The following is a 57,671-nucleotide window of genomic DNA, read 5'->3' on the forward strand; positions in this document are numbered from 1 at the left end:
TCGCGCCATCCTTGAGTTCACTGATGTTTTTGATCTTCTTCGAATAAGCGCCGAACGGCTCGATGTGCACCGCCACGACAGGCACTTGGTCGCTGCTCGGGCGGTCTTTTTTGTAGGCCTCGTAATACGGTTTGCTCTGGAAGTAATTGGCGTCGAGCAAGCCTTCATCGGTCTGCCGATCTGGCTGAATGTAGTCAGAAAAGACTTTAACCTCCAGCGTCACCCCTTCCTTGGCCAGTTCCGGCTTCAAGAATTCCAGAATCTCGGCATGGGGCACGGGCACCACGGCGATTTTCAGGGTTTCGGCGTAGGCATTGCCCATGGCGGCGACCAGCAGTGCGACGGAGAGCGCGACACGTTTCACGATAGTGTTCCTTCGAATCGTTTGAGGGAAAAAGAGGACAGATCCAGGTCGGTCGAGCCGCGCATGCACCACTGGGCAAACGCCTCGCCGAGTGCAGCGGAATGCTTGAAACCGTGGCCAGAGCACGCCGAGACGAACAGCGTGTGCTGCAGCGACGGGTGCTCGTCGATGATGAAATGGCGATCCGGCGTAACGGTGTAGGCGCAGACAGCGGACTTGATGACTTTCGCGGTCACGCCGGCGATGCGGTTATGCACCTGGTGCTCGTACATGTCCTGCGCTTCGGCCGCTGAAACCGTGCGGTCGATGGCCTGCGGCGACGTTGCTGTGTGGTACTGCGCGGTGGCGATTTTCATGCTGCTTTCGCCGGGTAACGCGGGGAAGCCGTAGTTGATGTTGTCGTCGCCACGGCCATGAGTGAGGATGAACGTTGGTGAATGGCCCACCAGTCCGGCGTTGTCTTCCAGTTCGAACCAGAACAGCTTCTGCCGGTAGACACTGAGCAGATTTTCATAGGGCTCACCGAGCCACTCGCCGTTCCAGTTACCTGCGCTGATCACCAGTTTGTCGGCGAACAGCGTGCGGCGGTCGGTGGTGACGGTGACACCCTCGTCGTTCGAACTGATGCCGGTGACGGTCTCGCCTTTATGCAGGATTGCACCGTGTTGTTCCGCCAGTTTGAGCTGCACATCGATGCAGCGCTCCGGACGCACGAAGCCACCGCCCGGCTCGAAATAGCCGATGGCTGAGTCGTGCACATGGGCGAACTGCGGGAAGCGCTGACGAATCTGTTCGGCGGACAAGACTTCGTGCTCGATGCCGTAAGTCTGCGCCAGGCCGATGGTGCGCAAGGTGAAGTCGGATTGATCTTCAGGGTTGAACTCGGCGCTCGACGTCAGGACCAGCAGCCCCGATTGCTCGAACAGCGACTCTCCTGTCAGCGACTCCAGTTCTCGCCAGATACGATGAGAGTTGCGCACGATCGGTACGTATTGCGCGCCCTCGCCGACCGAAAGCCGGGTGATGCGCGTGTCGCCATGGCTGGAGCCGAGATTATGCGGCGGATGATGCCGATCAATACCGACAACCTGCACCCCCGCTTTCGCCAACTGATAAACCGTGGCCGCGCCCATGGCACCCAAGCCTAAGACCAGCACCTCACATCGCTCGGACATAAATAGCTACCTATCAAAAAGGCGCCAGTTGAGCGGTAAAGCACGGCGAATTCCAAGATTAAAAAAGCATATCCATATAGCTCTGCGCGGCAGATGACCGCTCTGTCTCGGGCTACTGGGCGGTTATTCGTCGCATTTACAACCTGGCGCAAATGATTTACGCCTGACCGCGCGCCAATTGATAACTGTCAAAAATCTTAATCAATCTGACAGAACCTCGATTTTCTGCGCATTTCGACAGACATTTCAGCGTCTAAGCTTCACCTCAGGCATGCGCCAAAACCGCGAACTACGCTTCAAAACGAAATTGTGTTTTAACTAGGTAGTTACCTAACTATATAATGCGCGCCTCATTTCAACGGGACACTCAACGTGAAGCAGAGTCAAAGCCTCTCGGGCATATCAAAATTCATTCTGATCGGGCTGGGCGTCGTCATCGCCCTGCTCGGCTTGGCGCTGGCTGCGGGCGGCGTGAAGTTGGTCAGCCTGGGAGGCTCGTGGTACTTCCTGGTGGGCGGCGTGGTCATGGCCGTTTCCGGTCTGTTGATCGCTCGCTTCAAACCGGCGGGTGCGTGGTTGTTCGCCGCGTTCCTGGTCGGCACGGCGATCTGGGCGGTCAGCGATGCCGGCCTGGTGTTCTGGCCGGTGTTCTCGCGCCTGTTCATGTTCAGTGTGATCGGCCTGGTCGTGGCGCTGGTTTATCCGCTGCTCAAGCGTGCCAGCGGTGGCGTTGCCGGTCGTGGCGCTTACGCCGTGGCTGCAGTGTTGGCGGTCGGTGTGGTTGTCGCGGCCGGTAACATGTTCGTCGCCCACCCTACCGTTGCTGCAACCGGCACTGGCCCGGGCCTGACTCCGGTCGAGCCGGACAAGTCGCAAAAAGACTGGGCGCACTACGGTAATACCGAAGGTGGCAGCCGCTTCGCCGCGCTGGACCAGATCAACCGCAACAACGTCGACAAGCTGAAAGTCGCGTGGACCTACCACACCGGTGACGTCGCCGAGAGCGATGGCAACGGCGCTGAAGACCAGCTGACCCCACTGCAAGTCGGCAACAAAGTGTTCATCTGCACCCCGCACAACAACCTGATCGCCCTCGATGCCGACACCGGCAAAGAACTGTGGAAGAACGCGATCAACGCCCAGTCGAAAGTCTGGCAGCGCTGCCGTGGCATGGCCTATTTCGATGCGACCAAAGCCATCGCGCAGCCGAGCAACTCGTCGATCATCGAAGCCAAGCCTGCGCCGGCCGCCAACTGCCAGCGTCGTCTGCTGACCAACACCATCGACGCCCGTTTGATCGCAGTCGATGCCGACACCGGCGAGTTCTGCCAGGGTTTCGGCAACAACGGTCAGGTTGATCTGAAGGCCGGTCTGGGTAACGTCCCGGACAGCTACTATCAGTTGTCCTCCGCGCCACTGATGGCCGGCACCACCGTGGTGGTTGGCGGTCGCGTGGCTGACAACGTGCAAACCGACATGCCAGGCGGCGTGATCCGTGGCTTCGACGTGATGACGGGCGCGATGCGCTGGGCGTTCGACCCGGGCAACCCTCAGGATAAAAACGCTCCGGCCGACGGCAGCACCTATGTGCGCAGCACGCCGAACAGCTGGGCGCCGATGTCCTATGACCCTGGGACCAACACCGTTTTCCTGCCGATGGGCAGTTCGTCGACCGACATCTATGGTGTCGAACGCAGCAAACTCGATCACACGTACGGTGCTTCGATCCTCGCGCTGGACGCTACCAGCGGTGACGAGCGCTGGGTGTTCCAGACCGTGCACAACGATCTGTGGGACTTCGACCTGCCGATGCAGCCGAGCCTGATCGACTTCACCAAGGACGGAAAAACCGTTCCGGCGCTGGTCATCGGCACCAAGGCCGGGCAGATTTACGTGCTCGACCGTGCCACTGGCAAACCGCTGACCGACGTCAAAGAAGTCCCGGTGAAAGCGGCGAACATCCCGAACGAACCGTACTCCCCTACCCAGCCGAAATCGGTCGGCATGCCGCAGATCGGTGCTCAGCACCTGACCGAATCGGACATGTGGGGCGCCACGCCGTACGATCAGTTGCTGTGCCGTATCGACTTCAAAGGCATGCGTTACGACGGCCTGTACACCGCGCCGGGCATGGATAAGTCGCTGAGCTTCCCGGGTTCGCTGGGTGGCATGAACTGGGGCAGCATCTCCACTGACCCGGTGCACGGCTTCATCTTCGTCAACGACATGCGTCTGGGTCTGTGGATTCAGATGATCCCGTCGCAGAACAAAGGCCAGGCCGCTGGCGGTGGCGAAGCGCTGAACACCGGCATGGGCGCCGTTCCGCTGAAAGGCACGCCTTACGCCGTGAACAAAAACCGCTTCCTGTCGGTCGCCGGCATTCCTTGCCAGGCACCGCCGTTCGGCACGCTGACCGCCATCGACATGAAAACCCAGAAAGTCGCCTGGCAGGTTCCGGTCGGCACCGTTGAAGACACCGGTCCACTGGGCATCCGCATGCACTTGCCGATCAAGATCGGTTTGCCAACCCTCGGCGGCACCCTGTCGACCCAAGGTGGTTTGATCTTCATCGCCGGCACCCAGGACTTCTACCTGCGCGCCTTCAACAGCGGCAACGGTGAAGAAGTCTGGAAAGCGCGTCTGCCAGTCGGCAGCCAGGGCGGCCCGATGACCTACGTTTCGCCAAAAACCGGCAAGCAGTACATCGTCATCACCGCTGGCGGTGCACGTCAGTCGACCGATCGTGGCGACTACGTGATGGCTTACGCCCTGCCGTAAACCCCTGCGTCCACGTTAAGCGCGGACGCTTGCTTTGAGCGCGGCACCTTCGGGTGCCGCGCTGCTTTTCCCCTATTGCTCAAGTTTTCTGCAGGAAGATTTACATGCTATCGGCTGTTCGTTTTTCCCGTTCCGACCTGTTCAAAGGCCTGTTGCTGGGCGTCGCGTGCACCACTACCCTCCCCGCGCTGGCCGACAACGATTCCGATCTGTTGACCCGCAGCACCCTCACCGGTGACTGGGGCGGCTTGCGTCACCAGATGGACGAAGAAGGCGTCAAGTTCACCGGCGACTACAGCGGCGAAACCGCTTACAACGCTGACGGCGGACTGCATCGCTCGGCGCGCTACTCGCAGAACATCAAGCTCGGCATGCAGTTCGATCTGAGCAAACTGTATGGCGTCGACAACGCCGGCAAGGTCCAGTTGACCATCAACGACCGACGCGGCAACAGCGCCTCCGAAGACCTGGTCGGCAACCGTTTGCCGATCCAGGAAAACTACGGCGGTTTGTACACGCGCCTGACCGAACTCAGCTACGAGCGCAGCCTGTTCACCCCTGCGCTCAACGTCAAACTCGGCTACATGGCCATGGGCAACGATCTCGGCGGCCTCGACAGCGGCATTCTGTGCAACTTCATGAACGCCGGTTTCTGCGGCCATCCGCTGAACATGTCCGGCGGTAGCGGCTGGACCAACTACCCCAACGCGCACTTGGGTGTGCGGGTGAAATACGACCTGTCGCCGGCGTGGCAATTGCGCGTGGCGGCGTTCAACGTCGACCCGGAAAGCAACGGCAACTCCAGCCGTGCCTGGCACCTGGGCCCGAAACACACCACCGGTACCGTGGTGCCGATCGAACTGGTGTACAAGCACACCGGTGAGCTGCCGGGCGAATACAAGGTCGGCTACTACTACGACAGCTCCGACGTGAAACGCATCGGCAGCAGTAAAGAAGTGTCCGGTCGCGGCGGTCATTATCTGCTGGTCGATCAAGCCGTGTGGCGCTCGGAGTCGTCCGAAGGCCGCAGCCTGCATGCCTTCGGCCAATACTCGGCGGCCAGCGAAGCGGCCTCGCCGTTCAGCAAGTGGTACGGCACCGGCGTGGTTTTGTACAAACCGTTCGAAGGTCGCCCGCGTGACACCGTCGCTCTGGGCTACGGTCGCGCCGTGCCAAACCCACGCAGCCGCGACGTGCAGCAAGACGCCGCGCTGGACAACGGCGCCGCGTTCCCGAACCTCGACAGCGCCGAACAATTGATCGAGCTGGGCTACGGCTATCAAGCCACGCCATGGCTGACCCTGCGTCCGAACGTGCAATACATCATCGAGCCCGGCGCGTTCTCCGGGCAGGACATCGACAATGCATTGGTGTTTGGTCTGCAGGTGAAAGCGTCGCTGTAAATCTTCGGGTTTGCAGGCACAAAAAAACCGGCGCAATGCCGGTTTTTTTGTGTTCGACCATCAGGCCTGATCAACCGCCTCCACCACGCCCTGATCCTCGCCGAGGAAGCCGCCGCTCTGATGTTGCCAGAGCCGCGCATACACGCCGTTGCGTTCCAGCAATTCGCTGTGGGTGCCCTGTTCGATGATGCGCCCTTCGTCCATGACGATCAGGCGGTCCATCGCGGCAATCGTCGACAAGCGGTGAGCAATCGCGATCACGGTCTTGCCCTGCATCATGTCATCGAGGCTTTCCTGAATCGCCACTTCGACTTCCGAATCCAGCGCGCTGGTGGCTTCGTCGAGCAGCAGGATCGGCGCGTTCTTCAACATCACCCGGGCAATCGCCACACGCTGACGCTGGCCACCGGACAACTTGATCCCGCGCTCACCGACGAGGGTGTCGTAGCCGGTATGGCCCTGGCGGTCGCTGAGTTGGCTGATGAACTCATCGGCCTGCGCACTGACCGCTGCGCTGCGAATCTGCGCGTCGGTCGCATCGGGCCGGCCGTAAGCAATGTTGTCGCGAATCGAACGGTGCAGCAGCGAGGTATCCTGGGTGACCATGCCGATGCAACTGCGCAGGCTGTCTTGGGTCACCTTTGCGATGTTCTGGCCGTCGATGCGAATCTCCCCACGGTCGACGTCATAGAAGCGCAGCAGCAAGTTGATCAGCGTGGATTTACCCGCGCCGGAGCGGCCCACCAGACCGATTTTTTCCCCCGGACGGATGCTCAGGTTCAGGCCATCGAGCACCTGACGTTCGCCGTTGTAATTGAAGCTGACATTGTCGAACGTCACCGCGCCGCCGGACGTTTTCAGTACGTCGGCATCCGGCGCGTCCTGCACCTTCGTGCCTTGGGTCAGCGTCTCCATGCCGTCGTGCAGCGTGCCGATGCTTTCGAACAGCGACGTCATCTGCCACATGATCCAGTTCGACATGCCATTGATGCGCAACGCCATGGCCGTAATGGCGGCCACCGCACCGGCGCCGACCTCGCCCTGATGCCAGAGCCACAGCGCATAACCGCCCGCCGACATGATCAGGGCGACGACTAGGGCCTGATTGACGATCTCGAACAGGCTGACCAGACGCATCTGGCGAAAACCCGTCAGCTTGAAATCCTCCATCGCCGTCCGCGCAAAATGCGCTTCACGATTGGAGTGCGAGAACAGTTTCACCGTGGTGATGTTGGTGTAGGCATCGGAAATCCGCCCGGTCATCATCGACCGCGCATTGGCCTGCTCCTGGCCTACCTTGCCCAGACGCGGCACGAAGTACCACATGGCCAGCCCGAACAAAATCACCCAGGCGAGGAACGGCAACATCAGCTTCAGCGCAAAGCCGCCGGCCAACGCGATGATCGCAATGAAGTACACACCGATGCCCGGCAGGATTTCGATCAGCGTGAACAACACATCGCGCACCGCCAGTGCGGTCTGCATCACCTTGGTCGTGACCCGACCGGAAAACTCGTCGGAGAAAAACGAAAGGCTCTGCCGCAACATCAGCCGATGGAAATCCCAGCGCAGCCGCAGCGGCAAGTTAATCGCCAGAATCTGGTGCTGCACCATGGTGCGCAACGCCACCAGTCCGACACTGAGCACCATGACAATGCCCATGCCCCACAACACCCGCGTCTCCTGCGCCGCCGCTTCCCCGCCGGCCTGCCAGGTCGACAGCAAATCAACCACCTGCCCGAGGAAGGAAAACAGCCACGCCTCATAAATCGACACCGCGGCACTCAGCAACGCCAACGCCAGCACATAACCACGCGCGCCACGGGTACATGCCCAGAGGAACCGCGCCAGGCCGGTGGGCGGTGGCGGCACCTCGTCAGGTGGGAAAGGGTCGAGTCTTCGTTCGAACACACGAAGCATGGGTGAGTCTCCAAACCGATCAAAGGGGGATTTTGCCATTGATTGGTGCGTAGGAGGTCTTTGTGAAAAAGTGTGTGTCCAACACAGTCGGTAATTGGCGCGTGTGCAACCGCAAGGGATGAAAGCGCGACACAACGTGGCTCTCTGGCCGTCAGGTGGGCGGCTTGGGCGCCGCCCACATCTGCCCTCAGACCTGCTGTTGGCCACCGTCGACGAACAGTTCGATGCCGTTGACGAAGCTGGCGTCATCGGAGGCCAGGAACAGTGCAGCGCTGGCGATTTCCTCGGCTTCGCCGACGCGGCCCATAGGGATGAGTGAGGCCAGGTAGTCCAACAAACCCTGTTGCTGGGCGGCGTCCGGACCGGCCAGATCGACCAGACCGGGAGTGCGAGTGGCGCCGGGGCTGATGGTGTTGATCCGCACCTGACGATCTTTCAGGTCGAGGATCCAGTTGCGGGCGAACGAGCGCACGGCGGCCTTCGACGCGGCGTAGACACTGAATGCTGCTGTGCCTGCGCTGCCGGCAGTAGAACCGGTGAGGATCACTGAGGCTTTTTGCGCCAGTAATGGCAGGGCTTTTTGTACGGTGAACAGAACGCCTTTGACGTTGCGGTCGAAGGTGTCGTCGTAATGCTGTTCGCTGATTTCGCCAAACGGAACCATCGAACCTCCGCCGGCGTTGGCGAAAAGCACGTCGATGCGACCGTGGGCAGCGCCGATCTGACTGTACAGTGCGTCCAGTTCATCGAGCTTGGTGGAGTCGACCCGCACCCCGGTGGCATTGCCGACTGCGGCGACGGCTGCGTCGAGCTCAGCCTGACGTCGGCCAGTGATATAAACATGTGCGCCTTCTGCGGCGAAGCGCTTGGCGGTGGCCAGGCCAATGCCGGTGGTGCCGCCGGTGACCAGTGCGATTTTGCCTTCGAGTTTGTTCGTCATGATGTTTTTCCGTGTGTGATTGAAGTGCTGCGAGTGGTTGAGTTGCGGTGTGGGAGAAGCTTATCGACGCTGGTTTCTTTTCAAAATAGAATTGTCTGAAAACCATCATTGCAGAAATGAAATGAGCAAACTTCCGGATTTCGAAGGGTTGGCAATGTTTGCCAAGGTTGCAGAAGAGGGTTCGTTCGCGGCGGCTTCGCGGGTTATGGGAGTGTCCGTGCCCACCGTTTCACGTGCCGTTGCTCGACTCGAAGAACGCTTGGGTGGCCGATTGTTCAATCGAACCTCGAGGCAGTTGGCGCTGACCGAGTTCGGCGCGAGCATGGCCGCCAAGGCTGGCGAGATCTATCGGCAAGCCGAAGAGGTAGAAAGCGAAGCTCAGGCGTTATCCGTCCAGCCTCGGGGTCAGGTGCGCCTGGCGGTGCCGATGTCTTTCGGCCTGCGCTGGGTGGCGCCGCTGATGCCGCAATTGATGCGGCAATACCCTGAGTTGTCGATCGACTTGCACCTGTCCGATGCCTCGGTCGACCTGATTGCGGAAGGTTTTGACGCAGCATTGCGAATCGCCGTGTTGCCGGATTCCTCGCTGGTGGCTCGACGCATATGCGCGGTCACTCAATACCTGGTGGCATCCCCAAGCTATCTGGCGGAACACGGATATCCCGAACACCCGCGAGAACTGGCCGCTCGCCGGTGCCTCAGCTACGCGTATCGGTCGCGCAGCCAGGTTTGGCGCTTTACTCATGACGACGGCACTGAAGAAGACGTCGTTCCCAACGGCCCGTTGCGGGTGACCAACGCTGACGCGCTGTTACCGGCTTTGCTGGACGGCTCGGCCATTGCCGAACTGCCCGAGTTCATCGCCAGTGAATACCTGGCGGACGGGCGTCTGGTCGAGTTGTTGCCGCAGTGGCACATGATGCGCGGCGGGCTTTATTTCGTGACACCGTCAGCACGCACGCGCCCGGTGAAGATCAAGGCATTATCTGATTTCTTCGCTCAGCACCTGTCAGCGCCGCAGTGGCAAAGGTCATGATCCGCTGCGACTGATCGCACACAGCAACATGAGTAGCACTAACGAGTTCAATGAAACCAATTCGTTTTTGTTCAAGCGACCGCCCTGCCTAAACTACGTCTTATTGGCTGCAAGCATAAAGATTAAAGGAATTGGAAAGCGCTGAAGGCAAGTCTGCCTTCAGCGCTTTATTTCAAGATTCAGGGCGTCGGATCAAAATGAGCAAAGACTTTACCTTCACCATCAAGAGCATTCGTTTTGACGAGGGTTATCAACCTTCCGAAAGTACGCGCATGACCACCAACTTTGCCAACCTGGCCCGGGGCACGAATCGCCAGGAAAATCTGCGCAATACATTAAAGATGATCGACAATCGCTTTAACGCTTTGGCACATTGGGATAACCCCAATGGTGATCGTTATTCCGTCGAGCTTGAAATCATTTCAGCCGAGATGAATATCGGTACTGCAAACACTGGCAATGCCATTCCTCTGATCGAAATATTGAAGCCGAACATTGTCGATCGCCAAACCAATGAGCGTATCAAAGGCATTGTTGGCAATAACTTTTCCTCTTATGTACGCGATTATGACTTCAGTGTATTGCTGCAGGCGCACAACCAGGGTCGATCCGAATTCAGTACGCCAGAACATTTCGGCGAGCTGCACGGCAAGCTGTTCAAGTGCTTCGTCAATTCGGTTGCCTATAAAGAGCATTTCGACAAGCCGCCGGTGATCTGCCTGAGCGTGTCGAGCAGCAAGATCTACCACCGCACTGAAAATCAGCATCCGGTGCTGGGCATCGAATACCAGCAGGATGAATATTCTCCAACGGATGAATATTTCCGGAAAATGGGTTTGAAAGTTCGCTACTTCATGCCGCCAAACAGTGTTGCACCGTTGGCGTTCTATTTTTCCGGTGACCTGCTCGGTGATTACAGCAATTTCGAACTGATCAGCACCATTGCCACGATGGACACGTTCCAGAAGATTTATCGCCCCGAAATCTACAATGCGAATTCGGTGGCCGGTAAATCCTATCAACCGAGCCTCAAGCACGAAGATTATTCTCTGACCCGCATTGTGTATGACCGCGAAGAACGTAGCCGCTTGGCTATCGAACAGGGAAAGTTTGTCGAAGAGCACTTTATCAAGCCCTACCAAGCCATTCTTGAGCAGTGGTCTGCCAGTTACGCGCTTTGACGCATCAAACATACAAGGTTGTTACCCATGAAAAAATTATTGCCCACTTCCACGGCTGGCAGTTTGCCGAAACCTTCCTGGCTCGCGCAGCCCGAGACACTTTGGTCACCCTGGAAACTGCAAGACGAGGAACTGATCGAGGGCAAGCAAGATGCCTTGCGTTTGGCTTTGCAAGAACAGCAACACGCCGGCATCGATATCGTCAGTGACGGTGAACAGACGCGCCAACACTTCGTGACTACGTTTATCGAACATCTCGACGGCGTTGATTTCGAGAAACGTGAGACCGTCAGAATTCGTGACCGCTACGACGCCAGCGTGCCGACGGTGGTGGGTGCGGTGACTCGGCAAAAGCCGGTTTTTGTCGAAGATGCCAAGTTCCTGCGTCAGCAAACCAAGCAACCGATCAAATGGGCGCTGCCTGGCCCGATGACCATGATCGACACGCTTTACGACAACCATTACAAAAGCCGCGAAAAACTGGCGTGGGAATTCGCCAAGATCCTCAACCAGGAAGCACGAGAACTGGAAGCTGCGGGCGTTGACATCATCCAGTTTGATGAGCCGGCCTTTAACGTGTTCTTCGATGAAGTGAATGATTGGGGCGTGGCCACCCTGGAACGGGCCGTTGAAGGCCTTAAATGTGAAACCGCTGTGCACATTTGCTATGGCTATGGCATCAAGGCCAATACCGATTGGAAGAAAACGCTGGGGTCCGAGTGGCGGCAATACGAGGAGGCGTTCCCCAAACTGCAGAAATCCAGCATCGATATCATCTCGCTGGAGTGCCACAACTCCCATGTGCCAATGGATCTGCTGGAGCTCATTCGCGGCAAAAAAGTCATGGTCGGCGCCATTGATGTGGCCTCCCACACCATCGAGACGCCCGAGGAAGTGGCCAACACACTGCGCAAAGCGCTGCAGTTTGTAGACGCCGACAAGCTCTATCCTTGCACCAACTGCGGCATGGCGCCCCTGCCTCGGCGTGTCGCCAGCGGCAAGTTGAATGCGTTGAGTGCAGGCGCCGAAATCGTTCGCAGAGAACTCTCCAACTCGTGATGAGCGATTGGCCTGCACTGCGCGCGGTGCAGGCTTCTGAGCCACATCACAGATACCAGCGATACTCCCGCGCCCCAATCTCCTGCATGAACGCCAGATGATCCTGGCGTTTGTTCTCGCAATACACGTCGACGAACTCCGCGCCCAACCCCTCACGCAACTGCGGCTGATGCTGCATCGCGCGCACGGCTTCGAACATTTCCTTGGGGAAATCAATGCCGCTGCTGCGATCTTCGTTCAGCGGTGCAATCGGTTCCTTGCCCGAGCCCAGTCCATGCTCCAGACCTACCAGAATCGCCGCCAACACCAGATACGGATTGGAGTCTGCGCCGGCGAGGCGGTATTCCACCCGCAGGTTTTTGGCGTCTGATTCCGGAATCCGCAAGCACGCATCGCGATCCTCGAACCCCCAACTGGCTTTGGTCGCGGTGTTCACCGTGCCACCCAAGCGGCGCATGGCGTTCTGGTTCGGGGCGAAGATCGGCATGCTGTGCGGCAGCAATTCCAGGCAGCCGGCGACGGCGTGGCGTAGCGGTTGCTGATCATTGGCAGCGAGCAGGTTGTGGCCGTCGGCGTCGTACAGACTGACATGCACATGCATGCCACTGCCGGGATGCTGCAAGTACGGTTTGGCCATGAAACTGGCGCGGTAGCCGTGTTTGAGGGCAACCCCACGAGTGCTGCGGCAGAACAAGGCGGCCCAGTCAGCGGCGCGCAAACCGTCGTCGAGGTGACCGAAGTTGATTTCGAACTGGCCGGGGCCGAGTTCGGCGGTGATCACCGTGGCGTCGATGCCTTGTGCGCGCGTGGCTTCGACCATTTCATCGAGTACCGGGGAGAAGCGTGACAGGCGTTCGATGTGCATGTTGGGCTGATCGTCGGCGTCGTCGCTCAATTCATCGCGGGGGAATTGCGGCAAGCCGTCGCGCAGTTTTTTGTCGAACAGATAGAACTCCAGTTCGAATGCGACCACCGGGTGAATGCCTTTGCGTGCCAGACGATTGAGCACTTGCGCGAGGACTTCGCGGGGTTCGAATTCGATCGGCTTTTCGGTGCCGTCCGAGGTGATCAACATCTGTCCCAACGGCTGCGCTTCCCACGTCACCGGTTTGAGGGTGCCGGGCACCAAGCGGCGCACAGCGTCGGGGTCGCCGTCGTTAAAGCAGTAATCGCCGATCTTGAACAAACCACCCTGCACGCCCAGCAACACGCAGTTTTGCGGCAGTTTCAGGGCGCTGCCGGCGGCGACTTTTTCCAGCATGTCGACCGGGTAACGTTTCCCATAGAAGTGCCCGGGAATGTCCAGGGAGATCAGGTCGACATAACGTACCTCGGGGTAGCGTTGGCGAAACGCGCGTACTTCAGCGAGCACATCAGCGCAGACAGCATCCATCGTGTTGATCCTTTTATTGTTCTCAGGTGTAAACCCAAAGCACTCGGGTGAGCTGCTCGGTAAGGTTGCCGTAGCGGCAACGGGTATGGCTGTCGAACTGGAAACTGTCGCCGGCCTTCAGGGTGACCGGGTCTTCGTCGTCGCCCAGCCACAGCGTCAGTTCGCCTTCGAGGACGTAACCGCCCTGCTCCGAGCTGTCGGTCAGATGGCGGTCGCCGCTGCTCGCGCCGGCTTCCAGATGACTTTCGAGCATCGAGAACGAAGCGCGGATCTGCGGCGACACCAGAATGTCGGTGATGCCGCTGGCGTAATACAGCGTGCGGCGTTCGTCCGGGCGGGTGACCCACGGCAGCTCTTTCGGCTTGGGCAGGCTGTAGAAATACGTGGTCGGTACGCCGAAGGTTTCGCTGATCGCGGTCAGATCCGCCACCGTGGGCCGCGACAAACCGCGCTCGACCTGCGAAAGAAACCCCACCGAACGCCCGATCTTGTCGGCCAGCTCTTTGAGGGTGCACTTCTTGTGCTTGCGCAGGTCGTGGATGAGGATCGCCAGCGCGGCGATTTCTTCTTGCTTGTTCATGGTCGGGTATCCAGAAAAGGCCTGTTCAAATGCTGTCGCGCAGGCGATACCAGGCTTTGCCGATCGCCTCCAGCGGTGCGGCGAAATGCTTGCCGCCGGGAAAACGGCCATTGCTCAGGCCCTGATACAAGGCCAATTCATCTGCGTTGCCGAGAATCGCGTTGGAGACCGCACGCGCGGCGGCCAGCGTCGGCAGCACGCCGTGGCCGGAATAACCTTGCAGCCAGTAACGATTGTTCTCGCCGCCGATGTCGGGTGTGCGGTTGAGCGTCAGGTCGATGTGCCCGCCCCAGGCAAACTCGACGCCAACGCCTTTGAGTTGCGGGAACACCCGTTCAAGAAACGGTCGCGTCGCGGCGGCGATGTCCTTGGGCATGCCGCCCAGATAGGTGCAGCCGCCGCCGAACAACAAACGGTTGTCCGGTGTGCGCCGGAAGTAATCGAGGACGAACTGGTTGTCGGTCACGCAGACGTTGCTCGGCAACAGCGCGGTGGCTTGTTCCGGCGTCAGCGGTGCGGTGGCGACTTGATAAGTACCGACCGGCAAGATGCAGGCGGACAGTTGTGGGTCGAGCTCATCGAGGTAGGCGTTGCAGGCCAGCACCAGCACATCGGCGCGGACGGAACCGCGTTCGGTATTGACTCGAAAGCCTGCACCCTCCTCCGTGTAACTCAACGCTTTGCTTTGTTCGTAAATACGCCCGCCGGCCTGTTCGATGGCGGCGGCCAGGCCTAGCGCGAGTTTCAGCGGATTGAGGTGCGCACCGTGCGGATCGTAGAGCCCGGCCTGATAGCGATCTGTGGCGACCCAGTCGGACAATTGTTCACGGGCAATGAATTGCAAATCATCGTGGCCCCACTTGTGGCTGGCCTCATGTTGCCATTCGGTCAACAGACTGACCCGGCGCGGCATCACCGAGGTCCACAAGTGCCCGGGCCGGTAATCGCAATCGAAGCCATGCCGACCCGGCAACTCACGCAGTTCCTCAGCGGCCCAACGCATGCCATCCCACAATTGCTTGGCCCGTTCATGGCCGAGCGCGGCTTCCAGCGGTGGCATGTCACACGACCAGCCGAGGATCGCCTGCCCGCCATTGCGCCCCGAGGCCGCCCACGCTACGCGGCTGGCTTCAAGCAAGGTCACGCGTTTGCCGGCGAGCGCCAGTCGCAGCGCCGTGTGCAGCCCACTGAAACCGGCGCCGATGATCACCACATCGCTGTGCTGTTCGCCTTCCAGCGCCGGTCGATCGCGCAGGATATCGGCGCAACTGTGGGCGTAATAACTGTCGACGTGCTGGCTGGACTGCTGAAACATTCGCGACCTCATGAAATTATCTTTTTATAATTTCATGAAAATCTACCGGTTTAATTTCACGCAGGCAACACGGTTTTCATTCTTGCGTGTGTTCACTGACGCAGCCAAGGCAGGGCCAGCCGGTGGGGATTGCGCCGGGTCTGGCCCGATAGCGCGGTCAGTGCTGTAGCGCGTAGCGTCGGCAGTGTTCCAGATAACCCTTTTCATGATTGCCAACCAGTTGCACGACACTGGTCCACAGCCAGGACGGCGCATCCAGACGTTTGGTTCGGCAGTTTTGCAGATCCGCCATCCACGCCGATCGTGTCGCCAGATCCATTTGCCGGGCATGCGCCACGCCGACGACCCGCGCCAGGTATCCGGCCGCGAGCATTGCATCGCGCTGACTCAACTGATCGAGTTCCAGCTTCATGTCCTGCGGCAACAGTTCGCGGACAAAAAAACCGTGATCGAGCATACGTGTCGCCAGCATCCGGTTACCCAGCCCCGGTGATAGAAACCGCGCCCCTTCGACCACTCGCTTGCCATTGTCGCGCGGCATGCCCGCCCGGGCGGCACGGGGTGCTGCGGCACCGACGGCTTCCTTGATATCGAGCAGGCAATATTCCTCGTCATCGCCCTTGCCCACGCCCAGCAGCACGGCATAACGCTTCAAGCCCAACGAACTACAGCCCTTCACCCAATAGGCCGAGTCGAGCATTTTCACCCGATCATCCTTGGAACGGCCCTTCAACGATGTCACGAGCGTGTGAATTTCCGGCGTGGCGCAAAGAGTCTTCAGCGCCGCACGCTCATCCCGTGACAGCGCCCAGAATTGCTTGCCCAGGGGAATGGTCGGTTTGGTGCTCTCGATGCGTTCCTCGGCCAAATGCTTCCACGTGCGCTGCACAGCGCTGCGCATTCCGGCTTTGACTTGCGCTGGCCGGGGAGGATCTTCATCAAGATCGCCGGCAAAAGCTTGCTCGTAGCCGCGCATCATTTCTTCGAGCATGCGTGCGGTGGCCACGCCGGGCAGGTCCGAGCCGCGCGCTGCGGTGGCGAGCGACAGCGCCAGACGCACCAGATCATGCGCCGGGTTGCCGATCACGGTCTGATCAAGGTCGCGAATATGAATGTCGATCTGCCCTTTCAAATCCCCGGTCGGGCCCAGATTACCGGCATGGCAATCGCCACAGATCCACACGGCCGGGCCTTTGGGCAGGCTGCGGCCCGGCTGGCTGTGCAGCCACTCATAGAATTGCACGGTGCTGCCGCGCACATACGCATGCGCCGATCGGGCCATTTTCAGATTGCGTAGTTGGGACAACGGTTCAAGGCGTGCGGAGGGACGCGGGGTTTTCATGGACGCTTCTTATTGCAGAATGTGACCGGTTGACCGCCCGCGATACGCGAATGTTTCAAAGTGTTGCAGAGATATTTCAGCCAATCCTTTCCACGCGGCGGATGCAGGCAGCTGTGTAGGAGCTGCCGCAGGCTGCGATCTTTTGATCTTGGGACGCGGAGCGTCACGGGCTGGATTCCCACGCGAGCTTGGGAACGATCAGTTCGCGCTAAAGGCAATCCCTGCGGCAGCTCCTACACTCTCCTCAGGGGAAAAAAAGCGCCGAGCAGTGAATTATTTCGTGACCTCATGTATCTGAGCCAAAGAGTACGCGCCATCAAATCGATGGCATCTACGCGGCAAGATGGATTAGCAAAGAGAAAAACCGGATGAAATCACGCAAGAAAACCGTCAAGCCAATCGGTCTGGACGACATCACCATCGTCGACGACGCCAAGATGCGCAAGGCGATTACCGCCGCCGCACTGGGCAACGCCATGGAATGGTTCGACTTTGGGGTCTACGGCTTTGTCGCCTATGTGCTCGGCAAGGTGTTTTTCCCCGGCGCCGACCCTGGCACGCAAATGATCGCCGCGCTGGCGACGTTCTCCGTGCCGTTCCTGATCCGGCCGTTGGGCGGTCTGTTCTTCGGCGCATTGGGTGACAAATACGGACGACAGAAAGTCCTCGCCGCGACCATCGTGATCATGTCGCTGAGCACCTTCGCCATCGGTCTGATTCCGTCCTATGCCTCGATTGGCATCTGGGCGCCGATCCTTTTATTGCTGGCGAAAATGGCCCAAGGCTTCTCGGTCGGTGGTGAATACACCGGCGCCTCGATCTTCGTCGCCGAATACGCGCCGGATCGCAAACGCGGCTTCCTCGGCAGTTGGCTGGATTTCGGCTCGATTGCCGGTTTCGTCCTCGGTGCCGGCGTGGTGGTGTTGATCTCGACCACGCTCGGTGAGGAGCAATTCGAATCGTGGGGCTGGCGCCTGCCGTTCTTCCTCGCGCTGCCGCTGGGCATGATCGGCCTCTATCTGCGTCACGCCCTCGAAGAAACCCCAGCCTTCCAGCAGCACGTTGAAAAACTCGAACAAGGTGATCGCGAAGGCCTGGCCCGTGGCCCGAAAGTTTCGTTCAAGGAAGTGGCGACCAAGCACTGGCGCAGCCTGATGACCTGTATCGGCGTGGTCGCGGTGACCAACGTCACCTATTACATGCTGCTGACGTACATGCCGAGTTACCTGTCGCACAACCTGCATTACAGCGAAAACCGTGGCGTGTTGATCATCATCGCAATCATGGTCGGCATGCTGTTTGTGCAGCCGTTGATTGGCTTTGTCAGCGACAAGATTGGCCGTAAGCCCTTCATTGTGGTGGGCAGCATCGGCCTGTTCCTGTTTGCCATCCCGGCGTTCATGCTGATCAACAGCGGCAGCATCGGCCTGATTTTTTCCGGGCTGCTGATCCTCGCCGTGCTGCTCAACTTCTTCATCGGTGTGATGGCCTCGACCCTGCCGGCGATGTTCCCCACCCACATTCGTTACAGCGCGCTGGCCAGTGCCTTCAACGTCTCGGTGTTGATCGCCGGTCTGACCCCGACGGCCGTGGCCTGGCTGGTGGAAAGCACCAACGATCTGTACATGCCGGCGTATTACCTGATGGTGATTGCCGTGGTCGGTCTGATCACCGGTGTGACCATGAAGGAGACCGCCAACAAACCCCTGCGCGGTGCGGCTCCGGCGGCTTCCGACCTCGAAGAAGCCAAGGAACTGCTGCAGGAACACCACGACAATATCGAACAGAAAATCGAAGACATCGACGCCGAAATCGCCGCGCTGGAAGCCAAACGCCAGGAACTGGCGCAACAGCATCCGCGAATCGACTGACACACCGCCAGCACGTTGCTGAGCATCAGCTAGCCTTGAATCCGCATCGCACGTCATTCAAGGAGCCGTCATGTTCAAGTTCATCAAGACCACCGTGATCGGTGGTCTGCTGTTCATCCTGCCGCTGGTGCTGATCGTCGTGCTGGTCGAAAAAGCCATTCACCTGCTGCGCGGCCCTGTGGAAAAGCTGTTGCCGATGTTCAAGGACTATGACGTGGCCGGCGTCACGCTGATCAGTCTGGCGACGTTGATCGGCCTGATCGTGCTGTGTTTTCTCGCCGGGTTGCTGGCGCGCACTTCAGTGGCGGCCCGGGCCATGGCAGCCACGGAAAACAAATTGCTCAGCAACTTGCCGGGCTACCAGTTGTTCAAGGACACCACGGCGCGCTTTGCCGGGTTGGAGAACGAGGACGGTTCCAAGGTCGGCATCATTGCTGAAGGCGAAGGCTGGCGTCCGTGCCTGATCGTCGAAAGCGTCGATGACTGGTTGACCATCTTCATGCCTGACGGAGGCCCTGCCGGCGGCACTTCCGGTGAAGTGCGACTGGTGCCCGCCAGTGAAGTGATTGTCACCGAACTGTCGTGGCTGACCCTGGCCACCGGGTTGCGCCGTGGCGGTCGCGGTATGTTCGCGCTGATGCAACCCTGGGTGCCGAAAGCCTGATCACGGCGCGTTGACCACCACATACGTCACATCGCTGCCCTGATATTGCGGCTGGTACCAGGTCGAACCGCACTGCATGTAGGCAACGTTGTAGCGAATCACCTGCACACACTCGTTGGGCATTTGCGCCGGAGTAAAAATCGAGCCGACCACCGCTGCTGTCACTGCAACCGTTGCCGTCACAGCGGCGGCGGTCGCGATCGGATGATAGTGATCGTCGTAGCCATAACGACCATGCCCATCGACATCAATGTCGACGTCGCGATGGTTGTTGATATTGACGTTACGGTTGCGGTTGACGTTGCGATTGCTGTTATTGACGTAGGTGCGGTTGCCGACGTTGTTGCCGGCATTCACCCGATTGCCCGAGTTGACCCGATTACCGGCGTTCACATGATTGGCGCGCTGCGGCGCATTGATGCGTTGTGCCCGTTGCGCATGGGGCGCCGGCGCACGGTTGACGTTGGCGCGGGCATGGCCCTGGGCACGTTGCCCACGGGCGTCCGCCTCAGCGACCAAACCTGCGGTCAAGAGCATTGCGGTGGCCAGCGAGATCAACAGACTCCACGTCATCGACTTGTGCATGTCACTGCCCTCCCTGTTCGCTGGTTTTTTTCATCGCAATCGCCACATCGCCCTTGCCCGGTTTGAAGGTGAACTGGCTGTCCGGGATCGTCGGTTTGAGGTTCCACTGGTAGACCGCGCTGTACTCGGGATAGGTCTTGTCGTCAGTGGTGGTGATCACCAGTTTGCACGGCAACGGTTTGTCCGAGCGGGTCAGCCACAGCTGCCAGTCGATGCCTTCCTGGCGGAACGCCAAGTGGTCGCAGAGCTGGCCCTTGATGATCGATGGCCCGACGTACAGCGCGGCTTTCAAGGCATCGATCTGCGCCTGGTCGCTGCCGAACAGAAACAGATCCTCCATCGGCACCTGCACGCCGTAGTAGTTCTCGACCTTGTGCAGGGTTTCCGCGACGGTAGCCGGTGCGTCCACCGTCGTGTAGTACTTCAGATAGGGCGAATACTGGGTGAGTTTTTTGCCGTTGTAGAAGAACTCGCGGGTGCGCACATCGCCTTCGCTTTTCGCATACAAACGGTCATGGCCGACCACTTTCAGGGTGTTGACCGACTCGGTCTTGATCTTCTGCCCCGACTCCAGAACCGTGTCCCGCGAGACCTGCGCGTCGACCTGGAATTTCGCCAGGCTGCGCAGGTAATCGCCCATGTCGATGAGCTTGTCGACCACTTGCGGGTTGACCAGCGGCGTGTCGTCCGCCGCATCGGTCGCCGGTGTGGCCGGTGGCGCGGGCGGATCATCGGCACGGACTCCCGGCGCGAGAACCAGCGTGAACATCAGGCAGACCATACTGACTGGGGCTTTCATCGGTTCCGCTCCTGTCCCTGCGTTGGGCGTGACGCCCGAATGGGCGACTGACTGTCCAGCCTAGACGCCAGTATCGGGCTGCGCCAATGCGCACAAATCCCTTGTGCATTGATGGCCAGAGGCTGCTATCGCGCTGCGCTTCCCTTCTGATCCAAGCCCCTGAAATAGCCGCCGCAGCGCTGGAAAACCGTAGGAAACGACCTACGCTGAATTTGTCCGTCGCTTGGCGCCGGCACTCAATGGAAGGATTCAGCAGGCAGTATGAGGGCCGATCATGCAAGGTTCACGGAGTGGATTCGGCGGTGCGCATCTGCGTCCGCAGCGTCAGGCATTGGCTTTGGAGCCAAGAATTCTGTTCGACGGCGCCGCCGCTTCGGCGACCGTGGAGCAACATCACTCGGACCCCGCCGCCCCGCCCGCTGCGGTGGATGCGCAAGTTCCCCAGGCCACGCCGACTGAAGGTCGCGCCGCCACCGAGCAGGCACCGTCGGCGGCACGCAGCTTGTTGGTGATCGACAGCCGCATCGAAAACCGCGACCAGTTGCTCGCGCAATTACCGGGCAATGTCACGGCGATTGTAGTGAACGTCGGTGAAGACGGTTTGGCGGCGATCTCCGCCGCGCTGGCGCAATTGGGCAAGGTCGACTCGATCCAGATCATGTCCCACGGCGCCGCCGGACAATTCACCCTCGGCAGCCGCACGGTCACCTCGGACAACATCGATTCACTGGGCAAGACTCTCGAACAATGGCGCGGCAACCTCACCCAAGGCGCGGACATTCAGCTGTACGGCTGTGACGTCGGCGCGGGTGCCGCCGGGCAGACGTTGGTCAGCGAACTGGCCCGCTGGACCGGTGCCGATGTCGGCGCCTCCAGCAACGACACCGGCAGCAACAAGGCCGGTGGCGACTGGACGCTGGAAACCAAAGTCGGCGACATCGACAAAAGCATCGCCATCAGCAGCCTCGCCATGGCGCATTTCGACGGTTTGCTCGCCGATGCGGCCCCCACCGCCACGGTATCCACCGGCGGCAGCGATGTGTTGTTGGGCGACCGGTTCACCTTCACCGTGAATTTCAGCAACACCTCGACCCAGGTCGGTTACGCACCGTTCATCAACCTGGCAATGCCCGCCACCGGCAAGGACGGCGACGACGGCGTCAATTTCATTTCGGCCACGTACCTGGGGCAAAACCTGATCAGCCACGTGGTGACGTTCGACGCCAATGGCAACGCCACGCATCCGTTGGCCAAGGACGCCAACGGCAATTTCCTGATCATCAACGCCGCGACTTACGGCATGCGCGCCGGTGACAAACTGGTGGTGATTGAACTGCCGTTCGCCAGCGTGACCAATCAGCAACCGGTGATCGGCGTGCAGGTCACCGCGAGCCTGAGCAGTCTGGCCGACACGGCGTTTTCCAACGGCACGCCCGACCTGACCATCCGCGCCAGCGGCGGCTTCGAGTTCGGCAATGATGCGCTGGACAACCCGACCAACGATCCGAGCCTGATTCAGGCCGGCACCGCGGCCTTCGTCGTGCACCCGACGGTGATTACCGTCAGCGAAACGATCAATACCCCGGAAGGCGAAACCGCCACCGGCCCCAACTATGTGCGCACGCTGACTTTGTCGGCCACGCCGGCACCGGGCCAGACGCTGACCAATGTCGTCATCACCCAACCGCTGCCGGACAATATCCAGGTTAATTCCATCACGCCCGGCCCCGGCGGTCGGCTGACCTCAATCACGTTGCATGACGGCACCGTGGTGACCAACCCGGCGGAAATCGCCGTGTTGATTGCGGCCAATGACGTTTACATCAACTCATTCACCGTCGCGTACGACAACCTGAGCGGCAAGACCGACACCGTGGTGGCCTTCTATGTGCCGGAAGTCGATGCCAACGGCCAACCGGTGATCAACCCGGTCACCGGCGATGCCGTCACCGTGACCCTTGGCCCACCGACAGCTTCGGGGCAATGGGTGCCGCTCGACCCGCGCGACCTGACCGCGCCGAACACCACCATCGATTTCAGCGGCACCGGCCAAGGCACGCAGTTCATCGCCAAGTCGATCACGTTGCTGAAAACTGCAACGATGCAGAACGACGTCGGTCACACCGGCATCAGCCCCGGCGACACCCTGCAATACACCCTCAACCTGGCGATTTCCGACTACTTCGCCTTCGGCAAGGACTTCTTCAACGAAGGCCAATTGGTCATCCGCGATCAACTCAGCGACGGCCAGACCCTCAGCGGCACGCCGACGCTCACCGTGACCATCAACGGCGTGGTGCAGACCATCACCCTGGTCACAAGCGTGGTCAACAACGCCGACGGCAGCACTTCGATGGTGTTCGACATCGCCCAATCGTTGCGCAATGCGTTTTCCAATATTCGTGGCTGGCTCAACGGTGATCTGGCCTTCGACGACACGTTGCAAGGCGCGGTGGTCGCCGTGTTGAGCTATTCGGCCATTGTCGGCCAGACCTACAAGCCGCCTTCGGGCAACCCGCACCCGGACATCAACGAAGGCGATGAACTCGGCAATACCGCCACCGTGGACGGCACGTTGTTGCAGGATCAATTCAACCTGACCGGCGAAAGTGAAACCGATGGTTCGACCACCACCAGCGTGATTCCGACCAGCAACGTCGATATCAATCTGGTCGAGGTCAACAACGGCGCGCCGCCGGGCAATGGCGAGTTGCGCCCCGGCGATGAAGTGACCTTCGAGCTGAGTTACGACCTGGTGACCGGCGATTACGAGCAATTCAAACTCACGGCGTACCTGCCGTTGCCTTTGTTCGATGTCAACGGAATTACCTGGGGGACGGGCAGTGACGTCGGCCAATGGGAGCTGGGCGCAGGTAACACCAATGGCGGCGGCGTGGTCAGCGTGACCAGTGCCGATGGCAACTCGGTGGTCTTCGACTTCGGCAGCTTTGCGACCAATACCACCACCGGCAGCCGCATCGTCATTCGCTTCACCGTGCGCGTCGGCGATCAGCCGTTTGCCGACCAGCGCTCGCTGGATGTGCTCGCGCAATCGAGCCAGCAAACCACCCTCACCGACCGCACGCTCATTTCCTCTGACGTGGTGGCGATTGTTTCCGTCGCCGAGCCGGTGCTCAACATCAAACATGGCGTGGTCTCGGGCTCCAACGGCACGGTCACTGGCACCACCGGTAGCTGGAACCCGCCGGGCAGCACCGGGGTGCCGTTCAATGGCAGTGTCACCGACCTGTCGGCGGTCGACGGCAACATCAACAACATCGACGGCGCCGACCGTTTGCGTCTGGTTACTGCGATTGAGAACAGCGGTGGCGGCGGCGCCTTTGATGTCAGCACCAGCATCGCCCTGCCCTCCGGTTTGAGTTTTGTCGGCGGCAGCCTGGCGGCGGCCAATCTGCAGATTTATCGCGGCGACGCCACGCTGCTGGTGTTGGGCACCGACTACAGCGTCAGCGGCAATCAGATCACTTTTCTCGATGCTGGCGGTCAGGCCTCGCTCCTCGCCGGACGCAGCGGCACCGCCGCCGACACCAGTGGCGCCAACGTGGTGGTAATCAGTTATGACGTGGTGGTCAGCGCCACCATCGAGGCCAGCCGCAACCTGCAGACCACTGCCACTTTGAGCAATTACGCCAGCGTCAACGGCGGCACCGATTTTACCCCGACCGACCTTACCGATCTGGCCGCGCAGCAAGTGGCCGCCCCAGTGATCGGCAAAGTGTTCGCCGATGGCACCCTCGACAATGGCGACTCCAGCGCCGCCCATACCACCGGCAGCGATCTGGTGATTGGCGAAAGCATGCGCTACGACATTGTCGTCACCCTGCCCGAAGGCACCACGCAGAACCTGCGCATCGAAGACCTGATTCCACCGGGCATGCGCCTCGATACCAGTTTCAATAACGGCCTCGGCTACCAGATCATCACCACCCGTGCCGGCAGCGGCGCACTGGGTGCTGACTTCGCCGGCAGCGTGCTGGTCAGCGGTTTCGCCGGGATTGGTGGCACGTTGGGCGGCGATGGCGTCGACGGGCGCTGGACGTTCAGTGTCTCCAGCGTCTCGGCGGACAACCAGACCGGCAACAACACCTTCGTGATTCGCCTGCAACTGGTGGCCAACAACGTTATCGCCAACCAGGCCAACGTCTCGTTGCAGAACAATGCGCAACTGGTGTTCAGTGATCCGGACGGCGACACGCCGAATGGCGCAGTGGCCGTGGATCGCACCGTCGCACTCACGGGTGGCCAGCCCACGGTGACCGTGCGTGAGCCGACCTTGCAGGTCAACCAGGTGATCACCTCTACCTCCGGCCTCGGCGGTTACGATCAGGGCGATACGGTGACGTTCACCATCACCATCAGCAACGGCAATGGCGCCACCGATTTCAGTGCGTTCGACATCAGTTTCCTCGACACCCTGCCCACCCAGTTGAGCAACGTCACGCTGGTCGGCGTGCTCTATCAGAACGGCGCGACCAACAACGGCGGCGTAGCCTTTGAAATCGTCGGCGGCCAGTTGCGCACCGCCAGCGGCGCCAATATCGACATCGCCAAGGGCGGCAGCATCGTCTTGCAGCTCAGTGGTGTGGTCAACGCCAGCGCCGCAGCGTTGTCGAACATCGCCAACGTCGCCAGCGTGCAATGGACCAGCCTCGACGGCGGCAATGCCGGCGAACGCAGCGGCGTCGACGGCGTGCTCAATGGCGGCACCCTCAACGATTACCGCAACCTGTCGACTTTGCTGATTCCGGTGGCTCAGGCCATCGAAATCTCCCGCGTGGGTGGCCTGCCGGACACCGCCGCGCCCAACCCGACCACAGCAACCGTCGAGCAAGTCACCGTCGGCGAAGTGATCCGCTACCGCGTGGTGGTGCTGGTGCCCGAGGGCAACAACCCCAACTATCAGATACAGATCACCCTGGCCAACGGCTTGCAGTTCATATCGCCGGATGCACTGGTCAATGCCCTGCGCATCGCCTTCATTTCCAACGGCGGCCTGACCAGCGACGCCAACCTGATCGTCGGCGGCACGCTGGACATCGATGGCAACGAAAACAGCGCCGAAGCCCTGCCGATTACCTCCGACCTGTCCGGGCTGGCGCCACAAGGTATCTTCGACCCGAGCCGCTTGACCGTCATCACCAATCCCGATGGCAGCCAGGTGGTGACGTTCAACCTGGGCAACGTGGTCAATGGCAATGGCAACGATGACGACCTCGAAGGCATTTCCATCGAATTCAACGTGCGCGTGACCAACATCGCCGCCAACGTTGCCGGCGCGCAACTGGCGGTGACCGCGCAGGAAGTCGTCAATGGCGCGGGGCGTGCGGTCAGTGACACGGTGTTCGAACGCGTGGTCGAGCCAAGCTTCAGCGGCCTCGACAAGCAGATCATCAACTTCAACCCCAACCCGAGCGGCACCGTTGGCAACGCCACCGTGCAATTGAGTTTCACCCAGAACGGCGGACTGCCGGCGTTCGATGCACAAGTCAGCGATAACTTTGCCGGCGGCAGCAACTACACCTTGCTCAGCGTCAGCATCAATGGTGTGACGTACGGTCCGGGCAATCTGCCGGCGGGGATCAGCTTCAGCACCAGCGGCGGTTTGAGCGTCAACTTCGATCAACTGGATGTTGGTGCGCAGATTCAGGTGCGCTACTCGGTGGATCTGCCCAACTCGACCATCGTCGCCAGCAGCAACGCGACGCTGACCTGGAGCAGCCTGCCGGAAGATTTCACCAGTTGGGGCGGCAACACGGTGGGTGTCGATGGCACCACCACGGGCGAGCGCGATGGCAGTGCGGTCGGGCCGAATCAGTACATCTTGCGCGACAACGCCGGACTCGGGGTGATCAGCGGCACATTGTGGAACGACACCGCCAGCCCGACCGCCAGCGTTACGCCGGATGGCGCCGGTCTGGCCGGGCAAACCGTGACCCTGACCTGGGCCGGTGCCGACGGACGCCTCGACACCACGGCCGACAATCTGCAATTCACCACCACAACCGATGCCAACGGCCAATACCGTTTTGGCGTCTTGCCACTGGGCGTGTTCCGCATCGATGTACCCGCCGGGCTGGTCAGTTATCCGCAACCGATCGGGGATTTGCGCGTACGGGTCGACAGCGATGCCGGCACTCTTGGCCAGGTCACCATCACCTTGGGCGATGCCGACACGCAAAGCGCCAACGCCGGTTACGTCGAACAGAACGACGCGCCAGTGAACACCCTCCCCGGCACGCAAAACGGCCAGGAAGACATCGTGCTGAACATCGGCGGGATCAGCGTCGCCGATGTCGATGCTGACCGCGACCCGAACGTCAACGACCGCGCCATCAGCGTGATTCTGACGGTCACCCACGGCACGCTGTTCCTTGGCGCCACCGTGCCGGGCGTGACGGTCAGCGGGGCCAACACCGCGAGCCTGACCCTGACTGGCAACCTCGCCGACATCAACACCGCGCTCGCCAGCCTGCAATATCTGGGCAACGCCAACTTCAACGGCACCGACACGCTGACCGTGCTCAGCAATGACCGTGGCAACTATGGCGATGCCGATGGCGACGGGATTCCCGGCACCGCCGCCGATGCGCTGACCGACACCGACACCCTGCAAATCATCCTCGCGGCGGTCAACGACAACCCGGTTGGGGTCAACGACAGCGCCACAGCGGTGGAAGCCGGCGGCCTCAACAACGCTTCTGCCGGGGTCGACCCGCGCGGCAACGTGCTGACCAACGACACCGACGTCGACATCGCCACCAATGCCGATCGCCTGCACGTGGTCTCGGTCGGCCCTGGCGCCGGCATCCAGACGCCAGTGCTGGGCGTCACGGTGATCAATGGCTTGTACGGCCAGTTGGTGATTGGCAGCAATGGTTCCTATCAATACGTCGTCGATAACAACAACGCTGCCGTGCAGGCGCTGCGCCTGTTGGGCCAGACCCTGCGGGATGACTTCAGTTACGTGCTCGCTGACCTTGAAGGGGCGACTTCGACCGCGACGTTGAGCGTGACCCTTCAGGGTGCCAACGACACGCCGCAAGGTCTCGATGACGACGGTGTGGCCATCGAGGCTGGCGGCGTCAACAACGGCACACCGGGCAGCGATGCCAGAGGCAATGTGCTGACCAATGACCAGGACGTCGACAGCGCTGCCAACGGCGAAACCCGCACCGTGACCGGCATTCGTCCAGTGGCCGAAGCGGGCGCCGGCAATTTCACGCCGGTCAGCGGCGAGACGGCGATTTCCGGGCTCTACGGCACCTTGACCATCAATCCTGACGGCACCTACAGCTATGTGGTCGATAACAACAATGCCACGGTCCAGCGCCTGAGCGCCGGGCAACAACTGGTGGAATTCTTCAGCTATCGGCTGACCGACACCGCTGGGCTCGATGATGTTGCGCAATTGCGCATCGTCATTCAGGGCGCCAACGACAATCCCGTGGCCAGCGATGACGCGGCTTCGGCGCAAGCCGCTTCAACCAATGGCTCCGCGTCGGAAAGCAATCCAAGCGGCAACGTCATCCAATTCCCCAGCCGTCCCGGGCCGATCACTCAACCGGGTGGCAATGGCGTCGATCAAGACGTTGATGCCAACGACCAGCCGAGCAGCCAGTTGCTGGTCAACGGCGTGATCAACAAAAGCGAGGCCACCTACAACCCGGCCGTCGACGTGCTCAGTGGCGTGGCAACTGGCACCACCTCCGCCAACGGCACCGTGGTGGCGGGTCTCTACGGCACCTTGCGCATCGGTGCCGATGGCTCGTTCTTTTATGACGTCGACAGCACCAATGCACTGGTTCAAGCGTTGGCTCCCGGCCAGACCCTGACCGAGTTCTTCACCTACCGCGTCACCGACACCACCGGCCTGACCGACACCGCGCAACTGGTGATTACCGTGCATGGTGTCAACGATCCACCGGTGGCGCAAAACGTCATCGCCGTCGCCACTGAAGCGGGCGGCGTCAACAACCTCACGCCGGGCGTCAACCCTTCGGGCGACGTTACGGTCAACGACACCGATCCCGACGGTGACCCACTGACGGTGACGCTGATCAAGTCCGGCGCCACTGCTGATCCAGGCACGCCGATTGCGGTAAACCTCGGCGGCACGGTGATTGCCGGGCTGTACGGCACGCTGACGATTTTCCCGGACGGCAGCTACATCTACGAAGTCGACAACAGTAACCCGGACGTGCAGGCCCTGCGCCGTAGCGCCGATCTGCTCTCGGAACGTTTCACCTACACCGTCAGCGATGGCGTCGGTGCTACACCGCAAATCGACACTGCCGAAATCATCGTGCTGATCCGTGGGCAGAACGACAATCCGCTGGCCAGTGATGACGCCGGTGTGGCCATCGAGGCCGGTGGCTTGAACAACAACCAGCCGGGCCAGGATCCCAGCGGCAACGTGCTGGACAACGACGCGGATGTCGATGGCGGTGAAATCCCCGGCGACCTGCCCAACTACGACTATGGCGAAACCCGCGCGGTGTCCTCGGTGCGCACCGGCAGCGAAGCCGCAACCGGTACTGCCGGCACCCTCGGCACCGAGTTGCGCGGTACTTATGGCTGGCTGACCCTGAACGCCGACGGCAGTTATAGCTATCGCCTCGACAACAGCATGGCGGCGGTGCAGGCCTTGCGCGCCAGTAATACCCTGCTCGACGCGTTCAGTTACGAGGTCATCGACGCGGCCGGAGCCAGCGACCGCGCCACGTTGAACATTACTATTCAAGGCCGCAATGACACGCCGGTCGCGCAGAACGACAGCAACACCGCCGTCGAGGCCGGCGGTGCGAACAATGCCACTCCGGGTACCAATCCCAGCGGTAATGTGCTGAGCAATGACACTGACGTCGATGGCAACGGCGAAGTGCTCAGCGTGATCGGTGTCACTCAGGGCTCCTCGGTGGGCCTGATCGGCAGTGGTTTCAATGGCACCTACGGCGTCCTCACCCTGAATGCCGATGGCAGTTACAGCTATCTGGTCGACAACCTCAACCCGCAGGTCCAGGCACTGCGCAGCAATGCCGACACGCTGACGGAGACCTTCACCTACCAGATCCGCGACCTCGCCGGCGCCACCAGCAGCGCGACGCTGACCATCACCATTCGCGGGGCCAACGACAATCCGCTTGCCAGCGATGACAGTGCCGTGGCGATTGAGGCCGGTGGCACGTTCAACGGCACACCGGGGGTCAATCCGAGCGGCAACGTGCTGACCAATGACACCGATGTCGATGCCAACGACGTCAAACTGGTCACCGGGATTCGCAGCGGCAGCGAAGCGGCGGGCGGCACCTTCACCAATGTCGTTGCCGCGCAGACCTTCAATGGTTTGTACGGCACCTTGACGATCAATACCGACGGCACTTACAGCTACGTGATCAACAACACGCTGGCGGCCGTGCAGGCATTGAAAGTCGGCGATTCGCTGGTGGAAACCTTCACCTATCGCATGCGTGATATCGCCGGCGCCACCGACAACGCGCAATTGAGCATCCGCATCGACGGTGCCTGGGATGCGCCGGTCGCGGCCAATGATACGGCGCTCGCCGTGGCTGATAACGGCAACGGCAATGGCGTCAATCCGAGCGGCAATGTGCTGCCCAACGACACCGATGTCGATCAGGGCGACAGCAAGATCGTCACCGGTATCCGTTTCGGCACTGAAGACACTGGCGGTAGTCTGTCTGGGGTCACGGCCGGCACCAACAACAGCAACGGCACGCTGATCAACGGCCTCTACGGACAACTGATCATTGGCGCCGATGGCAGCTACACCTACAACCTCGACTCGAGCAATCCGACCGTTCTGGCCTTGGGCCCGCTGCAATTTCTCAACGAACGCTTCACCTATCAGGTCAGCGACCGTGGCGGGCAGACCGATCTGGCGGAAATCCACATCATCATTCGCGGGCGCAACTCGGCGCCGGAGGCCAACACCGACACGGCGACAGCGGTCGAGGCCGGCGGCAGCAACAACAGTCAACCGGGGATCAATCCCGGCGGCAATGTCCTGGACAACGACACCGATGCCGAAAGCGACCCGCTGTCGGTGATCGGCATTCACACCGGCACGGTCAGCGACATCGGTACGGTGGGCAGCGTCGGCACGTCGTTGCGCGGACTTTATGGCGACCTGCTGATCAACGCTGACGGCAGCTACACCTACACCGTCGACAACAATCTGGCCGCCGTCCAGGCCTTGCGCCAGAGCGGCCAGACCCTGAACGAAGTGTTCAGCTACACCATCGTCGACCGCTGGGGCGATACCAGCACCGCCGAGTTGCGCATCACCGTCGACGGGCGCAACGACACCCCGGTTGCCGTGGATGACAGCGCCACGGCGCTTGAGGCCGGCGGCGTCAATAACGGCACGCCGGGCAGCAACGCCACGGGCAATGTGCTGGACAACGACACTGACGTCGACAGCGTGGCCAACGGCGAAAGCAAACAGGTGCAGAGCGTGAGCAATCAGGCCGGGCAGTCCACCGGCGCCGGGCAAGTGTTGATCGGCCTCTATGGGCAACTGACGCTGAACGCCGATGGCAGCTATACCTACGTCATCGACAACAACAATCCCGTGGTGCAGGCCTTGCGCACTGCCGGTGAAACCCTCAGCGAAACCTTCACCTATCGCATGGTCGACACCGCCGGCGCGACGTCGGATGCGCGCTTGACCGTGGTGATTCAAGGGGCCAACGACGCGCCGGTTGCGCAGAACGACAGCGGTTTTGCCAGCGATCAGGCGCCGGCGCCGCAAACCACCGGTAACGTGTTGCCCAACGACGGCGATGTCGACAATAACGACAATCTGGTGGTGGTCGGAATTCGCACGGGGGCCGAGGCTGATTCCGGGACTGCGGGCGTGATTGGTCAGCCGATCATCGGCCTCTACGGCACGCTGGTGTTGAACGCCGACGGCAGCTACACCTACACCATCGATCAGAACAATCCAGCAGTACTGGCTGCTGCCGGTCTCGGGCAGATCCTGCGCGATGTGTTCACTTACACCATCAACGACCTTAACGGCGCCAGCGATCAGGCCGAGTTGGCGATCACCCTCGACATTGCCACGCCATTCATTCCGGCGCCGGGCGGCAACAACTTCGAGCGCGACCCGAACACCCTGAACCGCAACTTCCTCATTCCCGATCCGCAACCGGCGGTGTTTGTCACGCCCGTGGTTGAACGCGTGGCAGAAATTTCCGAGCTGTCGGCCTGGGGCGTCGATGGCAGCAACCTGCGTCTGGCGGCGGTTGGTGAATTCACCAGTGAGTCGGTGGGCAATGGTCTGGGTCTGGTGCCGGGGCAATTCGTCCAGCAAGCGGTGCGCACCAGTCGCCTGGAAAGCGAACTGGATCTGCTGTGGATTCAGGGGCGTCAGGGCCGTACCGGGTTGAGTGCCGATGGCTTATTGAGTGATCCGTCGTTGTTCACTCTGAACCCGGCGGATCTGACGCACAGTCCGGCACACGTTGAACAACAACAGGAAAAACAACGGGCCAAGGGCTTCAGCGCGCAATTGCGCGATGCAGCGCAGCGGCGAGCACCACGGTAATGCAGTCGAACTGAAAAAATTCCAAGAATGCAAAGGAATGAACATGCGTATAAATGCGACCCGGCTTCTTAGTACCGCCATCGCTTCTGCACTGCTGCTCAGTGCTTGCTCGTCAACGGAGCCCAAACCCTCCACCGATGAAGAAAACCGTCAGCGCATCATCGCTGATCAGTCACGCATGTATTCCGGCCAGGAGCCGGTCACCGCGCCGATCACCTTTTACGAGGCGGCGGCACGGGCGCTGAAATACAACCTCGACTACCGCCTCAAGCTGATGGAAAGCGCATTGGCTTCCGACCTGCGCGATGTTTCGAGCCACGAAATGCTCCCGCGTCTGGTCGCCTCTGCCGGTTATGCCGGACGTGACAACGATTCCGGCGGCACCTCGATCGGCATCGAAGACCGCCAGGTCAGCTTGCGTCCATCGACCTCCGAAGAGCGTTATCGCGAAGTCTATGGCCTGGGCTTGAGCTGGAGCCTGCTGGATTTCGGCGTTGCCTATTACCGCACCCAGCAGAAATCCGACCAGATCCTGATGGCCGAAGAACGCCGGCGCAAAGTCGCGCAGAACGTACTCCAAGACGTGCGCAACGCCTATTGGCGCGCACTCGGCGCCCAGCGCTTGATGCCGGAAGTCGACAAGCTGCTGATGCGCACCCACACCGCCCTGACCTCGGCCCGCGAAGCCGAAACCCGTGGCCTGCTGCCGCGTCAGGAAATCCTCGCCTATCAACGCGCCCTCCTCGACTCGATCTACCTGCTGACCGTGCGCCGCCAGGATCTGGAGTTTGCCCAGGCTGAGCTGTCGGCGCTGATGTCGCTGCCGCCGGGCTCGAAAATGGTGCTTGCCGATGTGCCCGATCCGGCGCTGCCGGAAGTGCGCCAGAGCATGGCGCGGCTGGAACAGCTGTCGCTGGAGAACCGCCCGGAAATCATGGAAGAGTGGTACCGCAAACGCGTCAACCAAAAAGATCTGGAGATCGCCAAGGCGCAGTTGTGGCCGAACGTCAGCGTCGATTTCGGCTACAAGTACGACTCCAACAAATACCTCTACAACAACGACTGGATGAGCACTGGCCTGCAAGTGTCGATGAACCTCATTCGCCTGCTGCAATTGCCGTCGTTGAACGCCGCAGAAAAATCCCAGAGCGAAACCGACGACACCCGTCGCGTGGCGCTGTCGATGGCGATTCTCACGCAAGTACGCGTCGGCACCCTGCGCTATCAACTGGCCCGCCAAGAAGTCGAGTTCGCCGAAGACAGTCTGCGCGTCGACCGCAGCCTGCTCGACTACGCGCAAGCGGCGAAAACCGGCGCGCTGGGCTCGGAACTGGAAGTGATCCGTTCCGAGGGCCGTTATCTGCTCTCGCGTTATCAGCGTGAAGCGGCGTTTTCCAGTGCTCAAGCCGCCTGGGGGCGGATGTACAACTCGGTGGGCCTGGACGTGCTGCCCAAAGAAATCTCGCAACACGACATCAAGACGTTGGCCCGGGAGATCCAGCGCACCTTGAATGAACAGGAACAACAACGTCTGCTCGCCGCCACCTCGCAAGGAACGCCGAATGCGCAAAATCGCCCTTGAGTCCCGTTTCGGGGCCCTGTTGTTGGCCAGTCTGATCCTGCCCGTCCACGCCGAAGACAGTTCCTCGGCCCCCGCTCTGGAAAGTGCCAGTGCGATCCGCGTGTTGCTCGCCGCCGAACTGGAAACCACCCTCTCCAGCCAGATGGCCGGCACCCTCGGTGAGCTGAAAGCCGGCTTCGGCGAGCAGGTCGCCAAGTCCGAATTGCTCGCCCGCTTCAACTGCAATGAAGCCGAAGCGCGGGCGAAAGTCGCAGCAGCCGAACTGGCCATGGCCAAACAGAACCTGCAAGCGAAACAGCAACTGCGCCAGCTCAATGCGGTCGGCGACATCGAAGTGTCAATGGCGAACACCGAAGTGCAAAAGGCTGACGGCGCACGGGCCATGGGCGCAGCGCAGAGTGGTTATTGTCAGGTGCTCGCGCCGTTTTCCGGGCGTGTGGCCAAGGTCTACGTCAAGCCGTATCAGACCGTCACGGCGGGCACGCCGTTGTTCGATCTGGTCAGCGACGGCGCGTTGAAAGTGCGCCTGAACGTGCCGTCCAACCTGCTCAAAGACCTCAAACCGGGCCTGCCGCTGCAGGTCAGCATCCACGAAACCGGCAAGACCTACCCGGCCCATGTCAGCGGCATCAACTCGCGGGTCGATGCAGTGGCGCAAACCGTTGAACTGGAAGCCCGGCTCGACAACAAATACCCCGACCTGATGGCCGGCATGAGCGGCACCGCACAGTTCGATCAAGTCGCACGCCCATGACGATGAACGAGCCGCTGCCGCACCCTCACCTGCTGCTCGAACTCGATGCGCTGCGAGACAAAGCCATGGCCGCCGACTCGCTGAACAGCCTGGCGTTCAGCATGGCCAACGATTTGTACCCGCTGCTGCAGTTTCATCAGGCGCTGGTGTTTGCCCAGCGTGAATCGTCATTGGAATTGCTCAACGTCTCGGGGCTGTCGCGGCCCAGCGAGGATTCGCCGTATCTGGTCTGGCTGCGCCGCGCCAGTCGCTGGGTCGCGGCGCAGGTGCCAGACGCCGAGCCGGTATGGATCGCTCAGGACAGCGCCAATCCACCAGCAGACATTGCCGAAGGCTGGAACGAATGGTGGCCGTCGGGGCTGTGGTGCGTGCCAGTGCAGGATCGTGACAATCAACGACTGGGCCTGCTGATCATCTTGCTGGAGCAGGAACCGCCGGCCGTGTTGTGGCAGCACCTCAAAGGCTTGGTCGCAACGTGGGCGTATTGCTGGTCGGCGCTGACCCGGCGCAAGCGTTTCAGTCGCTGGCGGCCGAATCGCAAACAGCTGCTGCTGGTGGCGATTGTGCTCGCTGCGCTGCTGTTGTTGCCGGTGCGGCAAACGGCATTGGCACCGACGGAAATCGTCTCGCGACAGGCACAGATCATCAGCTCGCCGATCGATGGCGTGATCGAAAAGATTCAGGTTCGTCCGAATCAACCCGTCGATGCCGGGACACCACTGTTTTCGCTCGATGAGACCACCCTGCGCAGCCGCGCCGAAGTGCTCGGCAAGGAAGTTGCCGTCGCCGACGCCGAGTTGCAAGCGGCCAGCCAACGGGCGTTCGACAACCCGCAAAGCAAAAGTGAACTGACCTTGCTCGCCGGTCGCGCCCAACAACGTCGGGCGGAACTGGCGGCGGTGCAGGCGCAATTGAAACGTACGCAGGTGCTGTCGCCACGCGGCGGCGTCGCCGTGTTCAGCGACCCCAACGACTGGCTGGGCAAACCGGTGGTGACTGGCGAACGCATCATGCAAGTCGCCGATCCGACGCAACCGGCCATGCTCATTCAATTGGCCGTCGCCGATGCGATCGCTCTGGAACCGGGCGCCGAGGTCACCTTGTTCCTCACCGCGTACCCGCTGACGCCGCTCAAGGGGCAGATCCTCGAAACCAGTTATCAGGCACGGCCCAGCGATGAAGGCGTGGTCGCTTATCGCCTGCTCGCCAGCATCGACGGCGCACCGGAACATGCGCGCCTCGGCCTGCACGGCACGGCGAAACTCTACGGCGGGCGGGTGATGCTCGGTTATTACCTGCTGCGCCGACCGCTGGCGACGCTGCGTGCCTGGAGTGGCTGGTAATGCTCGACCCGGCCGATCTGCCCGTGCCGCCCCTGCGCGAAGACTTGCGCCTGAGCGAAGCGGCCCATGGCAGCAATGGCGAACCGGCGTGGGTCATTCAGGACACGGTGATCAATCGCTTCTACCGGATTGGCTGGCTGGAATTCGAATGCCTGCTGCGCTGGGGCCAGTCGCCACGCAAAATCAGCGAGCAGATCGCTGAGGGCACAGCGCTGAAACCGGATGTCGAACAGGTGCTCGATTTTCGCCAGTTTCTCGAACAGCACCAGTTGCTGCGCGCCGGCCCCGCTGCCCTTGAGCGCCTCAAGAGTAAAGGCGAAGAAGGCAGTTGGCTGACCTGGCGCTGGTGGCTGCATCACTATCTGTTTTTCCGCATTCCGCTGCTGCGCCCGCAACAACCGTTGCAATTCCTGGCGCGGGCGCTGGGGTGGCTGTTTCATCCATTGACGGGGATTTTGGTACTGAGCCTGAGCTTGCTCGGGATCATTCTGGTGTTGCAGCAGTGGGACGTGTTCACCAGCGCCGTGGTCGAGTCGTTTTCCACCGAAGGCCTGTTCAGTTTTGCCTTGGCGCTGATCGTGGCGAAAACCCTGCACGAACTCGGCCATGCCTTGGTCGCGACGCGCCTGGGCTTGCGTGTCGGGCACATGGGCATCGCGTTTGTGGTGATGTGGCCGATGCTCTACACCGACACCGGCGAGAGCTGGAAACTCAGTCGTTCGCGGCAACGCCTGGCGATTGCTTCGGCGGGCATCGTGACCGAACTGTCGCTGGCCGGGTTGTCGACGCTGGGTTGGGCATTGTGCGATCCGGGCCCACTGCGCAATGCCCTGCTGTATCTGGCGACCACCAGTTGGTTGCTGTCACTGGCGCTGAATGCCAGTCCATTCATGCGTTTCGACGGTTACTTCATTCTTTCCGACCTGCTGGATTTCCCCAACCTGCACGAACGCGCTTCAGCGCTTGCGCGGGTGACCCTGCGGCGCAATCTGCTGGGTTTGCAGGAAGACTGGCCAGAAACGTTCCCGACCGGTCAGCGACGTTTGCTGGTGACCTTCGCGATCATTACCTGGCTGTATCGGCTGGTGCTGTTTCTGGGGATCGCGCTGGCGGTCTATCTGTTCTTCTTCAAGGTCTTGGGGATTTTTCTGTTCATGGTCGAACTGTCGTGGTTTATCGCGATGCCGGTAATGCGCGAGCTAGGTCACTGGTGGAAAAACCGCACGGCGATTCCGAGCCGGCGCAAAGTCGCGTTTTATACGGTGCTGCTGGCGATTCTGGTGGGCTTGGCGATCCCGTGGCGCACGCAGATCGATGCGGTCGGCGTGGCCCGTGCCGAGCACCAGTTGCGGGTGTATGCGCCCTACCCGGCACGCCTGCAATCGATTCACCCGGACGGCCCGGTGAAGGCCGGCGAAACCCTGATCACCCTCGACGAGCCGGATATCGCCTCGCGCCTGCAAACCAGCGAAGCCAGTGCGCGTAGCTATGAGGCGCGGCTGTCCGGGTTGATCGCCGACCCCGGTGGCTTGGCCGAAGACGCGGTGACCCGCCAGCGCCTCAACGTGCAGTTCGAAGAAGCCCGCGCCGCCCGCTCGGAAATCGCCCGGTTGAACCTGCAAACGCCGTTCGCCGGGGTGTGGCTGGACGTCAATCCGGACTGGAAACCCGGGCAATGGGTCGGTCGGCAAGAATCGCTGGGCATGCTGATCGATCCGCGCAGTTGGCAGGTCGACGCCTATGTTGCGCAGGATCAGGTGCACCGCATGGCCACCGGTGACCACGTGCGCTTCTACCCGGACGGCCAGACCACGCCGCGCTCCGGGCGTGTCGTGCAGATCGGCAGCACCCGCGCCAGTCAGTTGTCGCATCGCATGCTGTCTTCGCGCTTCGGCGGCCCGGTGCCGCCGACCAATGCCGAACATTCGCTGATTCCCAGCAGCGCGTTGTTTCAGGTGTTGATTCAGCTGGATGAGCCGTTGCCGAGTCTGCGCGAGACGCGCGGGCATCTGAAGATCGAGGGCGAGCGGCGCAGTTTGCTGGGCGACGGTGCGACCCATGTGTTGGCGGTGTTGATGCGTGAAAGTGGCTTCTGATTTGTGCTTTTAGCCAGCGGCGACAAATACGATGATCGGCCCGCACACCGCCAGCAGCACGTTGGAAATCGCGTAGCACACCGTGAAACCAATCACCGGCGTGTTGCTGCCGGACTGTTCGATGATCTTGTTCATTGAGGCCGCTTCGGTCTGCGCCCCGGCCAGTGCGCCAAACAGAATCATCGGGTGCAAGCGCAGCACGTAGCGGCCGAAATACAGCGCCACCAGCGGCGGCAAAATCGTCACCACCGCACCGGACAGCAACAGCGCCAAGCCCTGCTCTTTCATCGCGGCAAACGCCGCCGGCCCGGCGAGCAAGCCCACCACTGCACCGAACGCGGTCAGGCCGAACTCGGAAAACGCCCATTGCGCCGCCGGCGGCAGTGCGCCGATTTCCGGGTGGCGCGAGTTGTACCAGCCGATCACCAGGGCGGCGACCAGCACCCCGCCACCAATGCCCAGTTCCACGGGGATCATGCCGATGTGGGTCGACAACAAACCCAACAGCGAGCCGAACACCATGCCCAGAGTGTGCATGGCGATATCGCTTTTGTAGTTGTTCTTGCGGATGCGACCCAGGCGTTTGGCGATCATTTCGACACTGGCGGTGCGGCCGGTCAGCGTAATCACATCGCCACGGCGCAGTACGGTGTTGGGCAGCAACGGCAAGTCGTAACCCTGACGCGTGATGTTGTTGACGAAGCAGCCCAGGCGTCGGTCAGTGCTCAGCCGGGTCTTTGCCTGATGAATGCTTTTGCCGGCGAACTCTGCCGACGTCAGCACGACATCCACCTGGCGGGTCGCAAATGACAGCGCCTCGGGATGATCGATTTCCGGCCCGACCCAGTGGCTGAGGTTGCCCACCGCATCGCGCAAGGCGTAAACGCCGATGACGTCGCCCGCCATGAGCACGAAGTCTTCGTCACGTTCGATGATTTTGCCGGCGCGCATGACGCGCTCGACGGTCAGCGATTCGTGGGGTTTTTCCAGATCAATGATGCGCAACCCGTTGGCCTGGCCGTTCTCCGCGACCTGATGGGCGCGCACCACCATGCGCGTGTACGGCACGGTGATCGCGTCTTCTTCCTTGGCGATGCCCAACTCAAGTTCGAGTTCGCGGGCCGATTCGCGCAGGTTCACGCCGAGCAATTTCGGCGCGATGCTGCCGACGAAGACAATCAAGCCAATCGTGCCGAACAGGTAGGTGATCGCATAGGCAATCGCCATGTGGCTGTTGAGCTGCGCCTTGGCGGCCGCGTCGATCGTCAGTTGATTGATCGCACTGGTTGCGGTGCCCATGATCGCCGTGTCGGTCAATGCCCCGGCGCCGAGCCCGGCGGTGAAGCCGGCGTCGAAATCGAACACCGAGTACATCAGCAGAATCGCCCCCAGCGCCGTGGCGCACAGCACCACCGAGAGCAGCACCAGTTTCAGCGTGCCGCGATTGAGGCTGCCGAAAAACTCCGGCCCGCTCTTGAAACCGACGGCATAGATGAACATCACGAAAAAAACCGATTTCAGACCGGCCGGCACTTCCAGTCCGATCTGCCCGATCAGCAATCCCATCAACAACGCGCCGGCCACCGAGCCCAAGTGAAAGCTGCCGATATGGATCCGGCCGACGAACACGCCCAAGGCAATCGCCAGGAACACCGCGATTTCAGGATCAGTGCGTAAAGCGTGGAGGATGAATTCCAGCATGGGGCGAACTCCCTTGAGCAGCGATCACTGATCCTTCGGTTCTTGAGCCGGCGCGGTGTACCACTTGTCCCTTGGCACCCACTTGTCTTGCTGCGGATCAGCGAAATAATGCGGCGACATGATCTGCACACCGTACTCGTTGAACACGTCCTGAATATTGGCGTGCAGCATGCTCAGCAGCACCGCGCGCGGACGTGGCTGGCTGGGGATCGCCTGTGCGACCAGGCGGTACTCGGGGTAGAAATCCGACAGCGCGGTCTGGAACACTTGCGCCGGCGGATTTTCGAGAATCCCCGGCGTGCGCTGCGCCGCTTCCAGCAACATCGCCTCGACCTGCCGCCACGGCGTGTCGTAGCCGATGGTCACCACCGTATCGACGACATAACCGGGGCCCTGCACGGTGCGTGAATAGTTTTTCGTGACAGTGCCGGTGATCATCGAGTTGGGCAGCGTCAGCACTTCACCCAGCCCCGTGCGGATGCGCGTGGTGAACATGCCCAGTTCGGTGACGGTGCCTTCGTAGTCGCCAATCTTGACGAACTCGCCGGGGCGCAAGGTGCGCGTGTAGGTCAGGATCAGCCCGGCAGCGGCCTGCCCGACGACGCTGGTGGCGCCAAGGGAAATCATCAAACCGATCAACACCGACAGGCCCTTGAAGGCATCGGTGCCGGCGCCGGGCAGATATGGATAAGCCATTGCCAAGGCGAACAGCCAGATTGCCAAAGCCGTCAGGCGCTGAGTCGGTTGCAGGGTTTCGTGATTCAGCCAACTGAACGTGCCGGGCATGGCCATGCGCCGCAGGATGCGTCGGGTAAACGCGGTGACGCCACGGGCAATGAAGAAAATCGCCAGCGCCACGCCCAGCCCGGGAATCGCGCCAACGATGCCTTGCAACAGGTAACCGGCCAGTTCGAAGAGGTAATTATTGAGGCTCTCGCCCCATGGCCGGGTGTAGGGAAACCGCGACAGCACGAAGCCGAGCCATTCATAGGTCAGCAGCAGAATCAGCAGCCAGCGCAGCAGCAAGAGCAAACGGCTGACCAAGGGGTAGAGGAAGTTGGAATCGATCAGTTGCACCCGGCCGACTTTCAGCGCCTGGGTGTGGCGATCCATCAATGCCGGGAGTTTGGCCAGCAACTTGCGCCTCAGCCAGGCCAGGCACCAGAGCAGGCCGAGGTAAATCAGCGTGGCCACGGCCACCAGCGCCAATGAGCGCACCATCATGTCGAGGTTGCGCGCCTCGCGGGTTTCGCTGACCACCTGACGGAGTTTCTCCGCCGCGCCTTCGGCTGCCTGTTGCACAGAGGAATAAGCCAGGCTGTCGACATCCTGCGGCGCAACGATAAAGGCCCGCTTGTCGCCGATCAGCACCATGTAGCTGTTCTGGATCGAGTCGGTGGTGATGTTCAGCGCACCGTTTTCGTCCAGTACCTCGCTGATGACCATTTTCGCCCGTTTGACTCGCGACGCCGGCGCTTCCCCAAGGATCGTCGCGCGAAACAGCATGATGCTGCGGTTGGCGACCTTGAGTTCTACCGCTTCATCGGCGGTTTTGGTCGCTTCATCGGCAGCCCAGCCGAGCCCGCTCCCAAGCGCTGCGAACACCACCATCAATACCGCCAGCAGCCTGCTTCGCATGCGCCTTTTTCCTTACGCCCAAGTGTCAGAGATGGATACGTAAGCCAGCGTAGTCGAGCGATGAATGGTTGTCAGATTACGGCAGGGTTTCTTCGTTGCCGTCATCCAGCACGCGGGTGACATCCGCCGGTTGGTACACCCAGCCGATGAACAATTCGTAGCCGACGGCGAGAATCACCGGCCCGGTGAACAGCCCGATAATGCCGCTGGTGACCATGCCGCCAAGCGCACCGATCAACACCACCGGCATCGGCACCGCAACACCACGACCCAGCAACAGCGGCTTGAGCACGTTGTCGGAAAGCCCGGCAATGATCATCCACACGGTAAAGATGACGGTGCCGGCGCTGACGCCGTCGTGCGCAAAGACATAAATCACCACCGGTATGGTGATCAGCAGCACCGGCAATTGCATGATGCCGAGCAGCAACACCATCAGGGCCAGAATGCCGGCCGCCGGAATGCCCATGATCACCAGCGCGACACCGATCAGCAGCATCTGGATAAAGGCGATCCCGACCACCCCTTGTGCCACGGCGCGAATGGTCGAGGTGCACAGCTCGGCGATCTGCGGGCCGCGCACCGGGCCGGAGATTCGCGTGGTGATGGCCACTGCGGTGCGGTGGCCGCGGGCACCGTGGGTCATGATCAGGCCGGCGACGATCAGCGCAATCACAAACACCACGATCCCCGCACCGACGCCGGCGGCTTGATGCAGCAGCACTTTGCCCCAGTTCGACAGGTGCGGCGCCAGCTCCTTGAACGCCCAGCTCAAATCCTGCGAGGCGTGCTGCCAGATGCCGAAAAGCGGCGCGCCGATCAATGGCCAGTCCGCAACGCTGGCCGGTGGCGGCGGAATTTCAAACGCGCCCGCCTCCATCGTGTGCATGCCGACTTTCACCGAGTCGGCCACGGAAGCTCCGAGCAGGCTCAGCGGCACCATCAGAATCAGTAAGCCCAGCAGCACCAGAATAATCGCCGCCCAACCGTAGCGGTTGCCCAGTTTGGCGCCGAGCTTCTGATTCAGCGGATACAGGGTGACCGCGAGAATCAATGACCACAGCATCACGTTGAGAAACGGGTGAAAGATGTCGTAGCAGAACAACACCAGAATGGTGATCAGACCGGCGCGAATCAGCACGTCCAGCAGGGCTCGGGGGCTGTTGAAGGCAATGAGCGGTTTGTCTTCCATTCGGGCTCTCCTAATTGGACGCAATGGCGGTGGCATCGAGCCGTTCTGAGCCTAGATCACAATCGTCCACTCGTCTTTATCCCGCGCCTCAACTGGTGCCAACGCCGATTCACGACTAAAACTCATACTCGTCGCTGTTTTTATAAGGAAGTAAAGGATGAGGTCCACGCGTTCATTGATGATGCTGGCGTTGGCGGGTTGCGCCGGTCAGGCCCTGGCGGGCGGCATTCAGTTGTATGAAGCGGGTCAGGAAGGTGCGGGGTTGGCCAACGCCGGCTCGGCCGCGCTGGCCACCGATCCAAGCGTGCTGATGAGTAACCCGGCGGGCATCGCGGCGCTCAAAGGCACGCAGGTCACCCTGACCGGTCAGGCGGTACTCGGTGGCCTGGGTTTTGATCGCGACAGTGGCAACGACTTTTCCGGCAACGAAGGCGGCAACCCGCTGCCGATCCTGCCGGGCACCAGTCTGTTCATCAGTCATGAGGTCAACGACCGCGCCAGTATCGGCTTCGGCATGTATGGCAACTTCGGCCTCAGCGTGAAATATGACGATGACTGGGCCGGGCGCTATTTCAGTCAGGAATCGACGCTGATCGGCATCTCGATGCAACCGACCTTCGCCTACAAGATCACCGATGACCTGTCGATGGGCATCGGCCCGCGTCTGGTCTATGGCTATTTCTACGACAAAATGGCCATCGACAATAACGCCTTCCTCCCCGGCGAACCGTTCCAGCAGGATGGCAAGTTGCAATACAAGGACACCGACACCGGGGTGGGGATCAATCTCGGTCTGCGCTATCAGCTCGACCCGCGTACCACGCTGGGTTTCGCCTACACCAGCAAGGTCAAACTGGAGTTCAAGGATTCGCCATCGGTGCATGACGTGCGCAATCCCCTGCTCAATCTGGCGCTGTCGCGGCTCGACGTCGATCAGCTGGAAATCGACATGAACATCCCGCAGACCGCGACGTTGAGCATCGCCCATCAGTTGAACGAGCAATGGACGCTGCTCAGTTCGGTGAACTGGCAGGACTGGAGCGACTTTGCCGACATCGGCGTGTCGTTGGATTCTGCCGCTGGCAATGTCTCGCGGTCAGTGGACCGCAAGTATCAGGACACCTGGCACCTGTCGTTCGGTGCGCAAAACCAGATCAGCCCGAAACTGCGCTGGAACATGGGCATCGGCTATGACAGCTCCCCCGTCAAAGACAAGGATCGCACCGTCGACAACCCGATGAACGAGACCTGGCGACTGGCGACCGGCCTGAGCTACAAACTGGCCGAAGACACCGACATCAACCTCAATTACACGCTGGTCTGGCTCGGTGATATGGACGTGCAGCAAACCAAACGCAATGGCCAGACGTTGTCGGGGAGTTACCCCAACAGTGCGTTGCACATTGTTGGTGGTGGGGTGACCTGGCGGTTTTAAAGGCTTTTGGCCGTGTTCAACTCACCAGCATGCCGTGACATAACAGGCTAAGGACGCCGCGCATGTGCAACGCATGCGCGGCTCTGTCCGGGGTTTCCTGCGTCGCCAGTCGAATGAACGCCATGTTCGCGTACTGGTTGAACAGCGTCGCGACCACGTCGAGGTCGATCGAATCGCGCACTTTCCCCGCCTGCTGAAAGTACCCGACCAATGCTTTGGTTTCTTCGATCACCGCCGCATTCCACGGGCTCAACGCTTCCGCCAACTCCCCTGTCAGCAGAAACGGCGCCAGTTCCCGCCATAGCGAGGCCGGCATGGCTTGCAACTGGTAATCCGTCATCAACTGCTCGAACTCGCACAGCGCTTCGAGCGGATCGCTGTCATCGTCCAGATTTGCCCGCGCCTCGCGCATGGCCTGTTCGTCGGGTTGTTTGAGCAACGCGAGCAGTATTTCCTGCTTGCCGCCGAAATAATTCACCACCGTCGGCGCGGACACTCCCGCCTGCACAGCGATCTGATCCAGCGTCGTCGCGGCAAAACCGTTGGTCTTGAACAGTTCAAGCGCTGCCTCGGCGATCACCTGCCTGCGCTGTTCCTTTTGCCGCTCTCTGAGTCCGCTCATGTTGCCTCTGATGATCCTTGCCAATGCTGCTCAGCCTACGGATATCTTTTTTCATCGACAAATATTTTCTTTACAAAAATATTTTAAAGTGACAAATATTAGCCGTGCTCCGCTGGTATGAACGCACTCACTCGCCCATTTCTGGAGATCAGCCATGTCCGCCGAATTCGATCCGACTCGCAGTACCCGTGATTATCAGGATGCCGACGCCGCCCACCACATCCACGCGTTCGTCGATCAGAAAGCCCTCAACGAGGAAGGTCCGCGGGTGATGGTCAGCGGTGATCGCCTGGCGCTGTGGGACAACGACGGCAATCGTTATCTGGACGGCATGTCTGGCCTGTGGTGCACCAACCTCGGCTACGGCCGCAAGGATCTGGCCGCAGCGGCGACGAAACAACTGGAACAACTGCCCTACTACAACATGTTCTTCCACACCACTCACCCGGCGGTGATCGAGCTGTCAGAGCTGCTCTTCAGCCTGCTGCCCAAGCACTACAGCCATGCGATCTACACCAACTCCGGTTCCGAAGCCAACGAAGTGCTGATCCGCACCGTGCGCAAGTTCTGGCAAGTGATGGGTCAGCCCGAGAAGAAAATCATGATCGGCCGCTGGAACGGCTACCACGGCTCCACCCTCGCCGCGACGGCGCTGGGCGGCATGAAGTTCATGCATGAAATGGGCGGTACCATCCCGGATGTCGCGCACATTGATGAGCCGTACTGGTTTGCTCACGAAGGTGATCTGACGCCGGAGCAATTCGGTTTGAAGGCTGCGCAGCAACTGGAAGACAAGATTCTCGAACTGGGCGCCGACAAGGTCGCCGCGTTTGTTGCCGAACCGTTCCAGGGCGCGGGCGGCATGATCATTCCGCCGGCGACTTATTGGCCGGAGATCCAGCGGATCTGCCGCAAACATGACGTGTTGTTGTGCGCGGACGAAGTGATTGGCGGGTTCGGTCGTACCGGCGAATGGTTTGCCCATCAGGCCTTCGATTTTGAACCGGATACCTTGTCGATCGCCAAGGGCCTGACCTCCGGCTACATCCCTATGGGCGGTTTGATTCTGTCGCGGCGCATGGCGGAGGCGCTGGTCGAGAAAGGTGGTGTGTTTGCTCACGGCCTCACCTACTCCGGCCACCCGGTCGCCGCTGCGGTGGCCATCGCCAACCTCAAGGCGTTGCGCGATGAAGGCGTGGTCACTCAGGTAAAAAACGACACTGGCCCGTATCTGCAAAACTGCCTGCGCGAAGTGTTCGGCAACCATCCGTTGGTGGGCGAGATTCAGGGCGCGGGACTGGTAGCGGCGTTGCAGTTCGCGGAAGACAAGGCAACCCGCAAGCGTTTCGCCAACGAGAACGACATCGCCTGGCGCTGCCGTACGATTGGTTTTGAAGAAGGCTTGATCATTCGCTCGACGCTGGGCCGAATGATCATGGCACCGGCATTGATCGCCACCCGCGCCGAGCTGGACGAACTGATCGACAAGACCCGCATCGCCGTGGATCGCACCGCGCGTGAGTACGGCGTCCTCTAACCCCTAACTTATGTAGGAGCGAGCCTGCTCGCGATAGCGCTGGATCAGTGACATTCGTGTTGCATGACCCACCGCCATCGCTTGCGGGGCAAGCTCGCACAATGATCAGTGCTGTGCATGACTTTAGTGGTCAGCACAGAAACCTGTGGGAGCTGGCTTGCCAGCGATGAGGCAAGCACAGTCAACAGCTCCATTGACTGAGCCACCGCCATCGCTGGCAAGCCAGCTCCCACAATGATTTGGGTTGCCCCGGATTGTGTGACCGACACAAAACCCTGTGGGAGCCAGCCCTGCTGGCGATGGCGTCAGTGCAATTCAGCACATCGGCTCAATCTTGTCAGCGGATATCCCTCGATCATTCAGCCAACTTAATTGCTGGCCACTGACCATGATCGACCGTGCCCCTTCGCGTCTCAGCCTGCTCACCTTGCTCTGCGGTCTACAGGCAACCGCCAGTGCCAGCGGTTTTCTCGACGATTCGAAAACCGAAGTGCTCAGCCGCAACTTCTACTTGAGCAACGACTACCGCTCACCCTCGCCCGCGGGCAAAAACTACAAGCAGGAATGGGCGCAAGGCTTTATCGGCACCTTCACCTCGGGTTTCACGCCGGGCAGCGTCGGGTTCGGCGTTGATGCCCACGCCTTTCTCGGCCTGAAACTGGATGGCGGCAAAGGACATTCCGGCACCGGATTGCTACCGGTCGACAGCAGCGGTCGCAGCGAATCGAATTACTCCGACGCAGGTGGCGCGTTCAAATTAAAGGTTTCGCGCACCACCCTCGCCTTTGGCGAAATGACCGTGGAAACGCCCGTTTTCGATACCTCGGACAAACGCCTGCAACCGGAATACGCCACCGGGTTTCTCTTAAACAGCCGTGAAATCGACAACGTTAATCTCGTTGCCGGGCACTTCACCGCCTTCAAGAACCAGGACAGTTCTTCCGGTCACGGCGACTTCTATGGCTACGGCGCCAACACCGAGGCCAGCGGGATCAGCTTCCTCGGCGCGGATCTGTTCGGCGACAGCCCCGTCGGCGGTTCGCTGTATGCCTCGGAACTCAGCGACACTTGGCACCAGTACTACGGCAATCTGCATTTCAAACAGTCCGGCGTGCTGCTCGACGCCAACCTCTACCACACCCGCGACACCGGTCGCGCCTTGGCCGGCGCCATCGACAACACAGCGTTCAGCCTCTCCGGCAAATACACCTTCGGCGCCCACGGCGTGATGCTCGGCTGGCAACGGATCGATGGCGACACACCGTTCGATTTCGTCGGCGGCGACTCGATCTACCTCGCCAACTCGATCAAATACGCCGACTTCAACGGCGCCGGCGAACGCTCCTGGCAAGCGCGCTACGACCTCGACCTCGGCGCCTTCGGCATCCCAGGCCTGACCTTCATGACCCGCTACGTCACCGGCAGCCACATCGACGGCACCCACGCGCCACAGGGCGGCGCCTACTACCCGTTCGATGCCGACAGCGGCGGGTATCAGCCGCAGCAAGGTGATGGCGGCAAGCATTGGGAACGGGATATTGATCTGAAATACATCGTGCAGTCGGGCACCGCGAAGGATCTGTCAGTGCAGCTATCGCACGTTTCGCATCGGGCGGATGAGGCGCAGGCTGGGGATGACATCGACCGGATCTACGTGGTGATCCAGTATCCACTGGGTTTCTAAACCACCGCCTCTCCCGATTTGAAACGCTATCCCCTGTAGGAGTGAGCCTGCTCGCGATAGCGTCTTTTCAGCAACACTCATGCTGACTGAAGCGTTATCAGAGAGAGACCACGTTTGCCCACGGATTTTCGCCTGCCTTTCGCCTTTTAAACTGGAGCGTTTAAAAGACACCTCCAGACACGCCTTCCAGGCTACAAATTCTTGCGCTATTGCCTACAGCTACTCCAGAATCCGCCGGCTTGTGCGCCTTGGGGTCAGGTTCTATTGTGGTGCGGTCGCTGACGAATCAGCGATCGGGTTTAGCAGCTCGGCAATTTCAAGGCACGCGAGTATCGCCATTACGTTATGGCGGCTTTGCGTGGGGCACTTCGGTGCGCCGGGATCCTTGAGCCTGGTCTGCTAACCCGCGTACAGCCGCCACCCTATCCGTTTAGCAGCGAGGGTTGACGGCTCCATTTCTCAGGGAGCTTTACCATGATCAAACCAACGCCAAACCCACCCGAAACCAACACCACCTCCCCCTACGAATCCCTCGATTCAAAAAAACTCCACGAAGCTGCCGACCGCGCCCTCGATCACTACCTCTGCCCGCCCGGCTCCACCCCACCGCCCCGTAAAACCCGCAGAATGTACGCCGTCACCGCCGACTTCAAAAATGAAGAACTGCTGGCCGATGCCTGCGAAACACTCGCCTCGGCCAGAACCATCGCCCATGACTTCGCCCACCTCATACCGGCGTCGCAACGCAGGACGCTGCTGGGGATTGCGCAACTGATCATGCTCGGCGAGTTGGCTGTAAGTCGGGTGATGGATAATCTGGAATTGCCGGGCTGATCTGCACCCGGCAATCCTATGGCGAGGGAGCAAGCGCTCTCGCCACAGGGCTAAACAGGGGCAGAACACGTTCCTTGCTTGTTGCTTTCGCGCATGTTCGACCATCCTCCGGAGGCCCGCTCATGGTAACCGTACGAAAAACCATCACCTTGACTGAGCAGCAAGGCCACTGGATCAGAGCCCAGACCGAAGCCGGCAATTACAACAACGACAGCGAATACATCCGCGATCTGATCTGCCGTGAACAGAAGCCATACGCCGAACTGGAAACCATCCGAGCAGCTATTTCGGAAGGTGAGTCCAGTGGAACACCTCGCCCCTTCGATCCCAAGGCGTTCAAGAAGAGAATGTTGAGCGTGCAGGGCTGAATACCGCCTACCCTCCGCCGCTGAGGGTGACCTCGAGGCGATCTGGGTTATACGACGCAGCAAAGGGTCTGGATCAGGCCAATCTCTACATCGACATTCTTACTTCATCTTTCGATATCTTTAGCCGAACGCCGCGAAACTGCACTGTTTTGAGACGGAAAACGCTGTAGGTGTCGACGCGCCAACACATAATCTAATTTCAAATCAAGGCAAAAAAACAACCACATGTATTGCACAATCGGAGCAAACACACTGCAGCATCGACTCAACTACTCTAACTAAAAACTCCTCGTAAAATTTTTACCCTCAGGAAAGCAACGTTTATCCGCAAAACAAGACGACCAGATCAACGTTTAATAAGTCGTTTCATAGAAACTATCACTTGCCAAATCAGTACGCCAAACGCAACAGAAAAAACCAGACTTACAAACTCCATGCCTGGCCTTAAAAATTGCTTGAATGGTAAAAACCCTGATGCCCAACCATTGAAAAAGTCAGATATTTTCGATATCAATGGATTGTATTCTGGGTAGATTTTATAGAGGCAATTGTGTGTCTGCGCGATAGTCAGGAGATAAAAAACCATCGACAAAACCGAAATCCATGAAACGGCACAGATATAACACTGGCCAAAATTGGAAAAAAATTTGCTGGCACTGTACACCAAGCGGTCTGGCCACCGGCCGACTATCTCTTTTTTGTACTTTTTCATTTCAAGCGCAAAAAAATTATTTGCTTCTATATGTCCACCATGATTATCAAGTGCATGCTTTATCGCACGAAAGGTCTCTCTATTACTCCCTTCAAAATCCAGCTCAACATTATGAAAATTTGGAGTTTCCATGGTATTTATTTTTTCAACATCCAACCCTCCCTTAAATTTCGCTCCTCTAAAGCTCGCGAATTCCAAAAACGTAACAAACCGCAGAGTTACTGTCTTACCCGTCGGCTTTTCCATAGACACAAACTGACCAAAAGCATCTTTGCTGCCAAGCAGTCCAAAAATACAGTTTTCAAATCCTGCAAATTTGCTAAAAATACTTTTGGTCAAAGTCATCTCAAATATATTGCCTCCATAGAAATCCGCCATTTTTTCGAAGTTACAATTATCTACTAACAGCTCCCTTGCGACATTGTTCTTAAACTCGAACTTCCCCTTAAACACACAAGAGACAAATTTCGCCATATCCATCGAATTCATATCATTTAAATAAGTAGCATCGTGAAATACGCATTCATTCGCTATTATTTTTCCGACGATTGTAGGGTATCGTGCATCCCCATCAAACAAGTAGCCATTTAACTCTAGGCCTTCTAGCTTGATCCCCTCAGAAAAAATGCAACCTGAGAAAAGAGGATTGCTAATAATCTTCCTTTCTTTTTGATCCTCCCCCACACAAACTACCTCCCTCTCAAAAGTACATTTTTGATAGAGACAGTCATCATAAGAAAACTCTTTTCGCAACTTCATCTCAACCACTTCGTACTCGGATATAAACCGACAATCAAAAAAAGAAACCCTCGGAAAGGATAAAGGTATTTTTTTTGCTGAAAAATTACATTGAGTGAAGCGAATAGTTCGAAAACACTCCAACGATCTTATTATTTTCTCGCCTTCAGCACCGCCAGGAAAATGAATATGATGCAAGTGAAGTTCTTTTTGATTTATTTTAGCCAAGGTTTGCGGAAGCATTTTAAACTTCCCGCCCTTACCCACACTAATTGCCCTAAACGGCCTTCCTGTTTCTGTGCTTATAAAGTAAGCAAGTGCTTCACGAAACCCATCAAAATCAGTGAAGTCTTTGTTCTTTTCTTTAATTAGCATAGTGCGGGGATTTACATAGCTATCCATGGCAGACCTTCAAAATTTCGGAAGGTTTGCATGTTAACCGGAATTATTGGCGGAAGGCAGCCGGAGTCGAACCTGCCCGGGAACGGATGCCGTCCCCAACCGGGTTTGAAGCCCGGCCGCGCCACCGGGCGCGATTGCCTTCCTTGAACTCAGTGTGCGTCGGCGTGGGCCAGCGCGTTGTCGGGGCGGATCTGGCGGGATTCGCCAGTGCGTCGGGTCAGGCCGAGGCGGTCGAAATATTCGAGGTACTGAATGCAGCGTTTGCGTCCCAAGCCTAGCGCATCGCGGAAGGTTGTCACCTGGATCGACGGATTTTCCTCGGCGAGTTTCAACAACACCGCTGCCATTTGCCGCAATTGCACGTCGCTCAGAAACAGGTCACGCACCACCTGGTGCATCAATCCCAGACGCGCCAATTTGCGCAACAGCAGGCGCACCGCAGCATCGTCCTGACCGAGCATTTTCGCCACATCGCGTACCCACGGCGGATCGAACCCGGCGTTTTCAAACAGCGGCTGCATCTGCTGCCACAGGGTTTCGTCTTCAGCGTTCAAGCGCACTTGGTGATCGGGCAAATGCAGCCATGGGCCGCTGGCATTGATCGATCCCGCTTCGCGCAATTCGTCGAGCAGGCTGGAAAACGTTGAACGCTCCAGCGCCAAACCGCTGAAGCGCCGCAAGCGATCGCGATCCGGGCCCATATGGTCGGGTTCCAGCTCATGAAACTTCGCCAATTGCTCCAGCAAGTTGAATTTCAGCTGGCCCCAGCGCTGCAGGTTGAAAAGCACCGGGCCTTGGCGGGTGTCGATCAGGCGTACGTTTTCCGCCAACGACCACGTCGAGCGCGGGCGATTGAATTGGCGTTCCAGTCGCTGTGGGTCGAGGCCGCCGGCGCTGTGATTCAACAGCACGGGCAAGGCTTGCTCGAGGCTGTTGCTGCTCAGTAACGCATGCAGTTGCGCCAGACGCTCCGGGCTGCGGCGTTGGCGGGCCGGCGCGAACGGATCGAGTACGCGCCCGCCGCCGAGAGTACGTTGGGCGCTGGAGTCGCGCAGGATCAGCCGATCGCCCTTCACCGCGTGCACGGGCGCGTTGATCAGCAGCTGCGCGAACATGCGTTCACCAGGGCTTAAGCGTGGGCCTTCGAGCAACGCGACGCGGGCAATCACATCCTGTGTGCCAAGGTGCACATGCACCGGGTGAAAGTGCTCGAAGGTGCGTTCGCCGGGCAGGAGTTGGAATTCGATATCCACCCGCTGAGTCGGGGCGTGCAACCACTCCGACACCAGCCATTGCCCGCGATGAATCTGCGCCAGTTCAAGGCGTTCGCCGCTCAGATTCAGCGCCACCCGTTGCCCAGCGAAGGCTTGCTCTGCAGCCTGATTCTGCGCGTGCAATCCGCGAACCCTGACCGATTTTCCGGAAGGTCCGAGGGTGAGTTTGTCTGCAACAGAAACCACCCCGGACAACGCCGTCCCGGTGACCACAATCCCCGCGCCGGCCACGCTGAAGGCCCGATCAATGGCCAGCCGAAAACCACCTTCGCGACTGCGCGCCAATACTTCACGCTGCGTGTGCAACAACGTCTCACGCAGCTCATCAACGCCCTGCCCGGTCACACTCGACACAATCACAACCGGCGCCTCGGCAAACGGCCCAGGTTCCAGCAAATCGAGAACCTGGCGCTGCACTTCTTCCACCCTGCCCGCCTCGACCCGATCACATTTGGTGATCGCCACCAGCGCTCGGGGAATGCCGAGCAATTCGACAATCGCCAGATGCTCGCGCGTCTGCAGCATCACGCCGTCATCCGCTGCGACCACCAGCAACACCAGATCGATGCCCTGCGCTCCGGCAAGCATGTTGTGAGTGAATTTCTCGTGGCCGGGCACGTCGATAAATCCGGTCAGTCCGGCGCCCGGCTCAAGTTCGGCATACAGATAACCCAAGTCGATGGTCATCCCGCGCTCGCGTTCCTGCGGGCGGCGGTCGCCGGTTTGCCCGGTCAGGGCTTGCAGCAGCGACGTCTTGCCGTGGTCGATGTGCCCCGCAGTGCCGACGATCACTGATCGACCTGCAAGTGCGGCAGCTGGGCGAGCCATGCTGGTTCGTCGTCGAGTTGGCGCAGATCGAGCCACAGCGCATCGTCGTCGATACGCCCGAGCACGGGGATCGGCAACCCACGCAACGCCGCTTCCAGATTTAACAGGCAACGCCCACGCAACCGCTTCGAAACCTGCGGGCGACAACACAGCGCCGCACTCGGCAGGCGCGCGACCGGTTGGCTGCCGCTGCCGATCATGCCCAAGGCGTGTACGGCACTGACCGCCCAGGTTTCCCCCAGCACGTCAGCCAGCGCCGGTTGCAAGCGTGAGGCCTGCGCGAAGATGTCGGCCTGCGGGCGCGTCAGCAGGCGCAAACTCGGCAAGCGCTCAGCGAGACGGTCCGGATCGCGATACAGACCGAGCACCGCTTCCAGCGCCGCCAAGGTCAATTTATCGACCCGCAATGCGCGTTTCAGTGGGTTCTTCTTGATCTTCGCGATCAGTTCTTTGCGCCCGACGATCAATCCGGCCTGCGGCCCGCCGAGCAATTTGTCGCCGCTGAAGGTAACGATGTCCGCGCCATCGAGCAGCGCCTGACGCACCGTCGGTTCTGCCGGCAAGCCCCAACGGGTCAGGTCGAGCAGACTGCCGCTGCCGAGATCTTCCAGCAGCGGCAAGCCATGTCGATGGGCCAACTCGGCCAGTTCCGCAGTCGGCACGCGCGCGGTGAAGCCTTCGATGCTGTAGTTGCTCGGGTGCACGCGCATGATCAAACCGCTGCGTGGGCTGATCGCCGCTTCGTAGTCGCGAGCGTGGGTGCGATTGGTGGTGCCGACCTCGTGCAGACGCACGCCGGCGCGGGCCATGATGTCGGGAATGCGGAAGGCGCCGCCAATCTCGATCAGCTCGCCACGGGAAATGATGCCTTCCTTGCGCGCGCCCAGACTGTTGAGCGTCAGCAGCACGGCGGCGGCATTGTTGTTGACCACGGTGACGGCTTCGGCGCCGGTCAGTTCGCGTATCAGGCCTTCGATCAGGTCATCGCGATCGCCGCGTTTGCCGCTGGCCAGATCGAATTCCAGATTGAGTGGATAACGCGCGGCCATTTGCACGGCGTCGATGGCTTCGTCGGGTAGAAGCGCTCGACCGAGGTTGGTGTGCAGCACGGTGCCGGTGAGATTGAACACCCGGCGCACGCTGCTACGTTGCTGTTGTGCCAAGCGCTCACCGACGCGACCGGCCAACACTTCGGGACTGATTTCTACCGCCGCCAATTGCCCGTTCACCACGCCGGGCCGCAATTCATCGAGCAACTGCCGCAAATTCGCCAGCAGCGACTCACGCCCGTGACGCTCAAGCAAAGGCACACACGCCGGGTGACGCAACAAACCATCAATGGAAGGTAACCGCAGGGACATCAGCCACTCCTGGAGACAGATCACTGCGCAAGAGTGTAGACCCTGCTGTCACTCGTCTCCCGGAGCCAGCAACAGATTCGGTGCCAGCCGCTGATAGCCGTCCTGCGCCAGACGCATGTCCAGCAGCAAACTGCTCAAATCCGCCGACAATGCCTCCGCATCGGCATCGTTTTCCAGGTACACCAGTTTCAGATAACTGTTACAGCCCGGACAGACCTCCGCCCTGATCGGCGCCTGATTGGCGGCATGGCGATCATCCTCAAGGCTGAAATAGTCCAGGCCCTTGCTCGATTCGCAATACACGCACTTGACCCGCACCACATGCCATTCACAGGCACACAGTGAACACACCAGATAACGCAAACCGTTGTGCTTGCCGCGATGGCGGATCACCCCGGCCATCGCCGGTGAACCGCAGGCCGGGCATTGGCTGAGGCTGTCACCGGGTCTGAGTTTCAGGTCAGGCGCGCTGAGCAGCCAATGGCTCCACGCCGTTTGCAGCGCCGCGCCGAGAAACGGCACCAGTTGCGCCGGCACCATCGAATATTGACCGCTGACCAGCGCCACGGCCCATGAGCGGAGCTGTCCGGAATCGGCGGCGCGCAGTGTGTCCACCGCGTCAAGCACGGCGGGTTGAGCCGAAGGCTCATAACGCTGAAGAAAAGCGCCGAGATACGCCTGCCAACCCTCTTCGCGCACCAAAGTATCAGCCGCGAACGGCGGCAAACCATGCTGCTGACAGGCTTCGATCCGTTGTTGATCGAACGGCGCTACGAGCGGTGGATCGTCGAACACCTGCTGCTGCACCCGGCACAATCCGGCAATCAAGCGCAGATACTCGGCCAGCGCATGCCTCTCGGCCAGTTGCTCCAGCCGATCAGCACGCAGCGAAAACAGATTAGGCGGCGGCAGATGCAGAAACGGCGGCGAACTGGCCGCCGCTTCGATTTCCCCAGGTTCCAGAATGGTTGGCAAAAGTCAGCCCTTTTTGGTGATCGGTCGCTCCGGCACGTCCGGTTGACGTTCATCGCGAGTGATGTCGCGATACCACAGTTCATGGTGTTTCTTCGCCCAGGCGCGGCTGACCCAGCCATGCAGCATCGCGTCCACCGAACCCTTGATCCACAGTCCGGCGTAGATGTGAATGATGATGCTCAGCACCAGAATGAAGCCGGCCAGCGCATGCAACAGCATCGCCCAGCGAATCACCGTGATGCCGAAATAAGCACTGAACCAGGCGCGCCAGATCACCAGCCCGGTGAACAACAAACCGAGCATGCACAGCAGTAAAGTCCAGAACAGCAGCTTTTGCCCGGCGTTGTATTTGCCCACCGGCGGAACGCTTTCTTCATCGTTGACCAGCACCCGGTCAATGCGCCGCAGCCATTTGCCGTCGTTGCTGATGAAGAAGTTGGCGCGCCAGAAACTCAGCACCAGACCAAGGAAAAACACAAACATCGCGATGCCCATGTACGGATGCAGAATCCGCGTCCACGGCCCGCCGCCGAACAGGTTGCTCAGCCAGAACAGCGACGGATGGAACAACGCCAGCCCCGACAGCCCGGCCATGAAAAACAGGATCGCTACCAGCCAGTGATTGGTGCGCTGGTTGGCGGTGTAACGCAGGATCGTCTTGTTGCTCATGGCCGGTCCTCCCCGCGTGGATCGAAGGTGTGCACCGCCGGGTCGACGACGTGCACCGAGGTGTCAGGTGGCGCCGGATGTTCGTCCTCTTCGACGCGATTCGGGCCGATGCGCACGTAATGGAAGAACCCGGCCAGCACCGCCGCGCCCATCGCCAGTAGACCGAGAGGTTTACTGATGCCTTTCCACAGGCCTACCAACGGACTGATCGCCGGATCCTGCGGCAGGTTGGCGTAGATCGTCGGCGTATCGGCGTGGTGCAACACATACATCACATGGGTGCCGCCAACGCCTGCCGGGTCATATAAACCAGCGTTTTCGAAGCCACGGCTTTTCAGATCGACGATGCGCTCGGCGGCGTGTTCCTTCATGTCTTCCTTGGTGCCGAAGACGATGGCGCCGGTCGGGCAGGTTTTCACGCAGGCCGGCTCCAGCCCTACCGCGACGCGATCCGAACACAAGGTGCACTTGTAGGCTTTGTGATCTTTCTGCGAAATGCGCGGAATGTTGAACGGGCAACCGGTGATGCAATAGCCACAACCGATGCAGTGATCCTGATCGAAATCGACGATGCCATTGGCGTGCTTGATGATCGCGCCGGGGCTCGGGCACGCCGCCAGACAACCGGGCTCGGCGCAGTGCATGCAGCCGTCCTTGCGGATCAGCCATTCGAGATTGCCCGCATCGGTTTCGTGCTCGGTGAAGCGCATCAACGTCCAGGTTTCCGCGCTCAGATCCTGCGGGTTGTCGTAGGTGCCGTGGTTGTGGCCGACCTCGTCGCGCAGCTCGTTCCATTCCGAGCAGGCGACCTGGCAGGCCTTGCAGCCGATGCATTTGGTGGTGTCGATCAGCTTGGCCACCGCCTCCTGATTCCTCACCGACGGCGGCACCGTGGTAGTGGCCGAGCGGGCAATGATGTCTTGGCTGGCCATTTACAGTTTCTCCACGTTGACCAGGAATGACTTGGATTCCGGGGTCTGTGTATTGCCATCGCCGAGGAACGGCACCAGGGTGTTGGTCAGGTAACCGTGGCGCGTCAGACCGGTGAAACCCCAGTGCAGCGGGATGCCGATCTGATGCACGACCTGGCCGTTGACCTGCAGCGGCCGGATCCTTTTCGTCACTACCGCCACCGCTTCGATAAAGCCACGCTTGCAACTGACCCGCACGCGATCACCGGCGGCAATGCCCTTCTCTTTCGCCAGCACTTCGCCGATTTCCACGAACTGCTCAGGCTGAGCAATCGCGTTCAACTTGCAGTGTTTGCTCCAGAAGTGGAAATGTTCGGTGAGCCGGTAACTGGTGCCGGCGTACGGGAAGTCCTTGGCCTCGCCGAGGGTTTCCCAGACCGAATCGAAGATCCGCGCCGCCGGATTACTGGTGGCTTTCTTGTTTTGCGGGTGCAACGGGTTGATGCCGATCGGCGTTTCGAACGGCTCGTAGTGCTCGGGGAATGGGCCCTCGTTCATCTTGTCGACAGCAAAGAACCGCGCCACGCCTTCGGGGTTCATGATGAACGGGTTCATCCCGGCCTCTGGCGGTACGTCGGCCTTGTAATCCGGCACATCGGTGCCGGTCCAGACCTTGCCGTTCCACCACACCAAGCGTTTTTTCGGATCCCACGGTTTACCGGCGACATCCGCCGAGGCGCGGTTGTAGAGAATCCGCCGGTTGGCCGGCCAGGCCCACGCCCAGCCCAGATGCTGGTGCATGCCGAACGGATCGCTGTTGTCGCGACGGGCCATCTGGTTGCCAGCCTCGGTCCAGCTGCCGGCGAAAATCCAGCAACCGGAGGCAGTGCTGCCGTCATCCTTGAGCAAGCCAAACCCAGCCAGTTGCGAGCCGGCCTTGACCGCGACGCCCGTGGCATCAGTGAAATCGCTGACAGCACTGCCGTTGATTTCCTTGGCCAATTCCTCCGGCGAAGGCTC

At 60.1% G+C, this 57,671-nt stretch carries 38 protein-coding genes and 1 tRNA gene (2 of these 39 cut by a window edge); 17 read left to right on the plus strand and 22 right to left on the minus strand.

Annotation, left to right across the window (positions count from 1 at the left end):
- Both EJA71_RS01235 and solA read right to left on the minus strand, forming a co-directional pair.
- A protein-coding gene (locus EJA71_RS01235) for a MetQ/NlpA family ABC transporter substrate-binding protein (RefSeq protein WP_158953601.1) crosses the window boundary here: on the minus strand, window positions 1–364 show its start. It extends 416 nt beyond the left edge of the window; only the first 364 of its 780 coding nucleotides appear in the window; its start codon is at window positions 362–364; the stop codon falls past the left edge of the window.
- Entirely contained in the window at window positions 361–1,539 is a 1,179-nt protein-coding gene (gene solA, locus EJA71_RS01240; RefSeq protein ID WP_158953603.1) for an N-methyl-L-tryptophan oxidase, read from the minus strand. The genes EJA71_RS01235 and solA overlap by 4 nt, the downstream gene beginning before the upstream one ends.
- A gap of 372 nt (window positions 1,540–1,911) precedes the next feature.
- Between solA and EJA71_RS01245 the strand changes: the two genes are divergently transcribed.
- Both EJA71_RS01245 and EJA71_RS01250 read left to right on the plus strand, forming a co-directional pair.
- Window positions 1,912–4,317 (plus strand): glucose/quinate/shikimate family membrane-bound PQQ-dependent dehydrogenase, encoded by a 2,406-nt coding sequence (locus EJA71_RS01245; RefSeq protein ID WP_158953605.1) that lies wholly within the window; start codon window positions 1,912–1,914, stop codon window positions 4,315–4,317.
- Window positions 4,318–4,421: 104 nt separating this feature from the next.
- Complete coding sequence (locus EJA71_RS01250) at window positions 4,422–5,720, plus strand: carbohydrate porin (RefSeq protein ID WP_158953607.1); 1,299 nt, start codon at window positions 4,422–4,424, stop codon at window positions 5,718–5,720.
- Between the two features lie 60 nt (window positions 5,721–5,780).
- Here the strand turns inward: EJA71_RS01250 and EJA71_RS01255 are convergent, their stop codons facing one another.
- Both EJA71_RS01255 and EJA71_RS01260 read right to left on the minus strand, forming a co-directional pair.
- On the minus strand, window positions 5,781–7,640 hold the full coding sequence (locus EJA71_RS01255) for an ABC transporter ATP-binding protein (RefSeq protein ID WP_158953609.1): 1,860 nt from the start codon (window positions 7,638–7,640) through the stop codon (window positions 5,781–5,783).
- 187 nt (window positions 7,641–7,827) lie between these two features.
- A complete protein-coding gene (locus tag EJA71_RS01260) occupies window positions 7,828–8,580 on the minus strand; it encodes an SDR family NAD(P)-dependent oxidoreductase (RefSeq protein ID WP_158953611.1) in 753 nt (250 codons plus the stop codon).
- Window positions 8,581–8,701: 121 nt separating this feature from the next.
- Between EJA71_RS01260 and EJA71_RS01265 the strand changes: the two genes are divergently transcribed.
- From EJA71_RS01265 to EJA71_RS01275, 3 genes are all read left to right on the plus strand, one after another.
- On the plus strand, window positions 8,702–9,616 hold the full coding sequence (locus tag EJA71_RS01265; RefSeq protein ID WP_158953613.1) for a LysR family transcriptional regulator: 915 nt from the start codon (window positions 8,702–8,704) through the stop codon (window positions 9,614–9,616).
- 197 nt (window positions 9,617–9,813) lie between these two features.
- Entirely contained in the window at window positions 9,814–10,797 is a 984-nt protein-coding gene (locus EJA71_RS01270; protein WP_158953685.1) for a DUF1852 domain-containing protein, read from the plus strand.
- Window positions 10,798–10,824: 27 nt separating this feature from the next.
- A complete protein-coding gene (locus EJA71_RS01275) occupies window positions 10,825–11,856 on the plus strand; it encodes a methionine synthase (RefSeq protein WP_158953615.1) in 1,032 nt (343 codons plus the stop codon).
- A gap of 46 nt (window positions 11,857–11,902) precedes the next feature.
- On the opposite strand, the gene EJA71_RS01280 is transcribed toward EJA71_RS01275, so the two are convergent.
- The 4 genes from EJA71_RS01280 to EJA71_RS01295 all read right to left on the minus strand — a co-directional run bounded on the left by EJA71_RS01280 (window position 11,903) and on the right by EJA71_RS01295 (window position 16,486).
- The gene (locus tag EJA71_RS01280) at window positions 11,903–13,249 is read right to left on the minus strand and encodes a glutamine synthetase family protein (protein ID WP_158953617.1); all 1,347 of its coding nucleotides are present in this window, start codon (window positions 13,247–13,249) and stop codon (window positions 11,903–11,905) included.
- Between the two features lie 22 nt (window positions 13,250–13,271).
- A complete protein-coding gene (locus EJA71_RS01285) occupies window positions 13,272–13,829 on the minus strand; it encodes a helix-turn-helix domain-containing protein (protein ID WP_158953619.1) in 558 nt (185 codons plus the stop codon).
- A 25-nt stretch (window positions 13,830–13,854) separates the two neighbouring features.
- Window positions 13,855–15,144 carry an FAD-binding oxidoreductase gene (locus tag EJA71_RS01290; RefSeq protein WP_158953621.1) on the minus strand — a complete coding sequence of 430 codons (1,290 nt, stop codon included), beginning with the start codon at window positions 15,142–15,144 and terminating at the stop codon, window positions 13,855–13,857.
- A gap of 157 nt (window positions 15,145–15,301) precedes the next feature.
- On the minus strand, window positions 15,302–16,486 hold the full coding sequence (locus EJA71_RS01295) for a DUF2252 family protein (RefSeq protein ID WP_158953623.1): 1,185 nt from the start codon (window positions 16,484–16,486) through the stop codon (window positions 15,302–15,304).
- A gap of 368 nt (window positions 16,487–16,854) precedes the next feature.
- Between EJA71_RS01295 and proP the strand changes: the two genes are divergently transcribed.
- On the plus strand, window positions 16,855–18,357 hold the full coding sequence (gene proP / locus EJA71_RS01300) for a glycine betaine/L-proline transporter ProP (protein ID WP_158953625.1): 1,503 nt from the start codon (window positions 16,855–16,857) through the stop codon (window positions 18,355–18,357).
- Window positions 18,358–18,427: 70 nt separating this feature from the next.
- Window positions 18,428–19,021, plus strand: a complete 594-nt coding sequence (locus EJA71_RS01305) for a hypothetical protein (RefSeq protein WP_158953627.1) — start codon at window positions 18,428–18,430, stop codon at window positions 19,019–19,021.
- Here the strand turns inward: EJA71_RS01305 and EJA71_RS01310 are convergent, their stop codons facing one another.
- On the minus strand, window positions 19,022–19,606 hold the full coding sequence (locus EJA71_RS01310; protein WP_158953629.1) for a hypothetical protein: 585 nt from the start codon (window positions 19,604–19,606) through the stop codon (window positions 19,022–19,024). It lies immediately after the preceding gene.
- Window position 19,607: 1 nt separating this feature from the next.
- Window positions 19,608–20,405 (minus strand): DUF2092 domain-containing protein, encoded by a 798-nt coding sequence (locus tag EJA71_RS01315; protein WP_158953631.1) that lies wholly within the window; start codon window positions 20,403–20,405, stop codon window positions 19,608–19,610.
- Between the two features lie 274 nt (window positions 20,406–20,679).
- Here EJA71_RS01315 and EJA71_RS01320 point away from each other — a divergent pair, with 274 nt between their 5' ends.
- From EJA71_RS01320 to EJA71_RS01340, 5 genes are read left to right on the plus strand one after another with little or no spacing between them, the layout of a single operon-like run.
- Window positions 20,680–31,995: a VCBS domain-containing protein gene (locus tag EJA71_RS01320; RefSeq protein WP_158953633.1), complete on the plus strand. Its 11,316-nt coding sequence runs from the start codon at window positions 20,680–20,682 to the stop codon at window positions 31,993–31,995.
- A gap of 43 nt (window positions 31,996–32,038) precedes the next feature.
- Window positions 32,039–33,577 carry a TolC family protein gene (locus tag EJA71_RS01325; RefSeq protein ID WP_158953635.1) on the plus strand — a complete coding sequence of 513 codons (1,539 nt, stop codon included), beginning with the start codon at window positions 32,039–32,041 and terminating at the stop codon, window positions 33,575–33,577.
- The gene (locus EJA71_RS01330) at window positions 33,558–34,331 is read left to right on the plus strand and encodes an efflux RND transporter periplasmic adaptor subunit (protein WP_158953637.1); all 774 of its coding nucleotides are present in this window, start codon (window positions 33,558–33,560) and stop codon (window positions 34,329–34,331) included. Before EJA71_RS01325 ends, EJA71_RS01330 begins: the two co-directional genes overlap by 20 nt.
- Window positions 34,328–35,674: an efflux RND transporter periplasmic adaptor subunit gene (locus EJA71_RS01335; protein WP_178113636.1), complete on the plus strand. Its 1,347-nt coding sequence runs from the start codon at window positions 34,328–34,330 to the stop codon at window positions 35,672–35,674. Before EJA71_RS01330 ends, EJA71_RS01335 begins: the two co-directional genes overlap by 4 nt.
- Complete coding sequence (locus tag EJA71_RS01340) at window positions 35,674–37,770, plus strand: HlyD family efflux transporter periplasmic adaptor subunit (RefSeq protein ID WP_158953639.1); 2,097 nt, start codon at window positions 35,674–35,676, stop codon at window positions 37,768–37,770. Before EJA71_RS01335 ends, EJA71_RS01340 begins: the two co-directional genes overlap by 1 nt.
- A 9-nt stretch (window positions 37,771–37,779) precedes the next feature.
- On the opposite strand, the gene aspT is transcribed toward EJA71_RS01340, so the two are convergent.
- The 3 genes from aspT to EJA71_RS01355 form a co-directional block, all read right to left on the minus strand.
- Window positions 37,780–39,471: an aspartate-alanine antiporter gene (aspT, locus tag EJA71_RS01345; RefSeq protein ID WP_158953641.1), complete on the minus strand. Its 1,692-nt coding sequence runs from the start codon at window positions 39,469–39,471 to the stop codon at window positions 37,780–37,782.
- 24 nt (window positions 39,472–39,495) lie between these two features.
- Window positions 39,496–41,109: a mechanosensitive ion channel family protein gene (locus EJA71_RS01350; protein ID WP_158953643.1), complete on the minus strand. Its 1,614-nt coding sequence runs from the start codon at window positions 41,107–41,109 to the stop codon at window positions 39,496–39,498.
- Between the two features lie 76 nt (window positions 41,110–41,185).
- Window positions 41,186–42,301 carry an AI-2E family transporter gene (locus EJA71_RS01355; RefSeq protein WP_158953645.1) on the minus strand — a complete coding sequence of 372 codons (1,116 nt, stop codon included), beginning with the start codon at window positions 42,299–42,301 and terminating at the stop codon, window positions 41,186–41,188.
- A gap of 157 nt (window positions 42,302–42,458) precedes the next feature.
- Between EJA71_RS01355 and EJA71_RS01360 the strand changes: the two genes are divergently transcribed.
- Window positions 42,459–43,736 (plus strand): OmpP1/FadL family transporter, encoded by a 1,278-nt coding sequence (locus EJA71_RS01360; protein ID WP_158953647.1) that lies wholly within the window; start codon window positions 42,459–42,461, stop codon window positions 43,734–43,736.
- A 16-nt stretch (window positions 43,737–43,752) separates the two neighbouring features.
- Here EJA71_RS01360 and EJA71_RS01365 read toward each other — a convergent pair whose 3' ends face one another.
- Window positions 43,753–44,358, minus strand: a complete 606-nt coding sequence (locus tag EJA71_RS01365; protein WP_158953649.1) for a TetR/AcrR family transcriptional regulator — start codon at window positions 44,356–44,358, stop codon at window positions 43,753–43,755.
- A 154-nt stretch (window positions 44,359–44,512) separates the two neighbouring features.
- Between EJA71_RS01365 and EJA71_RS01370 the strand changes: the two genes are divergently transcribed.
- From EJA71_RS01370 to EJA71_RS01385, 4 genes are all read left to right on the plus strand, one after another.
- A complete protein-coding gene (locus EJA71_RS01370; RefSeq protein ID WP_158953651.1) occupies window positions 44,513–45,895 on the plus strand; it encodes an aspartate aminotransferase family protein in 1,383 nt (460 codons plus the stop codon).
- 388 nt (window positions 45,896–46,283) lie between these two features.
- Complete coding sequence (locus tag EJA71_RS01375; RefSeq protein ID WP_158953653.1) at window positions 46,284–47,579, plus strand: OprD family porin; 1,296 nt, start codon at window positions 46,284–46,286, stop codon at window positions 47,577–47,579.
- Window positions 47,580–48,053: 474 nt separating this feature from the next.
- A complete protein-coding gene (locus EJA71_RS01380; protein ID WP_158953655.1) occupies window positions 48,054–48,413 on the plus strand; it encodes a DUF6124 family protein in 360 nt (119 codons plus the stop codon).
- A gap of 122 nt (window positions 48,414–48,535) precedes the next feature.
- Window positions 48,536–48,781, plus strand: coding sequence for a type II toxin-antitoxin system ParD family antitoxin (locus tag EJA71_RS01385; protein ID WP_158953657.1), 246 nt, complete (start codon window positions 48,536–48,538; stop codon window positions 48,779–48,781).
- A 346-nt stretch (window positions 48,782–49,127) separates the two neighbouring features.
- Here the strand turns inward: EJA71_RS01385 and EJA71_RS01390 are convergent, their stop codons facing one another.
- The 8 genes from EJA71_RS01390 to fdnG all read right to left on the minus strand — a co-directional run.
- Window positions 49,128–50,633, minus strand: coding sequence for a hypothetical protein (locus tag EJA71_RS01390; RefSeq protein ID WP_158953659.1), 1,506 nt, complete (start codon window positions 50,631–50,633; stop codon window positions 49,128–49,130).
- Window positions 50,634–50,680: 47 nt separating this feature from the next.
- A tRNA-Sec gene (locus EJA71_RS01395) sits at window positions 50,681–50,776 on the minus strand.
- Between the two features lie 6 nt (window positions 50,777–50,782).
- Window positions 50,783–52,699, minus strand: coding sequence for a selenocysteine-specific translation elongation factor (gene selB / locus EJA71_RS01400; protein ID WP_158953689.1), 1,917 nt, complete (start codon window positions 52,697–52,699; stop codon window positions 50,783–50,785).
- On the minus strand, window positions 52,696–54,099 hold the full coding sequence (selA, locus tag EJA71_RS01405; RefSeq protein ID WP_178113638.1) for an L-seryl-tRNA(Sec) selenium transferase: 1,404 nt from the start codon (window positions 54,097–54,099) through the stop codon (window positions 52,696–52,698). The genes selB and selA overlap by 4 nt, the downstream gene beginning before the upstream one ends.
- A gap of 45 nt (window positions 54,100–54,144) precedes the next feature.
- Complete coding sequence (fdhE, locus tag EJA71_RS01410; protein ID WP_158953663.1) at window positions 54,145–55,071, minus strand: formate dehydrogenase accessory protein FdhE; 927 nt, start codon at window positions 55,069–55,071, stop codon at window positions 54,145–54,147.
- Window positions 55,072–55,074: 3 nt separating this feature from the next.
- Window positions 55,075–55,740, minus strand: a complete 666-nt coding sequence (locus EJA71_RS01415; protein WP_158953665.1) for a formate dehydrogenase subunit gamma — start codon at window positions 55,738–55,740, stop codon at window positions 55,075–55,077.
- Window positions 55,737–56,672 carry a formate dehydrogenase subunit beta gene (gene fdxH, locus EJA71_RS01420; RefSeq protein WP_110719271.1) on the minus strand — a complete coding sequence of 312 codons (936 nt, stop codon included), beginning with the start codon at window positions 56,670–56,672 and terminating at the stop codon, window positions 55,737–55,739. The genes EJA71_RS01415 and fdxH overlap by 4 nt, the downstream gene beginning before the upstream one ends.
- A protein-coding gene (gene fdnG, locus EJA71_RS01425; protein WP_158953667.1) for a formate dehydrogenase-N subunit alpha crosses the window boundary here: on the minus strand, window positions 56,673–57,671 show its 3' end. The gene runs 2,067 nt beyond the window's last position; 999 of the gene's 3,066 nt are visible here — the last part of the coding sequence; its start codon lies beyond the right edge, outside the window — the gene reads right to left on this strand; the stop codon is at window positions 56,673–56,675.

The sequence above is a fragment of the Pseudomonas sp. PB106 genome (genome assembly GCF_009764645.1).
Classification (GTDB): domain Bacteria; phylum Pseudomonadota; class Gammaproteobacteria; order Pseudomonadales; family Pseudomonadaceae; genus Aquipseudomonas.

Bases quoted from the DNA above. Each gene is read 5' to 3' on its own strand.
- EJA71_RS01330 (WP_158953637.1), top strand. From the start codon at position 33,558: ATGCGCAAAATCGCCCTTGAGTCCCGTTTCGGGGCCCTGTTGTTGGCC.
- EJA71_RS01380 (WP_158953655.1), top strand. From the start codon at position 48,054: ATGATCAAACCAACGCCAAACCCACCCGAAACCAACACCACCTCCCCC.
- EJA71_RS01285 (WP_158953619.1), bottom strand. From the start codon at position 13,829: ATGAACAAGCAAGAAGAAATCGCCGCGCTGGCGATCCTCATCCACGAC.
- EJA71_RS01290 (WP_158953621.1), bottom strand. From the start codon at position 15,144: ATGTTTCAGCAGTCCAGCCAGCACGTCGACAGTTATTACGCCCACAGT.
- EJA71_RS01365 (WP_158953649.1), bottom strand. From the start codon at position 44,358: ATGAGCGGACTCAGAGAGCGGCAAAAGGAACAGCGCAGGCAGGTGATC.
- EJA71_RS01355 (WP_158953645.1), bottom strand. From the start codon at position 42,301: ATGGAAGACAAACCGCTCATTGCCTTCAACAGCCCCCGAGCCCTGCTG.
- EJA71_RS01260 (WP_158953611.1), bottom strand. From the start codon at position 8,580: ATGACGAACAAACTCGAAGGCAAAATCGCACTGGTCACCGGCGGCACC.
- EJA71_RS01310 (WP_158953629.1), bottom strand. From the start codon at position 19,606: ATGCACAAGTCGATGACGTGGAGTCTGTTGATCTCGCTGGCCACCGCA.
- aspT (WP_158953641.1), bottom strand. From the start codon at position 39,471: ATGCTGGAATTCATCCTCCACGCTTTACGCACTGATCCTGAAATCGCG.
- fdxH (WP_110719271.1), bottom strand. From the start codon at position 56,672: ATGGCCAGCCAAGACATCATTGCCCGCTCGGCCACTACCACGGTGCCG.
- EJA71_RS01340 (WP_158953639.1), top strand. From the start codon at position 35,674: ATGCTCGACCCGGCCGATCTGCCCGTGCCGCCCCTGCGCGAAGACTTG.
- EJA71_RS01370 (WP_158953651.1), top strand. From the start codon at position 44,513: ATGTCCGCCGAATTCGATCCGACTCGCAGTACCCGTGATTATCAGGAT.
- EJA71_RS01315 (WP_158953631.1), bottom strand. From the start codon at position 20,405: ATGAAAGCCCCAGTCAGTATGGTCTGCCTGATGTTCACGCTGGTTCTC.
- EJA71_RS01265 (WP_158953613.1), top strand. From the start codon at position 8,702: ATGAGCAAACTTCCGGATTTCGAAGGGTTGGCAATGTTTGCCAAGGTT.
- EJA71_RS01390 (WP_158953659.1), bottom strand. From the start codon at position 50,633: ATGGATAGCTATGTAAATCCCCGCACTATGCTAATTAAAGAAAAGAAC.
- EJA71_RS01385 (WP_158953657.1), top strand. From the start codon at position 48,536: ATGGTAACCGTACGAAAAACCATCACCTTGACTGAGCAGCAAGGCCAC.
- EJA71_RS01375 (WP_158953653.1), top strand. From the start codon at position 46,284: ATGATCGACCGTGCCCCTTCGCGTCTCAGCCTGCTCACCTTGCTCTGC.
- EJA71_RS01255 (WP_158953609.1), bottom strand. From the start codon at position 7,640: ATGCTTCGTGTGTTCGAACGAAGACTCGACCCTTTCCCACCTGACGAG.
- EJA71_RS01250 (WP_158953607.1), top strand. From the start codon at position 4,422: ATGCTATCGGCTGTTCGTTTTTCCCGTTCCGACCTGTTCAAAGGCCTG.
- EJA71_RS01275 (WP_158953615.1), top strand. From the start codon at position 10,825: ATGAAAAAATTATTGCCCACTTCCACGGCTGGCAGTTTGCCGAAACCT.
- EJA71_RS01415 (WP_158953665.1), bottom strand. From the start codon at position 55,740: ATGAGCAACAAGACGATCCTGCGTTACACCGCCAACCAGCGCACCAAT.
- EJA71_RS01335 (WP_178113636.1), top strand. From the start codon at position 34,328: ATGACGATGAACGAGCCGCTGCCGCACCCTCACCTGCTGCTCGAACTC.
- EJA71_RS01360 (WP_158953647.1), top strand. From the start codon at position 42,459: ATGAGGTCCACGCGTTCATTGATGATGCTGGCGTTGGCGGGTTGCGCC.
- proP (WP_158953625.1), top strand. From the start codon at position 16,855: ATGAAATCACGCAAGAAAACCGTCAAGCCAATCGGTCTGGACGACATC.
- EJA71_RS01270 (WP_158953685.1), top strand. From the start codon at position 9,814: ATGAGCAAAGACTTTACCTTCACCATCAAGAGCATTCGTTTTGACGAG.
- EJA71_RS01280 (WP_158953617.1), bottom strand. From the start codon at position 13,249: ATGGATGCTGTCTGCGCTGATGTGCTCGCTGAAGTACGCGCGTTTCGC.
- solA (WP_158953603.1), bottom strand. From the start codon at position 1,539: ATGTCCGAGCGATGTGAGGTGCTGGTCTTAGGCTTGGGTGCCATGGGC.
- EJA71_RS01305 (WP_158953627.1), top strand. From the start codon at position 18,428: ATGTTCAAGTTCATCAAGACCACCGTGATCGGTGGTCTGCTGTTCATC.
- EJA71_RS01325 (WP_158953635.1), top strand. From the start codon at position 32,039: ATGCGTATAAATGCGACCCGGCTTCTTAGTACCGCCATCGCTTCTGCA.
- EJA71_RS01320 (WP_158953633.1), top strand. From the start codon at position 20,680: ATGCAAGGTTCACGGAGTGGATTCGGCGGTGCGCATCTGCGTCCGCAG.
- EJA71_RS01350 (WP_158953643.1), bottom strand. From the start codon at position 41,109: ATGCGAAGCAGGCTGCTGGCGGTATTGATGGTGGTGTTCGCAGCGCTT.
- EJA71_RS01295 (WP_158953623.1), bottom strand. From the start codon at position 16,486: ATGAAAACCCCGCGTCCCTCCGCACGCCTTGAACCGTTGTCCCAACTA.